Origin of the sequence: Streptococcus sp. UBA3373 (assembly GCF_002360305.1) — a bacterium.
In the GTDB taxonomy this organism is placed as follows: domain Bacteria; phylum Bacillota; class Bacilli; order Lactobacillales; family Streptococcaceae; genus Streptococcus; species Streptococcus alactolyticus.
On record NZ_DEQF01000004.1, the window covers coordinates 26,275 to 77,643 of the forward strand.

At 41.7% G+C, this 51,369-nt stretch carries 47 protein-coding genes and 1 pseudogene; 4 read left to right on the top strand and 44 right to left on the bottom strand.

Annotated elements, in window-relative coordinates:
* Positions 1 to 1,762, top strand: a 1,762-nt coding sequence (locus B3R79_RS00820; protein ID WP_293693169.1) for a penicillin-binding transpeptidase domain-containing protein, incomplete at its 5' end; no start/stop codon positions are given.
* Between the two features lie 110 nt (positions 1,763 to 1,872).
* Here the strand turns inward: B3R79_RS00820 and pepC are convergent.
* The 22 genes from pepC to B3R79_RS00930 form a co-directional block, all read right to left on the bottom strand.
* Entirely contained in the window at positions 1,873 to 3,219 is a 1,347-nt protein-coding gene (gene pepC, locus B3R79_RS00825; protein ID WP_204984762.1) for an aminopeptidase C, read from the bottom strand.
* Positions 3,220 to 3,377: 158 nt separating this feature from the next.
* Positions 3,378 to 4,202 carry an ammonia-dependent NAD(+) synthetase gene (gene nadE, locus B3R79_RS00830; RefSeq protein ID WP_167829269.1) on the bottom strand — a complete coding sequence of 275 codons (825 nt, stop codon included), beginning with the start codon at positions 4,200 to 4,202 and terminating at the stop codon, positions 3,378 to 3,380.
* Positions 4,199 to 5,659 carry a nicotinate phosphoribosyltransferase gene (locus B3R79_RS00835; protein ID WP_168261328.1) on the bottom strand — a complete coding sequence of 487 codons (1,461 nt, stop codon included), beginning with the start codon at positions 5,657 to 5,659 and terminating at the stop codon, positions 4,199 to 4,201. The genes nadE and B3R79_RS00835 overlap by 4 nt, the downstream gene beginning before the upstream one ends.
* Before the next feature lie 180 nt (positions 5,660 to 5,839).
* Entirely contained in the window at positions 5,840 to 6,754 is a 915-nt protein-coding gene (gene trxB, locus B3R79_RS00840) for a thioredoxin-disulfide reductase (protein ID WP_168261329.1), read from the bottom strand.
* Positions 6,755 to 6,819: 65 nt separating this feature from the next.
* Positions 6,820 to 7,044: a DUF4059 family protein gene (locus B3R79_RS00845; protein ID WP_154454656.1), complete on the bottom strand. Its 225-nt coding sequence runs from the start codon at positions 7,042 to 7,044 to the stop codon at positions 6,820 to 6,822.
* A 77-nt stretch (positions 7,045 to 7,121) separates the two neighbouring features.
* Positions 7,122 to 7,865, bottom strand: a complete 744-nt coding sequence (locus tag B3R79_RS00850; RefSeq protein WP_293693170.1) for an amino acid ABC transporter ATP-binding protein — start codon at positions 7,863 to 7,865, stop codon at positions 7,122 to 7,124.
* Positions 7,858 to 8,664 carry an amino acid ABC transporter permease gene (locus B3R79_RS00855; protein WP_154454658.1) on the bottom strand — a complete coding sequence of 269 codons (807 nt, stop codon included), beginning with the start codon at positions 8,662 to 8,664 and terminating at the stop codon, positions 7,858 to 7,860. The genes B3R79_RS00850 and B3R79_RS00855 overlap by 8 nt, the downstream gene beginning before the upstream one ends.
* A gap of 63 nt (positions 8,665 to 8,727) precedes the next feature.
* On the bottom strand, positions 8,728 to 9,561 hold the full coding sequence (locus tag B3R79_RS00860; RefSeq protein ID WP_168261331.1) for a transporter substrate-binding domain-containing protein: 834 nt from the start codon (positions 9,559 to 9,561) through the stop codon (positions 8,728 to 8,730).
* A gap of 232 nt (positions 9,562 to 9,793) precedes the next feature.
* Positions 9,794 to 11,137, bottom strand: coding sequence for a DEAD/DEAH box helicase (locus tag B3R79_RS00865; RefSeq protein WP_293693171.1), 1,344 nt, complete (start codon positions 11,135 to 11,137; stop codon positions 9,794 to 9,796).
* A gap of 199 nt (positions 11,138 to 11,336) precedes the next feature.
* Positions 11,337 to 12,350 (bottom strand): phospho-N-acetylmuramoyl-pentapeptide-transferase, encoded by a 1,014-nt coding sequence (mraY, locus tag B3R79_RS00870; protein ID WP_293693172.1) that lies wholly within the window; start codon positions 12,348 to 12,350, stop codon positions 11,337 to 11,339.
* Position 12,351: 1 nt separating this feature from the next.
* The gene (pbp2X, locus tag B3R79_RS00875) at positions 12,352 to 14,619 is read right to left on the bottom strand and encodes a penicillin-binding protein PBP2X (protein WP_293693173.1); all 2,268 of its coding nucleotides are present in this window, start codon (positions 14,617 to 14,619) and stop codon (positions 12,352 to 12,354) included.
* A 3-nt stretch (positions 14,620 to 14,622) separates the two neighbouring features.
* A complete protein-coding gene (gene ftsL / locus B3R79_RS00880; RefSeq protein ID WP_235280484.1) occupies positions 14,623 to 14,946 on the bottom strand; it encodes a cell division protein FtsL in 324 nt (107 codons plus the stop codon).
* Complete coding sequence (gene rsmH / locus B3R79_RS00885) at positions 14,933 to 15,898, bottom strand: 16S rRNA (cytosine(1402)-N(4))-methyltransferase RsmH (protein ID WP_293651014.1); 966 nt, start codon at positions 15,896 to 15,898, stop codon at positions 14,933 to 14,935. The genes ftsL and rsmH overlap by 14 nt, the downstream gene beginning before the upstream one ends.
* 115 nt (positions 15,899 to 16,013) lie before the next feature.
* Positions 16,014 to 17,264 (bottom strand): glutamate-5-semialdehyde dehydrogenase, encoded by a 1,251-nt coding sequence (locus B3R79_RS00890; RefSeq protein ID WP_293693174.1) that lies wholly within the window; start codon positions 17,262 to 17,264, stop codon positions 16,014 to 16,016.
* Between the two features lie 12 nt (positions 17,265 to 17,276).
* Positions 17,277 to 18,080: a glutamate 5-kinase gene (gene proB / locus B3R79_RS00895; protein WP_168261339.1), complete on the bottom strand. Its 804-nt coding sequence runs from the start codon at positions 18,078 to 18,080 to the stop codon at positions 17,277 to 17,279.
* A gap of 75 nt (positions 18,081 to 18,155) precedes the next feature.
* On the bottom strand, positions 18,156 to 18,575 hold the full coding sequence (locus B3R79_RS00900; RefSeq protein WP_168261340.1) for a hypothetical protein: 420 nt from the start codon (positions 18,573 to 18,575) through the stop codon (positions 18,156 to 18,158).
* Positions 18,576 to 18,604: 29 nt separating this feature from the next.
* Positions 18,605 to 20,590: a transketolase gene (tkt, locus tag B3R79_RS00905; protein ID WP_293693175.1), complete on the bottom strand. Its 1,986-nt coding sequence runs from the start codon at positions 20,588 to 20,590 to the stop codon at positions 18,605 to 18,607.
* A gap of 128 nt (positions 20,591 to 20,718) precedes the next feature.
* Positions 20,719 to 20,976, bottom strand: a complete 258-nt coding sequence (locus B3R79_RS00910; protein ID WP_168261342.1) for a DUF896 family protein — start codon at positions 20,974 to 20,976, stop codon at positions 20,719 to 20,721.
* Positions 20,977 to 21,088: 112 nt separating this feature from the next.
* Positions 21,089 to 23,128 (bottom strand): glycine--tRNA ligase subunit beta, encoded by a 2,040-nt coding sequence (glyS, locus tag B3R79_RS00915; RefSeq protein ID WP_293693176.1) that lies wholly within the window; start codon positions 23,126 to 23,128, stop codon positions 21,089 to 21,091.
* Positions 23,128 to 24,045: a glycine--tRNA ligase subunit alpha gene (glyQ, locus tag B3R79_RS00920; RefSeq protein ID WP_293693177.1), complete on the bottom strand. Its 918-nt coding sequence runs from the start codon at positions 24,043 to 24,045 to the stop codon at positions 23,128 to 23,130. Before glyQ ends, glyS begins: the two co-directional genes overlap by 1 nt.
* A gap of 330 nt (positions 24,046 to 24,375) precedes the next feature.
* Entirely contained in the window at positions 24,376 to 25,524 is a 1,149-nt protein-coding gene (gene nagA / locus B3R79_RS00925; RefSeq protein WP_293693178.1) for an N-acetylglucosamine-6-phosphate deacetylase, read from the bottom strand.
* A 117-nt stretch (positions 25,525 to 25,641) separates the two neighbouring features.
* The gene (locus B3R79_RS00930) at positions 25,642 to 27,273 is read right to left on the bottom strand and encodes a Na/Pi cotransporter family protein (RefSeq protein WP_293693179.1); all 1,632 of its coding nucleotides are present in this window, start codon (positions 27,271 to 27,273) and stop codon (positions 25,642 to 25,644) included.
* 303 nt (positions 27,274 to 27,576) lie between these two features.
* Between B3R79_RS00930 and B3R79_RS00935 the strand changes: the two genes are divergently transcribed.
* A complete protein-coding gene (locus B3R79_RS00935; RefSeq protein ID WP_154455246.1) occupies positions 27,577 to 28,233 on the top strand; it encodes a peptidase in 657 nt (218 codons plus the stop codon).
* A 43-nt stretch (positions 28,234 to 28,276) separates the two neighbouring features.
* On the opposite strand, the gene B3R79_RS00940 is transcribed toward B3R79_RS00935, so the two are convergent.
* The 22 genes and pseudogenes from B3R79_RS00940 to B3R79_RS01045 form a co-directional block, all read right to left on the bottom strand.
* On the bottom strand, positions 28,277 to 29,122 hold the full coding sequence (locus B3R79_RS00940) for a DegV family protein (protein ID WP_293693180.1): 846 nt from the start codon (positions 29,120 to 29,122) through the stop codon (positions 28,277 to 28,279).
* 149 nt (positions 29,123 to 29,271) lie between these two features.
* On the bottom strand, positions 29,272 to 30,087 hold the full coding sequence (locus tag B3R79_RS00945; protein ID WP_168261348.1) for a Cof-type HAD-IIB family hydrolase: 816 nt from the start codon (positions 30,085 to 30,087) through the stop codon (positions 29,272 to 29,274).
* Positions 30,080 to 30,703: a trimeric intracellular cation channel family protein gene (locus tag B3R79_RS00950; protein WP_293693181.1), complete on the bottom strand. Its 624-nt coding sequence runs from the start codon at positions 30,701 to 30,703 to the stop codon at positions 30,080 to 30,082. The genes B3R79_RS00945 and B3R79_RS00950 overlap by 8 nt, the downstream gene beginning before the upstream one ends.
* A gap of 85 nt (positions 30,704 to 30,788) precedes the next feature.
* Positions 30,789 to 31,001 (bottom strand): heavy-metal-associated domain-containing protein, encoded by a 213-nt coding sequence (locus B3R79_RS00955; protein ID WP_293693182.1) that lies wholly within the window; start codon positions 30,999 to 31,001, stop codon positions 30,789 to 30,791.
* A 26-nt stretch (positions 31,002 to 31,027) separates the two neighbouring features.
* Entirely contained in the window at positions 31,028 to 33,265 is a 2,238-nt protein-coding gene (locus tag B3R79_RS00960; protein WP_293693183.1) for a heavy metal translocating P-type ATPase, read from the bottom strand.
* 30 nt (positions 33,266 to 33,295) lie between these two features.
* Positions 33,296 to 33,730 (bottom strand): CopY/TcrY family copper transport repressor, encoded by a 435-nt coding sequence (locus B3R79_RS00965; protein ID WP_168261352.1) that lies wholly within the window; start codon positions 33,728 to 33,730, stop codon positions 33,296 to 33,298.
* Positions 33,731 to 33,871: 141 nt separating this feature from the next.
* The gene (locus tag B3R79_RS00970; RefSeq protein ID WP_168261353.1) at positions 33,872 to 34,420 is read right to left on the bottom strand and encodes a nucleotidyltransferase family protein; all 549 of its coding nucleotides are present in this window, start codon (positions 34,418 to 34,420) and stop codon (positions 33,872 to 33,874) included.
* 12 nt (positions 34,421 to 34,432) lie between these two features.
* Positions 34,433 to 34,972, bottom strand: a pseudogene (locus B3R79_RS00975) (TIGR00730 family Rossman fold protein).
* A 79-nt stretch (positions 34,973 to 35,051) separates the two neighbouring features.
* Positions 35,052 to 35,402, bottom strand: a complete 351-nt coding sequence (gene rbfA, locus B3R79_RS00980; RefSeq protein ID WP_154455238.1) for a 30S ribosome-binding factor RbfA — start codon at positions 35,400 to 35,402, stop codon at positions 35,052 to 35,054.
* Between the two features lie 146 nt (positions 35,403 to 35,548).
* Positions 35,549 to 38,248, bottom strand: coding sequence for a translation initiation factor IF-2 (infB, locus tag B3R79_RS00985; protein ID WP_293693184.1), 2,700 nt, complete (start codon positions 38,246 to 38,248; stop codon positions 35,549 to 35,551).
* Positions 38,249 to 38,269: 21 nt separating this feature from the next.
* Positions 38,270 to 38,572 carry a YlxQ-related RNA-binding protein gene (locus B3R79_RS00990; RefSeq protein ID WP_154455236.1) on the bottom strand — a complete coding sequence of 101 codons (303 nt, stop codon included), beginning with the start codon at positions 38,570 to 38,572 and terminating at the stop codon, positions 38,270 to 38,272.
* The gene (gene rnpM, locus B3R79_RS00995; RefSeq protein WP_154455235.1) at positions 38,565 to 38,861 is read right to left on the bottom strand and encodes an RNase P modulator RnpM; all 297 of its coding nucleotides are present in this window, start codon (positions 38,859 to 38,861) and stop codon (positions 38,565 to 38,567) included. The genes B3R79_RS00990 and rnpM overlap by 8 nt, the downstream gene beginning before the upstream one ends.
* Before the next feature lie 18 nt (positions 38,862 to 38,879).
* A complete protein-coding gene (nusA, locus tag B3R79_RS01000) occupies positions 38,880 to 40,139 on the bottom strand; it encodes a transcription termination factor NusA (RefSeq protein WP_154455247.1) in 1,260 nt (419 codons plus the stop codon).
* 96 nt (positions 40,140 to 40,235) lie between these two features.
* Complete coding sequence (rimP, locus tag B3R79_RS01005; protein ID WP_235280988.1) at positions 40,236 to 40,700, bottom strand: ribosome maturation factor RimP; 465 nt, start codon at positions 40,698 to 40,700, stop codon at positions 40,236 to 40,238.
* Between the two features lie 267 nt (positions 40,701 to 40,967).
* Positions 40,968 to 42,803 (bottom strand): hypothetical protein, encoded by a 1,836-nt coding sequence (locus B3R79_RS01010; protein WP_293693185.1) that lies wholly within the window; start codon positions 42,801 to 42,803, stop codon positions 40,968 to 40,970.
* Positions 42,800 to 45,031 carry a glycosyltransferase family 2 protein gene (locus B3R79_RS01015; RefSeq protein WP_293693186.1) on the bottom strand — a complete coding sequence of 744 codons (2,232 nt, stop codon included), beginning with the start codon at positions 45,029 to 45,031 and terminating at the stop codon, positions 42,800 to 42,802. The genes B3R79_RS01010 and B3R79_RS01015 overlap by 4 nt, the downstream gene beginning before the upstream one ends.
* Positions 45,021 to 46,079, bottom strand: coding sequence for a bifunctional glycosyltransferase family 2/GtrA family protein (locus B3R79_RS01020; RefSeq protein ID WP_293693187.1), 1,059 nt, complete (start codon positions 46,077 to 46,079; stop codon positions 45,021 to 45,023). Before B3R79_RS01020 ends, B3R79_RS01015 begins: the two co-directional genes overlap by 11 nt.
* Complete coding sequence (locus B3R79_RS01025) at positions 46,072 to 47,082, bottom strand: sensor domain-containing diguanylate cyclase (protein ID WP_293693188.1); 1,011 nt, start codon at positions 47,080 to 47,082, stop codon at positions 46,072 to 46,074. The genes B3R79_RS01020 and B3R79_RS01025 overlap by 8 nt, the downstream gene beginning before the upstream one ends.
* 219 nt (positions 47,083 to 47,301) lie before the next feature.
* Complete coding sequence (trmB, locus tag B3R79_RS01030) at positions 47,302 to 47,937, bottom strand: tRNA (guanosine(46)-N7)-methyltransferase TrmB (protein WP_154455505.1); 636 nt, start codon at positions 47,935 to 47,937, stop codon at positions 47,302 to 47,304.
* The gene (ccrZ, locus tag B3R79_RS01035; protein ID WP_167829333.1) at positions 47,934 to 48,731 is read right to left on the bottom strand and encodes a cell cycle regulator CcrZ; all 798 of its coding nucleotides are present in this window, start codon (positions 48,729 to 48,731) and stop codon (positions 47,934 to 47,936) included. Before ccrZ ends, trmB begins: the two co-directional genes overlap by 4 nt.
* Before the next feature lie 57 nt (positions 48,732 to 48,788).
* Positions 48,789 to 49,823, bottom strand: coding sequence for an ABC transporter permease (locus B3R79_RS01040; protein WP_293693189.1), 1,035 nt, complete (start codon positions 49,821 to 49,823; stop codon positions 48,789 to 48,791).
* Positions 49,824 to 49,825: 2 nt separating this feature from the next.
* Positions 49,826 to 50,551 carry an ABC transporter ATP-binding protein gene (locus tag B3R79_RS01045; protein ID WP_293693190.1) on the bottom strand — a complete coding sequence of 242 codons (726 nt, stop codon included), beginning with the start codon at positions 50,549 to 50,551 and terminating at the stop codon, positions 49,826 to 49,828.
* A gap of 63 nt (positions 50,552 to 50,614) precedes the next feature.
* Between B3R79_RS01045 and B3R79_RS01050 the strand changes: the two genes are divergently transcribed.
* The gene (locus tag B3R79_RS01050; protein ID WP_293693191.1) at positions 50,615 to 51,034 is read left to right on the top strand and encodes an HIT family protein; all 420 of its coding nucleotides are present in this window, start codon (positions 50,615 to 50,617) and stop codon (positions 51,032 to 51,034) included.
* Positions 51,031 to 51,345: a hypothetical protein gene (locus B3R79_RS01055; protein WP_293693192.1), complete on the top strand. Its 315-nt coding sequence runs from the start codon at positions 51,031 to 51,033 to the stop codon at positions 51,343 to 51,345. Before B3R79_RS01050 ends, B3R79_RS01055 begins: the two co-directional genes overlap by 4 nt.
* Positions 51,346 to 51,369: the final 24 nt, after the last annotated feature.

A 51,369-nucleotide genomic window follows, 5' to 3' on the forward strand; every position in this document is an offset into this window, starting at 1 on the left:
CTACGGGATGCTGACAGCGGCTAAATCTTACTATGGCAAGGACCTCAAAGACTTGTCTATTGCCCAATTAGCGCTTTTAGCAGGGCTTCCTCAAGCACCAAGCCAATACAACCCTTACACCAATCCAGATGCTGCCCAAAATCGTCGTGATACCGTTTTATCACAAATGTACGAAGATGGCGACATCTCAAAAGAAGAATACCAAACTGCTATTGCAACACCAGTCACTGATGGTTTACAACCATTGACCGAAACGTCTAGCTATGATGATTACTTGGATAATTACATCAAGGAAGTCATCGAAGAAGTCAAAGACGAAACTGGTCAAGACATTTATTCAGCAGGTTTGAAGGTTTACACAAACGTAGATACCGATGTTCAAAAATACCTCTGGAATGTCTATAATACTGACTATTATGTGTCTTACCCTGACTCTGATTTGCAAGTGGCTTCAACCATTATCGATGTCAATACTGGTAAAGTCATTGCGCAACTTGGTGCACGAAACCAAGACACAACCGTTTCATTGGGAACCAACCAAGCCGTTCTTACCGATAGGGACTGGGGGTCAACCATGAAACCTATTACAGATTATGCCCCAGCTATTGAAGACGGTATTTACACAAGTACTGCTGCCACAACCAGCGATACCAAGTACTACTGGCCTGGCACTTCAACTCAGCTCTACAACTGGGACCGTCAATACTATGGCAACATGACTATTCAAACAGCCATTCAACAATCGCGTAACGTTCCTGCCGTGAGAGCCTTGGAAGCTGTTGGTTTGAATAATGCTAAGAAATTCCTAGAAGGTTTGGGCATTTACTACCCTCAACTTTACTATTCAAACGCCATTTCAAGTTCGACAAGTGACTCGAATGAAAAATACGGCGCAAGCAGTCTGAAAATGGCTGCTGCCTACGCTGCTTTTGCAAATGGTGGAACCTATTACAAACCACAATACGTCAACAAGATTGAATTTAACGATGGAACTAGCCAAACCTTTGAAACATCTGGTACACGTGCCATGAAGGAAACAACAGCCTACATGATGACGTCAATGCTGAAAACCGTTTTGACTTACGGTACTGGTACAACAGCTTCTATCCCTGGTTTATACCAAGCTGGTAAAACAGGAACATCAAACTATTCTGATGAAGAATTAGAAAAAATTGAACAAACAACTGGTATTTACAACAGTGCAGTTGGAACCATGGCACCTGATGAATTATTTGTTGGTTACACAACGCAATATTCGATGGCAGTGTGGACAGGTTACAAAGACCGTATGACTCCAATCTACGGTAGTGGGCTAAACGTTGCGGCCGAAGTTTACAAGGCTATGCAAAGTTACCTCAATGAAAAATACGGTAGCGGTAGCAAGAACTTCACGCAACCAAGTGGCGTTTACACAAGCGGTGGTTATGTTTACCTAAAAGGGGCAAAAAATAATTCTTCTGCCTCATCTTCATTGTCATCTGTATATAGTAACCTCTACGGTTCTAATTCAAGTTCTTCAGAAGACCAAACATCAACAGAAGTTTCATCTTCAACAGATAGCTCTGATAACGATGATAATACTAGCGATAGTAATTCAATGAGTAACAATCCTTCTGTAAGCACCCCTGATGCAATAACAGATGCCAACAATAGCTATAACAATAACAACAGCTATACAACACCTAATAACAATACGACCAGCGATGCTAATAGCACGACAAGCCAAAACAACTCTGATAGCACAGCGACAACTGGTCAATAATACTTATGCAAAAAGCCTGTAACTAAAAATGTTACAGGCTTTTTGATGACTTCAACATTTTGTGATAAAAAACTGGCTTGGAGAAATATCCAACGCCAGTTTTAATATTTTTACAAATCTGTTTGGCTAGCCAAGGCTCCCATTGGGTCCCAAGGTGCTAATACAGTTGGTTCAGCTTCATAAGCAGCAAGTTCCTCATCAGTTAAGAATTCTTTACGAACGACGATTTGGTAGGTAAATTCATCCATCCAAGCGTCTGAAGCAACGAAGTAACCTTTGTCACCAACTTTTTCTCCCCATGAATTTTCAACTTTCCATTTGAGAGGTTCGCCATTTTCAGCCAAATCCACACCAGTTAAGACCATAGCGTGAGTCATCAAGCTTTCGCTGTAATCCAAACGTCCTGCTTTGTCTTGTGTGAAGGAAATGTTCATAGCCGTATCAAAATCGTAAACATTTGTTGCTAAGATACCTTTTTGACGGTCTGAAATTTGACCGACATCAGAACCAAACCAAACGGTTTCACCAGCTTGCATTTGAGCAATAGCCAATTCTTTGAAACGTGTCATATCAAGATTGAGGTAACGTACCGCACGACTACCCACAACGTTACCAAGCATATCAACAGTGTAAGATTTGCCATAAGGTTTGTCTGCTGTTGGGGCATTGATAACAGAAACGTAATCTGATAGGTTCAAACCAACGTATTTTTTGAAGAATTCTTGTGGTGTAATGTTTTTATCAGAATGGTAGTTGTTGTCTTTGTCACGGTAAGCAAAGTCAAATGTGCGTGGTGGCAAACCGAGATTAACAGCCAAGAAATTGAAGATTTCTTGAAGTAAAGCTTCTTTTTGAGCTCTGATGCCTTCAGCACCGACACCTGCTGCAACAGCTTCACGCAAAATTTGAGCATCTTGACGCAACAATTTGTTCAAGTATTGGTTCAATTCACGGCTGTTGCTTGATGATACTGATTCTGGGTAAGCTGATTTTGGCACGACACCGTATTTTTCAAAAAGAGCCACCACCATATCCCATTGACCACCGTCTTGTTGGGGAACGTCTAGTAAGAATTTCACTTTACGGCTGCCAAGTTCTTGGTCTGCAGTCGCAATGACTTGTTCTAAGAACCAGTTTGATTTTTCGTATTTGTCCCAGAAGAATGTGTGGGCTTGAGAAAGCTCGAAATTATCCAAGTTAAGGTCTGAAATCAATTTGTGACGAAAGGTATTAAGCGCCGCAAACATCCAGCAACGACCTGATGCTTTTTGGTTAGCTACCTTATCTTTTGTCAAATCAATAGAAAAGACATGGTCGTTTTCCACTTGGCTTTGGCGTGTTTCAAGTGATTTCAACAAGCCGTTGTGAGTGACAGCATTTTCAACAGCACGCAATTTGCTATTGTCTTGAAAATCAGCAAATAGTTTGTCTGTAAATGATGATGATAATTCTGACATATTTCCTCCTCCAAAATCAGTCAAGCAAGCACCTAGCCCTACTTAACCAAATTAATCACTATCTATTATAACGCTTAAGAGGCAGAATTCAAGCAATTATAGGGAATTCTGGCTTAAAAGCGGCAAAAAAGACCTTAGCGGTCTTTTTTGAATCTGTTTTATTTCCAAAAATCATCAAAAACGGTGATTGGTAAATGGCGTTTGTGTTCGGTTTTACGCCACCAGTTTTCAATGGTTTCTTTGGCTTTTGGTGACACTTCTTTACCTTCAAGGTAATCATCAATATCGTTGTAAGTCACACCAAGAGCCACTTCGTCAGCAATACCTGGGCGATTTTCTTCCAAATCAGCAGTTGGAATTTTTTCATAAATGGCTGGGTTAGCCCCTAATTCTGCCAATAATTGTTTGCCCTGGCGTTTGTTGAGGCGATAAAGCGGGATAACGTCAGCACCACCGTCACCGAATTTGGTAAAGAAGCCTGTGATGTTTTCTGCAGCGTGATCTGTTCCGATAACCGCTCCGCTATTGGCACCAGCCACGGCATATTGGGTAATCATGCGTTGGCGAGCCTTGATATTTCCCTTATTAAAATCAGAAACTTCAATACCTGCTTCTTCAAGGGCTGCAACTTGCCCATCAACACCTGCTTTGATGTTCACTGCAATGCTGACGTCTGGCTTGATAAAAGCAAGGGCACGTTGGGCATCCTCTTCGTCTGCTTGCACGCCATATGGCAAACGCACTGCGATAAAGCGATAACTGTCGTCACCTGTTTCAGCACGGAGTTCTTCTACTGCGATTTGTGCCAAACGTCCTGCCAAACTAGAATCTTGCCCACCTGAAATTCCTAGCACATAGCTTTTTAAGAAACTATGCTTTTTCAAATAGTCTTTAAGAAAATCAACCGATACACGAATTTCTTCTTTTGGGTCAATGCTTGGTTTTACTTTTAATTCTGCAATAATCTCATCTTGTAAACTCATTTCACTTCTCCTTTTTGTTGGGCTTCCTTACGAATACGGTCAATCAAGTTCATCTTGTTTTCCCAGACATCTAATGACAAATCCACTGGGTAATCTTGCGGATTTAAGATACGTTTGTACTCATCCCACAATTTGTCAAATTCTTGGCGGGCATAGGTTTGAATATCTGAAAGATTAGGCAAGTCATACACCAATTTACCCTTGTCAAATACATCAACCAAAAGTGGCACTGCTTCAAAGTCTTTTACTGTTTTATTGATGTAAGTATAGGTTGGATGGAACATGTAGATTTCATCCAAAGCATTCACATCTGTATCAGTAAAGGTGATGTAGTCCCCTTCGGTTTTTCCTTTTTCACGGCTGGTAATACGCCAAACTTGCTTCTTACCTGGGGTTGATACTTTTTCAGCGTTATTAGACAGTTTGATAGTGTCTTGCATCTCGCCGTTATCGTCTTCAATAGATACGATTTTGTAAACGGCCCCCATAGCTGGCTGGTCATAAGCCGTGATAAGCTTAGTACCAACTCCCCAAACATCAATTTTAGCTTTTTGCATTTTGAGGTTGAGGATGGTATTTTCATCCAAATCATTAGACGCGTAGATTTTGGCATCAGGATAACCAGCGTCATCTAGCTGTTCACGGACTTTCTTAGACAAATAAGCCATGTCCCCTGAGTCAATGCGAACACCGAGGAAATTAATCTTGTCACCCAGTTCATTGGCCACACGAATAGCAGCAGGAACACCAAGGCGAAGGGTATCGTAAGTATCTACAAGGAAAACACAATCCTTGTGCGTGCCAGCATAGGCCATGAAGGCTTCGTAATCATCTCCGTAAGCCTGCACCAAAGAATGCGCGTGCGTTCCTGAAACAGGAATGTCAAACAATTTACCAGCACGAACATTTGAAGTAGCATTGGCACCACCGATAACAGCTGCGCGGGTTCCCCAAATGGCAGCATCCATTTCTTGGGCACGACGCGTTCCAAATTCAAGCAAAGGTTCATCGTCAATCACCGAACGAATGCGAGAAGCCTTGGTCGCAATGAGGGTCTGAAAATTCACGATATTAAGCAAGGCTGTTTCTACTAATTGGCATTGTGCCAGTGGACCTTCCACCTGAACAATCGGCTCATTAGCAAAGACCAAATCCCCTTCTTGAGCCGAACGAATACTCAATTCCAGCTTGAGATTTCTCAAATAATCAATGAAATCCGCAGCGTAACCCAAGCTTTCCAAATAAGCAATGTCGGTGTCGCTAAAGTGCAAGTTATTCAAGTATTCCACCATGCGTTGTAGCCCCGCAAAAACAGCGTAGCCACTAGCAAAAGGTTCTTTTCTAAAATAAATCTCAAAGACTGCATTTTTATTATGGATGCCCTTATCAAAATACACTTGCATCATGTTAATCTGATACAAGTCGGTATGGAGTGTTAAACTATCGTCTTGATACATCTGACTTTCCTCGTTTTTATTTTTGTTTGGACTCAGAAGGCTAAAAACCATCGCAGCTGCCAAAACAGTTAGTAATCTCTCATATTATAGCACAAATACAAGGGACTTGCTAAAATCTTTGTGAGTTTTCCTTCAAAGAATATTAAAAAGGATAGCCAAAAGCCATCCCTTTGTCAAATATTAAGACATATTTTCAATGTACTGGTAAACACCTTGCCCAGCAATGGCACCATCACCAACAGCTGTGGCAATCTGACGCAAGTCTTTTTGGCGCACATCTCCAATGGCAAAAATACCAGGAATGCTTGTTCTCATGTGCTCATCTGTCAGCACCCAACCTGCTTCATCAGTAATGCCCAAGTCAGCCACCATGTGTGACACAGGGTCAATACCCACATAGATGAAAATACCGCCAAAATCATGTTCACTGATTTCGCCCGTTTTGACGTTTTCAATAGTCACGCCTGATACCTTCACGTCTGTTCCTTTGATTTCTTTCACAACCGAATCCCAAATAAAATGAACCTTGTCATTAGAAAAGGCACGATCTTGCAAAATCTTTTGGGCACGCAAAGCATCACGACGATGAATAATGGTCACTGATTTGGCAAATTGAGTCAAGTAAACCGCTTCTTCAACGGCAGAATCACCGCCACCAACAACCAACAAATCTTGGTTGCGGAAAAAAGCACCGTCACACACCGCACAGTAAGAAACGCCGCGACTAGTGTATTCTTCCTCACCAGTCACACCAAGCGTGCGATGTTTGGCTCCTGTGGCTAAAATAACCGTCTTGGCTTCGTAGGTATTGTCATCCGTCACCACGCGCTTGACAGCACCAGCATCTTCCACACGTTGCACAATCCCGTAGATATTTTCCACTTCAAATTTTTCAAGCGGTGTGTACATGTTCATGGCTAATTCAGGCCCTGAAATGCGGTCATAACCTGGGTAGTTCTCAATGTCTGAGGTATTGTTCATCTGACCACCAGGTGCTCCTTGTTCGATAATACCAACTTTTATGTTAGACCTTGCGGCATAAAGAGCAGCTGTCATCCCAGCTGGTCCTGATCCGATAATGAGTGTATCATACATGCTTATACTCTCCTCAACTGTTTTCGTTTTTTCATTGTATCAGTCAAGCAAGCCAATTTCAATCATTAGGCTCGCAACATTAAAATAATCGCCATAAACGCAAACGACAAAACGGGTACCGTCATTAAAATGATGGTCACCAAGTCATACAAAAAGGCTTGACGTTCTTTGGCTGTCTTATCCAAATGGCGAAAAACGCGCCACAAGGTCCATAAAATAGCCGCAACAATCGCAAAGACAAGCCCTGATAATAGTCCTTGTAGGTAAAAACCTAATATTTCTAAAAACATATCTTATCCTATCATTGTTTTCATTTGATAAAAAGAGCCAAAAGACTTCTGGCTCTCATTATAACAAAATTTAGGCTTTAAATGTACGTTTTTTGGTAGTTTGCGAAAAATTCTTTGGTGCGTTCTTCTTTAGGGTGTTTAAAGAGTTCCTCAGGTGTGCCTGATTCGATGATATGTCCCTTATCCAAGAAAAGCACATAATCAGCGACTTGATAGACAAAATTCATATCGTGACTGACCAAAATCATGGTTTGCCCATCCTTAGCCGCATTGGCAATGGATTTTTCCACTTCACCAACCAATTCTGGGTCCAAGGCTGATGTTGGTTCGTCCAGCAACAAGACATCAGGTTTCATGGCAAGTGCACGCGCCAAGCCAACCCGTTGTTTTTGCCCCCCTGATAATTGTTTGGGGTAATGGTTTTCACGGTCTGATAACCCAACCTTAGCCAGCTCTTCCTTGGCAATTTTGGTGGCTTGGTCATCAGGCATTTTCTTAACAATTTTAAGCCCTTCTTTGACGTTATCAAGTGCTGTGCGACGCTCAAAAAGGTTGAATTGTTGGAAAACCATCGCTAATTTGCGACGTAGGGTCAAGATTTCTTCTGTGCTAATCGTTTGAAAGTCAACCTTAAAATCATCGATTTGAATTGTGCCACTATCAGGCTTTTCTAGATAATTTAGGCTGCGTAAAAAGGTTGATTTTCCTGCTCCTGATGCTCCGACAATGGCAATCACCTCACCTTTTTGAATGGTGACATCAATACCATCTAAAACCTTTTGCCCTGCAAAAGTTTTGGTTAAATGACTGATTTTAATCATTAGCAATCACCTCTTGCGTTTCTAAACTGGTCTTAGGAGGCTCAATTGATAATTTCTTTTCAATAAGACGTCCTGTTTGTTCAATGATAATGCTGACTGCCCAGTAAACCAAAGCTACCGCAATATAGCGTTCAAAATAACGATAGTCCGAACCACCCAAGATTTGAGCTTGGGCAAACATTTCAATAATCCCAACGTTAAAAGCCAAAGATGTTTCTTTTGTCAAACCAATCAAGCTATTGATAAGGGTTGGTGTGGCAATCACGGCTGCATTAGGGATAATCACACGGCGGTAGACTTGAAGATTGGTCATCCCCAAACTCTTAGCCGCCTCAATTTCACCTGCATTAACCGCCTGAATGGCAGCACGAATGGTTTCGCTGGCATAGGCTGCATTATTTAAGGCAAAAGCCGTAATGGCAAAAACCGACGCTGGAATGGCATTGATATTCCAATCAAAACCGTACTTTTGATTTAAAAATTTCAAAAACAAGGGAATCCCATAATAACTCAACATCAATTGAACCAAGATAGGCGTCCCACGTAGGAAACTCACAACAACGGACTGAATGGGATACAAGATTTTGGTTTGATTGATTTTGACAATCGCAAAAAGCAAAGCGAGCAAAATACCAAAAACCGCACCGCCCAAGGTCAAGCCCAGCATGACTGGAACACGTTCAATGATAGATGGCATGGCATCAAAAACCGCACGCCAACTAAAGAGATGACCTTCTGGAATGTGTTCGAGTAAACGGTCATACCAAGATAAACCTGAAGCAAGTATCGTAAATGACATAACATTCTCCTTTCCATATCGTCATCAAAGCTTATCTTTTCTTAATGGATGAAAGCCTAGGTACTAATCAAGCCCTGACACATAGTCCCCACCAAAGTAAGTTTCGCTCAAGCTAGCCAAAGTCCCATCTTTTTTCAAAGTTTTAAGGCGTTTATTGACAAAGCTTTGGAGTTCTTTTCCTTCTTTGGTGTCCGCAAAGACAAGGTATTCTAAACCGTCTGTCTTGTCCCCAACTTGGTCGCTGAGTTTGGTCACCGTCACATCAAACCCTTGGTCCTTGGCAATGTACTCAGCTGAAATGGCATCGTATAAAATAAAGTCAATATTGCCATTTTCAACGCGTTGGACACGTGTGGTCACCCCAGTTGAGCTAGACACATAATTGATTTGAATAGGGGTTTTGTCAGGGTGATCAGTGTTCCATTTTTCAAGGATTTGCGCATAATTGGTTCCTGAAATGACTTCTGTGCTTTTACCTGATAAGTCGTCCAAACTGCTGTATTGTGTGCCTTTTTGACTGACAATAGCCGCATTTGAGCGAGAAATAGGGTTAGAGAACAGGTATTTTTGGGCACGTTGTTCATTGTAGTTAAAATCATTGGCCGCAATTTGGTAACGTCCCGCATCAATTCCTGTCAAAATGGAATCAAAAGGCGTTGTGACAAATTCGACTTGGTAGTCCTTTGAATCCTTGAAAATGGCCTTGACCACGTCAATATCGTAGCCTTTGTAGGTCTTTCCATCTTTGTAGGTAAAAGGAGCCGTATCAGAATCTGTTGCAACCTTAATCACCGTTTTACCGTCAGACTGGTTTTGTGATTGAGTTGAGCAAGCCGACAAAACGGCTAGGAAAATTAGGGCTAGGGTGCTTAACAGCGTAACAGATTTCTTTTTCATAAGGCGTCCTCTTTTCTTTTAATCTGTTACAGTCTATCAAACTTAGAGCAACTTTCCCAATACATATTTTTTATAGCACTGATAAGAAAAAACTATCAAAACCATAAGCACAAAAATTGACAAAAAAAGACCTGAAACAAGCGTCGCAGATCTCTTTGAGGATTATATAATCATCGCAACAGATGATAGAGGATCATTTAGCTGGGAACAAGGTTTGGTTCCACCACATATCTTAGAAAGTTTGTTTTTTGGCTTTACGTTCTGCACGTCCTTTGGCACGGTTAGCCGCACGACGCTCACGTTTACGTTTTTCTTCAACTTTCCATTGGATTTTTTTCTTATAACCCGGTTTGATTTTTTTCTTTTTCTTCTTAACCAAACCAATCATTTCAGTATCTAATTTTTGATACGATTTTTCACGATTGGCACGGCGGTCTCGGTCATAGGTGTCCTGGAATTCGCCATTTTTAAGGACTTTTGGCACAAAGGTAATTCCCATTTTTTCCAATTCACGAATATCTGAATCATCGCTTGGTTGGTAAAGGGTAATTGCAACGCCGCTTAGACCATTACGACCTGTACGCCCAACACGGTGCACAAAGAAGGACAAATCTTGCGGAATGGCATCATTGATAACATGACTAACCCCTTCAATATCAATACCACGCGCAGCCAAGTCAGTCGCCACCACATATTCATAAGCCATGTTTTTGATTTGGTTCATGGTACGCTTGCGTTCTCTTGGCGGAATGCCACCGTGGATTTTAGCCACTTTCAAACCATTTGATGCAAGATAGCTGTGCAACTCATCAACACGTTCCTTGGTATTGGCGAAAATCATCGCAATATAAGGACGAATGGCCTTGGTAATTGCCAAAATTTGCTCATTTTTAGCACGGCCCTTCGTTGAAATCAACCAGTTGTCAATGGTATCTGAAATCACCGTATGCGTTACGATTTTTTCCATCACAGGATTGGTCAAGTATTTCTTCAAAAATGGCTGTAATTTTTGCGGAATGGTCGCTGAAAAGACCAGAATTTGAACGTCTTTTGGCAAAGTCCCAGCAATCTTATCAACTGTATCCAAGAATCCCATGTCTAAGGTCATATCAGCCTCGTCGACAACAAAAGTGCGGGCCTTGTAGATTTTCAAATCGCCGGATTTAACCAAATCATAAATACGGCCTGGCGTTCCGATGACGATATGGGGTTGGCTGGTCTTGAGTCGCTCGATTTGTCTAGCCTTATCTGTCCCTCCAACATAGTTTGCCAAACGAACTGGTACCTCAGAATGCTTAGCAATTTGTTTAGCAGCTTGGTAAATTTGCGTGGCCAATTCACGGCTTGGAGCTGTAATAACTGCCTGAACGTCCTTACTTGTCGCATCTAATTGCTCAAAAATTGGCAATAAAAAGGTGTGGGTTTTCCCAGAACCTGTTTTTGATTCTCCCACCAAATCACGACCTGAGCGCACAACAGGAATTAACTTTTGTTGCACGGGTGTTGGGTTTTGAAAGGCTAATTCTTGAAGCGCCTCTCGAATAAAAGGTTTAAAATTAAAGTCGTTAAAAGACATTGCTACCTCGATTCTCCTTATTTCTTTTATCGTACATTCTTTTGGGCAAGCTGCTGAGCTATTCGCTCAAAAAGCACCGCCTCTATTTTCGTGAGTAAACACATGGACACCTTTTTATTATATCATTAAATGGCATATTAAGGCAAAATGACTCACTGGGATACAAAAAAGCCAAGAAAATATCTTGACTCAACTATTTTTAAAAGAGATAAAGGAAGGCTAGGGTGAGCAAGCTGCCGATAGCCCCAACGCTCCAAAGGAAGGCATCCACTCGCCATTCAGACCAGCGCTCCGCTTTTCCTGTCAATCCTCCCAATTCCAAATGGTGGTGGAAAGGCGTCATGCGGAAAATACGGCGACCTTCTCCATATTTTCGTTTGGTGTATTTGAAATAAGCCACTTGCAACATAACAGAGCTAGTTTCAAAGACATAGACAATACCGATAAGTAACAAAGTCCATTCTTGGCGAAGGGCAATGGAAATTGCTGCTAACATCGCTCCTAAAGCCAAACTTCCCACATCACCCATGAAAATTTTGGCTGGTTTGTGGTTAAAGACAAAGAAACCAAACAAAGCTCCAATCATGGTAATGATAATCAACAACACGTCAAATTGTTTTTGCACCACGGCAATCACACCGTAAGCTGCCAAACTAATGGCAACGGAAATAGAGGCCAAGCCATCAATACCATCAGTCAAATTAACCGCATTTGAAAAACCGACAATCCAAAAGAGAACAAAGAAAATGTAAAACCAACCAAGGTGAACATCAAACCCAAAGACATTCAGGTCATCGATACCACTTGAGCGAACGTGAACAAAATAGAAAATCAAACCACCGATGATTTGCAGGCTCATCTTTTGCCACGGAGTTAGTCCCTCATTGATTTGTCGAAAGATTTTGAGGAAATCATCAAGAAAACCGATAATTCCATAAATCAGAATGACCAGCAAAATCCCCGCCGTTCTCCACATGGCTGTACCAGATTCTTTTGCTACAAAAAAGCTAAAGAAGACAGTCACTAAAAGGGCAACGGTTAGAAAGACAGTTCCTCCCATAGTTGGAGTACCAGCTTTTGCCAAATGTTGCTTAACATCTTCGTGCATTTGCTGACCACCAATTTTTTTCAATTGGTAGAAACGAATGAAAGAAGGCATGGCAAGTATCGTTAAGACAAAGGATAGGATACCTGCGACAAAACTTAAAAACATCTTAATCTCCTAGAGTAATAGTAATTTTTTTAACACCTTTAATGTCGGTTTCTGAGGCGACACTTTGTTTGACGACCGTTCCAGAATCAGAGCCCTTAAACTTAATCTTGATACCTGACCAGTTCGAGAATTGTTCCACATTTTCTTTTGTCCAGCCGTACATATCAGGAACTTCTTTGAGGCTTCCTGTCCACAGTAAGATTTGTTCATTTTCAGACAAATTGCTGCCGACAGCTTTAGACATTTTCTTGATTTCGCTGCCAGTTCCCACAACAACTGGGTGAACAAGATTGTCACGGAGTTCTTGGGCGGTATCACCTGGGCTCTTGCCAATATAATCTTTGAGTTTATAAGTGGTTTCTGAGCTAGCACCTGTGACAGCTGTAGTCGTCAAGGTATCCTTCATCATCATGGCTCTTTCCAAAACAGGATTAACCACATCTTGCCAATAAAGGGCATTGAAGGCTTCTGACGGTTGTGGAAGGGTCACGTACATGATAAAATCAGGGTCTTCTGAAGGCACCATAGCAACAACAGAGTAGAGGTTGTCATTTGAGCCAGTCAAATACCCTCCACCTTCTTCAGCGGATGCTGCAATCTGAGCCGTTCCTGATTTAACCGCCACAGAATAATTCCCCACTTGGATAATTGGGCCACCAAGAGCTGCGCTATACAAGGTACCAAATTTCGGGTCTGTTCCGACGGTCACCATATAACCAAGTGTTTGATTGGCCGCATCTTCTGATACAGGATTTCCCACAACCTCAGTCGATGCCACACGGGCTGAATTATTATTTGGGTCATAAATTTGGCTGATGAATTTTGGCTCCAACATGACCCCATTGTTAGAAATCGCTGTGAAAGCACGTAACATTTGCACCTGTGTCACACCAATCCCTTGACCAAAGGCACTCATAGCAATTGTTACTTCATTGTCAGATGGTAAAATACCGCTATCCTCGTTGAGCATTCCAAAGCGAGTTGGGTAACCAAATCTAAAGCGATTAAGATAAGTCAACCATTTGTCATTGCCCATTTTTTGTTCAAGACTAGTCACCGCAACGTTACTTGACCAAGCGAACCCTTGTGCATAGGTCAAGTATTGTACTGATGTATTTCCTTCATTGACGTTCCAGTCGTTGATAGTCGTATCGGCAATGGTAATCCCGTTGATGGTTGAAATCACTTCATTTGGTGAAAAGACCCCTTCATCAATGGCAGATGCCAAAGTCATTACTTTTATGGTTGAACCTGGCTCATAGTAGTTTTGATATAGGAGGTTGTTCCACGTTTTGAGGTTATCCACATTGTAGCCTTCAAGCGTTTGGGCATTGTAAGTTGGGCGTTGCGTTGTCGCTAAAATTTCACCTGTCTTGGCATTGACAACGGTTGCACTAGCATATTTCCCTTTGGCGTGTTCTTGGAAAATATCCATTTGCGATTCCAAATAAGATTGCAATGGCTCCGATAAAGTAGTATAAACGTCTTTCCCGTCAACCGCTTTTTTCACTTCTTTTTCCGTACCAAGAAGGAGGTTACCGTTTTTGTCTTTTTGGTAAATCACACTACCATCTGTCCCTGACAAAATGTTATTTAACGAAGCTTCAATACCAGACGTACCCACCAAACTAGAGGTTTTTCCGTCTTTATTTTCTTTTAATTGGGTCAAACCAATAAATTGAGAGGCAAAAACACCGTTTGGATAGAGGCGACCTGGCGTTGAATCAAAACCAATTCCCTTGATACCAGCTTCTTCCATGGCTTGAGCAATGGCTGACTTCTTGCTGTAAGTCAGGCCTGAGCCTGAACTACCAAAAGATACCTGGAACAAGCCTTTTTGGTTTAATTGTTCTAAGATTTTATCTTTATCAATGCCTAACTGCTCATTTAAAATCTCAGCTACCTTGTTGTACTGCGATTTTTTTACATAGAGCTTTTCACCTGTTGAAGACACATAAGATTTTGAAATAATCGCATAAACGCTATAAGTCGTTGAATCCTCAGCTAAGGCAACACCGTTGCGGTCATAAATGGTCCCACGCTTGGCTTGAACCGTGACTTCTTGCTGATAGACCTCAGAAGCTTCCTTGGATAAATTATGCCCAAACCGTGTGTCTGCTCCGATAATGATGGCGAAATTAATGATAAATATAAAAAAGAGAAAGATGGCCAGAAGCATCAGATTCTGCCCAACGTGCTCTCGATTTTTATTAGGCGTTCGTCTATCTCTTAGCACATAGCCTAAAAAACGATTTTTTAAGTTTCTCATAGACTACTCCACCTGCTTAATGTTATTTTGTTGGCTACTTAAACCTTCTTGCCCAGCAATTTTTTGAATGCGGTCGCGACTGGTCAATTCATTCACTTCCTGCTTGGCGTTGTTGTACTCCGTTTGAACATCACTAATCTGGCTGTTGAGATTGGTGATTTCCTGCTGCACTTCTAAATTGCGACTTTGTAGGTAAACAATACTAATCGCCATGATAATCGCAGTCAGGATAACAGTCCCGTAAAAGACTTTTTCGATGCGATTGAAGGTTCTCATTCGCTTTCTTAGAGCATTGGAGATCGCTATATTTCGATTATTGTTCGTCATGATTTTTGTGAACCTTTCTAGCCACTCTTAGTTTGGCTGAATGGGAGCGGTTGTTAGCTTGTAATTCTTCCTCACTTGGCAGGATTGGTTTGCGATTTACCAAAGCCAAAGTGGGCTGCATATCCTCAGGAATAAAAGGCAATCCTTTGGGAACTTCCACCGTTGAGGCTTCTTTGAACAATTGTTTGGTCAAGCGGTCCTCTAGCGAATGGAAGGTAATCACAGATATCCGACCGTCAACAGCCAACAAATCAATCGCTTGTTGAATGGATTCATCCGCCGCGCCTAGCTCGTCGTTTACTTCGATACGAATGGCTTGGAAAATTTGTTTGGCAGGATGTCCTTTTTTCTTCAATGCCTTAGCTGGTTTGGCTGACTTGATAATCTCTGCCAATTCAGTCGTTGTTTCAATCGGCTTCACTTGCCTTGCTTGCTCAATCTTACGGGCAATTTGTTTTGAAAATTTGTCTTCGCCATACTTAAAAAAAATACGAACTAAATCATGATAATCATAGGTATTGACCACATCATAAGCTGAGAGGTCTTGATCACGATTCATACGCATATCGAGCGGAGCATCTTTTTTATAAGAAAATCCACGTTGGCGTTCATCAAGCTGAGGGCTAGATACCCCTAAATCATATAAAATCCCATCAATTTCACTAACACCATGAGCGGCCAGCTGAGATTTTAAATGCCTAAAGTTGTCCTTGATGAAAGTCACTTGTCCTTTGTCAATATATGGTTTTAAACGAATGTGTGCATTATCAATAGCCGTTTGGTCTTGGTCAAACGCATAGAGGTGCCCTTTGGGACCTAGTTTTGAAAGCAAGTATTCACTATGTCCAGCACCACCCAGCGTGGCATCTACATAGATACCATCTGGCTTGACATCAAGCATATCAACGGTTTCGTGTAGAAGTACTGTTATATGATGAAAATCTTTTGTCATACCTTCCATTATAGCATAAAAAATGAAATGTCGATATAACAAGTTCCACCCTCGGGTATCCAACTGATGGGACAAACAAATAAGAGAAAACCAAACTGGCTTTCTCTTATTTCTTTCATTGTCTGATTTGCCCTTGACCGTTGATATAAAATTTGGTGCTGGTTAGGGCTTCTAGTCCCATTGGACCACGCGCATGCATTTTTTGGGTTGAAATACCAATTTCTGCTCCCAAGCCAAAGACAAAGCCATCAGTGAAACGGGTTGATGCATTGACATAAACGGCAGCTGCATCAACTTCGTCTTGGAAACGTTCCGCGTGCTCAAGGTCTTTTGTGATAATGGCTTCTGAGTGATGCGTCGTGTAGCGATTAACCCAATCAATGGCCTCATCAAGCGAGCCCACAACCTTGACAGACATCACATAATCCAAGAATTCTGTGGCATAGTCCTCTTCTGAAGCGGCTTCTGCATTTTGGAAAATGGCTAGTGCTTTGTCGTCAGCTCGGAAGGTCACAGGATGCACTTTGGCAATTTCCCTTTCCAATTGCGGCAAGAATTGATCGGCCACGGCTTCATGAACCAACAGACTTTCAGCGGCATTGCACACGCTTGGACGCTGGGTTTTCGCATTGATGACAATCTTAGTCGCCATATCAAGATCTGCCCAATCATCCACGTAAATGTGGACATTCCCGACACCTGTTTCAATGACAGGCACTTTTGATTTTTCCTTAACCGTTTGAATGAGGCGAGCCCCTCCACGTGGAATAAGCACGTCAATATAATCGATAGCCTGCATCAATTCCTCCGCAACAGCGTGACTGGTATCCTCAACCAACTGAACAGCATTAGCATCCACACCTGCTTGCGCTAGCGCTTTACGGATAACCGTCACAAGTGCTGTATTCGAATGAATGGCATCACGTCCACCGCGTAAAATAATGGCATTGCTGGTTTTAAAAGCTAGGCTAAACGCATCCACCGAAACATTTGGACGACTTTCAAAAATCATCGCAATGACGCCCAAAGGCACGCGTTTTTGAACGATTTTCAAGCCATCAAGATTGGTGTAGCCACGGACCACCTGACCAATTGGGTCGGGTAGGTCAGCCACCTGACGAACCCCTTCAACAATCCCTTCAATGCGTTTGGCATCCAGACGCAGACGGTCAACCATGACTGGCGAAATGCCATTGTCCTTGGCTTTGGCAACATCACGAGCATTTTCAGCCAAAATAGCATCCGTTTCTGCTAACAAGGCATCTGCCACCTGACCCAAAATCTGATTTTTTTGCGCCGTACCAAGTTTTGCCAAACTTTGGCTAGCTACCTTTGCTTGTTTTCCCAATTCATCAATGTATCCCATCAAGCTCCTCCTTTACTTGACTTGTGAAAACCAGGTTCCTATCTGAGCCCCTTCTAGAACTTTCAAAATATCACGCGGATTTTCACCATTCATTAAAATCATTTGACTGTTTGCATCAAAAATCATTTGCGCACTCTTAATCTTGCTGAGCATTCCACCTGTTCCAAAACGGCTACCTGCACCACCTGCAGATTTGATAATCTCATCCGTGATTTCTGTCACTTGCTTACGAAGTTGTGCGTCATCATAGATATTTGGGTTTTTGTCGTACAAGCCGTCAATGTCTGACAACATAATCAACAAATCAGCCGTTGTCACCTTAGCAACTATAGCTGATAGACGGTCATTATCCCCAAATTTTGTTGTATGGTCCATCTCGTCCACACTGATGGCATCATTTTCATTCACAATCGGCACAATGCCCATGCTTAACAGCGTTTCAAAAGCATTGGTGAAATTCGCCAAACTTTCAGGATATTCCACCACATCACGCGTAATCAAGAGCTGACTCACTTTAGTCTGATAGTGTGCAAAAATCTGTGAATACAGACTCATCATCGCGACCTGACCAACACTTGATACAGCTTGTTGGCGAGCAATTTCCGTCGGTCGTTTGTCCATGTTTAACACATTTAGTCCAAAGCCCATGGCACCTGATGACACCAAAATCACATCTTTGCCCTTGTTCATCAAGCTTGAAATCACAAAGGCCAACTGGTCAAGCTTTTCCAGATTGATTTTGCCATTTGGCATGACAAGTGAACTTGTCCCAATTTTTATCACAATTCGATTAACAGTTTCAAAATTTCGTTTCATATGCCTTATTATACACTAAAAAAACAGTCCGAGGAACTGTTTTTTTCAGACGATAATACAAATCCGCTTAGAATATTACAAAAATGACGATTGGTTAGAGAGGGGGTCCCAAAAGAGGCGATAAATTATGAATTGATTAATGATACCTATAGCCAGTAAGAAAAGTGTCACGAGGCTATTTGCTAGAAACACATTGTTTAACAGTTGTCCGAGGTAAAGCGTAGCAACAAACACAAGCATTCCCACAATCAGCGTCACAAAAACACTCACCATGGTCAGCCATTGCCCATAACGTCGGTTAAATAATTGCGTCACGTCCTGCCATTTTAAGTCTAACAGACGCACATCTCTTCGATAAAACCACTGTCCTTGTAGGAAAATGACTGCAAGCATTCTCACCAAAAAGGCAAGCGTCAAAACAAGAGGCAATTTCAAGACAAAAAAGGAAATGAGCACGAAACCACCCTTCAATGATTTCTTGACCCATTCCCTCATGATTTATCGCATTTAACCTTATGTCTATCTTAAAAAGATTCGTAAAGGCTCACAGCGTTGTCCACAGTAAAGCCATATTCTTCAAAAATCTTAGCACCTGGTGCTGATGCTCCCCAAGTATCGATAGTCAATGTTTTTCCGTTAAGACCAACATATTTGCCCCAACCAAAGCTTGAGCCAGCTTCGATTGCCAAACGTTTTGTAACAGCGGCTGGAAGAATGCTTTCTTTGTAAGCAGCATCTTGTTCGTCAAAGAGATTTTGTGCTGGCATTGAAACCACGCGCACATGAACCCCTTTGTCTGCCAAAGCAGCTTGCGCATCAAGCGCCAATTTCACTTCTGAACCTGTTGCGATAAGAATACCATCAAGGTCACCTTTTGCTTCAGAAATGATGTAAGCTCCCTTGTTGACACCTTTTTCAGCCATTTCCTTAGTGCCTTCAAGGACAGGAAGGTTTTGACGTGTCAAGACAAGCATTGTTGGACGGTCTGTTTCTGCCAAAGCACGTTTCCAAGCAGCGTTAGTTTCATTACCATCAGCTGGACGGATAACGTTCAAGTTTGGCATTGATCGGACACTTGCCAATTGTTCAACGGGCTCGTGTGTTGGACCATCTTCACCAACCGCAATAGAATCGTGAGTCATCACGTAGATGGTTGGCAATTGTTGAAGAGCTGCCATGCGGACGGCTGGAAGCAAGTAGTTTGAAAAGACGAAGAATGTTCCGCCATAAACACGTGTTCCACCGTGCAAGGCAATCCCGTTCATAGCAGCAGCCATGGCAAATTCACGAACCCCAAACCAGATGTTGCGACCGATGTAATTATCAGGTTGGAAATCTGTTTCCTTAGCAACCATGGTATTGTTTGAAGCCGAGAGGTCAGCTGAACCACCCCAGAATGATGGCACTTGGGCAGAAATTTGTTGGATTGCTTGTTGGCTAGACACACGGCTAGCTTGGTTAGAATCCAAGTTAAAGGCTTTAAGATCAACGTTTACAGGTTGGTTGGCAAAGGCTTTTTTGTATTCAGCTGCTAATTCTGGATAAGCCATTTCGTATTCACGGAATTTGGTTTGCCAAGCATTTTCAGCAGCTTCTCCGCGGAATTTAATACCAACTTCAAAGCGTTTTGCGACTTCTTCAGGAACGGTGAATTCAGGGTAATCCCAGCCGTAAGCTTTTTTAGCGTAAGCAATACCTTCAGCGCCAAGCGGAGCGCCGTGAACAGCTGATGTCCCTTGTTTTTCAGCACCGTAACCGATGATGGTTTTCACTTCAATGATAGATGGTTTTTCAGTTTCAGCTTTTGCATCTGCCAAGGCTTTAGCAATAGCTTCCAAATCGTTACCATCTTTCACCAAGATATGTTGCCAACCAAAAGCTTCAAATTTTTCTTTGATGTCTTCTGTGAAGGCTTTTGACGTTGAACCATCTAGCGAAATGTCATTTGAATCGTAAAGAAGGATCAATTTGCCTAGTTTCAAATGCCCAGCAAGGCTAGCAGCTTCTTGGCTGACCCCTTCCATAAGACACCCATCACCATTTAATGCGTATGTATAATGATCAACGATATTAAATCCTGGTTTGTTAAATTTAGCGGCTAAATGCACTTCTGCCATAGCCATTCCGACAGCATTTGCAATCCCTTGTCCAAGAGGTCCAGTCGTTGCTTCAACACCATCTGTATGGTTGACTTCTGGGTGACCTGGTGTTTTTGAGCCCCACTGACGGAAGTTTTTCAAGTCATCCATGCTAACCTTGTAGCCTGATAGATGAAGAAGACTATATAAAAGGGCAGAACCATGTCCTGCAGAGAGCACAAAACGATCGCGGTTAGACCAAGAACGGCTAGTCTTTGGATTAACATTCATTACATGATTCCAAAGGACATAAGCCATCGGAGCAGCTCCCATTGGAAGGCCTGGGTGACCTGAATTAGCTGCTTGAATAGCATCAATCGAAAGCGTACGGACAGTGTTGACTGCCAACTGATCAATAGCATCAAATGTCATGAGTGAAACCTTTCTTTTTTAAGGACTTAAACTATAATTGTTCGGATTCTATTATATCATATCTCTTGAAAATTTTTAACTAGTAGTCTTAAAAAGCTCAGTTATTTCAAAATAACCAAGCTTCCTTTTTATGAATTTGGGTCGTCAAGGCTTCTGCCGTGCAAGCCACGTTCACGTTGCAATTGACGGAGTTTTTCAGGTGTCACGTCGTTTCCTTCCTCGTCAACTAATTTGATACCAGCGATATGGTGAAGGAGTGAGCGGCGGTAACCTTCGATGTATTCTTTACGCAATTCAGCTTGTTCAACTTTTTCTTCACCAGTCAAACCAACTGTTTTTTTCTTGCGTGCGAGTTCATTGATACGTTCAATTTTCTTTTCAAGCATGAGTTCATTCCCAAACGTATCCTGCTAGAAAGATACGTTTTCCTTTCTATTTTGATATCTTAGCTATTTCAAGATAGCAGTAAAATCTACTCAATGAGTAGATTTTACTAGCTTATTTCGTGTTTAATTTGTTAAAGGCAGCCACGCGGCTAGCTTTAGAGCTTAATTGCGATAAAATAGCTAGACGATTATTTTTAACAGCTTTATTATCCACCATAACCATGGTATTGTCAAAGAATTTGTCAATAACTGGGCTCAAAGCAAAGAGTTGTGCCAATTTGTCGCTAGCTGTACCTGACAAGGTCAAGTCTTGTGTGGCCTTGTCCAAGGCTTTTTCATCATCATTTTCAAACAAGCTAGCGGCAACGCTCACACCTGTTGGAGCTTTTTCAGCTAGGTTAAAGACGCGTGATAAGCTTTCTACTGCTGCTTTGTAGCCTTCTGTTTGACTAGCTGCCACCAAAGCATCTACTGTTTCAAGCATTTCAGGCACGATAAGATTAGTGCTTGCTAACACAGCTTCACGAATGTCTTTTGGTGTTTTAGCTGGCATCATTTTTTCCACACGCGCACGGATAAAGTCCATCACTTCTGCTTTGTGCTCGTATGTCAAGCTATCAAATGACAAGGCATAAAGGTCGTCGAGCAATTCATCCATTGGGATAGTTAATCCAAAAACATCCATAATACGCACCACACCTGCTGTTGCACGACGTAGGGCATATGGATCATTTGAACCTGATGGAATCAAGCCAACTGAGAAGAATGACAAGATAGTATCCAATTTATCAGCAAGGGCTAATAGAGCACCTACTTTAGTTTCTGGAAGATCACCATCAGCAGCATTTGGCAAATAATGTTCGCGAATTGCTGTGGCTACGCCTGGTTCTTCGCCTGCAAGAAGGGCATATTTTTCACCCATAATCCCTTGCAATTCATCAAACTCACCGACCATACCTGTCAATAGGTCGAATTTGTAGATTTCAGCTGCACGGGCAAGGGCTGCTTTTTCAGTTTCAGTAGCGCCAGCTTTTTCAGCAAGGTAAGCGGCAATCACTTTGCTGCGTTTCATGTGTTCTGAAAGCGAACCGATTTTTTCGTGGAAAGTCACGTTATCTAGTTTTGCGACAAGGTCCGCAATCTTAAGTTTTTGGTCTTCACGCCAGAAGAATTCACCATCTTCCAAACGCGCCACAAGCACTTTTTCATTTCCTTTGATGACATTGTCAAGGTATTGGTCATTACCATTACGCACGGAAATGAAGTTTGGCATCAACTTGCCGTCTTGGTCACGAACAACAAAGTAACGTTGGTGGTTTTTCATTGATGTAACAAGCACTTCTTCTGGAACGTCAAGGTATTTAGTGTCAAAACTTCCCATAAAGGCAGTTGGGTATTCGACCAAGTTCAAAACTTCGTTAAGCAAGTCGTCATCAATTTCCACTTGTACATTTTGGGCTTTTTCAATGGCTTTGATTTGGTTAACAATCATGTCTTGGCGTTCTTTGGCATCTGCAATGACAAAGACTTGACGCAAATCATCTTCATAAGAATCTGCATTTGCGATTTCAACTTCATGACCAAGGAAACGATGTCCACGGCTCACACGACCTGAATGAATATCCAAGAAATCAAGGTCAAGGTCTTCATCGTCTAATAGAACAGTCAATGTATGAACGGGACGAATGTATTCAAAGGTATTGTTTGCCCAGTGCATATTAACTGGGAAAGTCATAGCAGCTAGGATTTCTGGCAAATCTTTCAATACTTCTTTGGCAGATTTTCCAGCTTCGTGTTTGGTAACGTAAACGTATTCTTCACCTTTCACTTCGCGGAATTCAATATCGTCTGTGGTCAAACCTTTTCCACGCACAAATCCTTGAGCAGCTTTGGTGAACTGACCATCAGCATCCAAGGCGATTTTTTTAGAAGGCCCTTTGAAATCTTCTGTCAAATCAGTTTGTGCATCCGCTAAACCAGTCACACGAACCGCCAAACGACGTGGAGTTGAGAAGGTTTGGATGCTATCAAATGCCAAACGTTTGTCGTTCAAAAAGGCTGCCATACGTTTACCCAATTGTTTTTCACTTGGTGTCACGACATAAGCTGGCAATTCTTCTAAACCAAGTTCTACAAGTAAATTTTTAGTCATTATTCAGCATCCTCCTTCAATAATTGTTCACGTGTGGCTTCATCAAGAAGTGGGTAACCAAGGCGTTTGCGTTCTGCCACAAAGGTTTTAGCGACTTCACGCGCCAAATTACGAATGCGGGCAATGTAGCCAGCACGCTCTGTTACTGAAACCGCACCACGAGCATCCAGCAAATTAAAGGTATGTGAGCATTTCAAAACATAGTCATACGCTGGGTGTACCAAGTGCTTTGCCAAGCAACGTTTAGCTTCTTTTTCGTATTTTTCAAAGTTTTCAAGAAGCATGTCTTGATCTGAAATTTCAAATGAATATTTTGAATGTTCAAATTCAGGTTGTAAGAAAATTTCCCCGTATTTAACACCTGGAGCCCATTCAATATCATAGACAGAATCCACTTCTTGGATGTATGATGCCAAACGTTCCAAACCATAAGTCACTTCTGATGTCACAGGGCCTGTTTGCAAACCACCAACTTGTTGGAAATAAGTGAACTGAGTGATTTCCATACCGTCAAGCCAAACTTCCCAACCAAGACCAGCAGAACCCGTTGATGGGTTTTCCCAGTTGTCCTCAACAAAACGAATATCGTGTTCAAGTGGGTTGATGCCCAATTTTTCCAAAGATTGCAAGTACAATTCTTGAATATTGCTTGGGCTTGGTTTCATAACCACTTGGAATTGGTGGTGTTGGTAAAGACGGTTTGGGTTTTCCCCGTAACGTCCATCGGCAGGACGACGTGATGGTTCCACATAAGCTGCGTTCCATGGTTCTGGACCGATTGCACGAAGGAAGGTATAAGGGCTCATCGTACCCGCACCTTTTTCATTGTCATATGCTTGCATGAGCATGCAACCTTGGTCATTCCAAAATTGTTGCAAGGTTAGAATAATTTCTTGAAATGTTAACTTTTTCGCCATCATCTTCTCCTTAAACATTATTTCTGGTGACGCATCACAAGTGCATTTTAGCCAAAGAAAAAACCGCTAAAACACTCCCATGATACCTCATAAGGGGCGTTTAAACGCGGTTCCACCCTATTTTATTACTTCATTTTATCTGTGTCTAAACTTAGCCTTAGCTAAGCGAAAGCGCCAGTTACTCACAGCATTGTCATCCGACTCCCACCAACTCGGACTCGCTAGGGAAACGCCATAAGACCCTCTCTCTTTAGACAGTATTTTAGCACAAAAGCAAATCCCTGTCTAGGTAAAAATACTAGACAGGGAAAAAGTAGGTCACTAAATGATCTACTCTTCCCAAGCTTTTCTTCCGCCGAGGTAAGTGGCTTGTAGGTTCAAGTCTTTGTCTAGGACGATAAAGTCGGCGTGATGGCCTTTTTTGATTTGGCCACATTCGTTATCAAGTCCTACGGAAATGGCTGGGATTAAGGTTGCCATGCGAATAGCTTCGGCTTTAGACACCAAGCCCCAGTCCACAACGTGTTGCACGGCATCTTTTAGTTGGAGAATAGACCCTGCCAAGGCGCCATTTGATTTGAGGCGTGCGGTTCCTTTTTCGACAATAACAGGAAATTCACCCAACATATAATCCCCGTCTTTTAATCCGCCAGCGCTCATGCAGTCGGTAATCAAAGCCACGTGGTCAGGGCCTTTTTGGTGGAGCAACATATCACAAGCTGATGGGTGAACATGGTGCCCATCGCAAATCAATTCGGCATAGGTATTTGGCATTTCGTAAACGGCACCAACCATACCAGGCTCACGGTGATTGAGTCCTCGCATACCATTGTAGGCGTGCACCCAAACAGAAGCACCAGCTTCAACAGCTTTGATGGCTTGGTCAAAGGTCGCATCAGAATGTCCTAAAGCCACGGTCACACCTTTGTCAGTCGCATAGTTGATAAAGTCCTCAACGTCCTCACGTTCAGGCGCTAGAGCAATCTTACGCAAAAAGCCCTTAGAACTAGCCAACCATTGGTCTAACTCGCTAATAGAAGGATTACGCATATAAGAAGGGTTTTGGGCACCTTTGTATTTTTCAGTAAAGTAAGGGCCTTCGAAAAAGAGGCCTTTGATACGGGCACCGCTTTCTTGCCCTGCAAAAGCTGCTGTTGTTTGGCAAATAGCATTCAAAGTTTCAAATGATGCGGTCAAACCTGTTGGTAAAAAGCTGGTCACACCAGCTCCCAAAAGGGCACGGCTCATTGTTTCTAGTGATTCTTGGCTATTGTCCATCACATCGGCGCCCGCAAAACCATGAATATGCGTGTCCACTAGACCAGGCGCAATGCTATAACCTGTCCAATCCACAATAGTCGTATTTTCTGGCACGCTTTCTTGCCAATCTCCAAAACGATCGCCTTCGATCGCCAGGTAACCACTCGGTTTCACTTGATAAGGGTAATAAAATGCATCTGCTTTGATATAGGTTGTCATGTTGAATACCTCCGTCACTTTCTATTATAAACAAAAGTCCTTTTTTTGTAAATGGTATATACCAAAAAATCCTGTACAAAAAAACTTTTAAACCCAAGGTCTAAAAGCCGTTTAATCTTATATTTGTTGCTGAATCACTTTTTCCACTAGGTTGAGCGCGTGATCGGTGATGCGAGTACACGGCGAAATCAAATCAATAAAATTGATCCCAGCCAAAGGCGTGCATTCGCCAATGTTCATGCGCTGGATATGATTTTTACGAATCTGACGAGCTGACTGAGCCAATTCGCGGTGGCGTTCGACAACTTCCCCTGCCAAGACCGTGTCATTGTCAATAATCACCTTGAGGGCATCAAGGACCATGCGGTGCGTGTTGCTATAAAGTTGGTTAACTTCCTTTATCGCAGCTGGCGAAAAGAGAACGCCTTTAGACTGGTTGTAAGTCATCAAATGAACCAAGTTCACGCTGTGGTCGCCAATTCGCTCCAAATCGCGCGTGGCATCCAAAAGGCTAGAAAGCACTTCTCCCTCATGCTGAGTCAAGGATTCACTCGACAATTCAACCAAATACTTCGTCAATTCCTCGTCCACACGATTGACGGTGTCTTCTAGAAGTTCCGTTTTCTCAGCGTAGCTGTTGTCAGCTGTATCAAAAAAGAGAAAGGCAGCTTCAAAACTCTGTGTCGCATAAGCGCCCAAGTGAATCAACTCTTTCTTGGCATTTCCAAGGGCAATAGCTGGCGCTTGTTTCAACAAAAGGCGGTCAAGGTAAACCGTTTCGTATGGCACCACCTCATCATCTCCTGGGATGAGTTTAGTAACCAGATAAGCCAAGGTTCCAATGAAAGGAAAGAGCAAAACGGTATTGGTGATATTGAAGGTTCCATGGGCAAAAGCAATTGTCATAGCGTGCGTCAAATGCAACTCTCCTTGCAGCCACTCCATAAAATATATAAATGGCGAAAGCACAATCATAAACAAGATGGTTCCAATGACGTTAAACAAGACATGGGCACCAGCAACACGTTTGGCAGACACATTAGCTCCCAGAGCTGCTAGAACTGCGGTGATACAGGTTCCGATATTGCTTCCCAAAAGAATCGGAATAACCCCATGCAAATCGATTAAATTACCCGTGTACAGGCTCTGCAAAATCCCAATAATGGCTGCTGAAGATTGAATAATCATAGTCAAAACCGTTCCAATCACCACTCCCATAATCGGTCTATCCCCAAGTGTCGTCAGGTAATCCTGAAAGGCTGGAATGGATTTGAGAGGCTCCATAGCACCACTCATAATATTGAAGGCAAAGAAGATACCACCAACCCCGAAAATAATCCGACCAAGATTGTTCAAGGTCCGATTTGAAGTGAAAAAGAGCAGGGCCGAACCGACAAAAATCATTGGCAGGCCATAATCACCTAAATTAAATCCGATCAAAAAAGAAGTGATGGTTGTTCCAATATTTGCTCCCATGATAATACCAATGGCTTGTCTTAGGGTCAACAGTCCCGCCGACACCAAGCTAACAGTAATTACCGTCACCCCTGAACTAGACTGGATAAGCGCTGACATGGCGATTCCCACAAGAACGCCTAAAAAGGGATTACTGGTGTATTTGTCAATGTAATAACGCAAACGGTCACCAGCTGATTGTTGGAGAGCATCTCCCATATACTTGATGCTAAATAGGAAAAGCCCCAAACCACCAAAAAAACTAAAAGCAATCTCTTGCCAATTTATTGACACAGTGTTATCCTCAAATATTATATTTTTTTTCGTAAAAAAGACGATATGTCCATTGTAATGTATTCCAGACAAACAGACAATACTTTACTGTATTTTTACACGTTTGTAAAAAAAACTGATTTTTCTAACAACTCGTTTTTCTAAAAGAAACCTTAAAAAGTTAGAGGATTTTTTTAAAAAGGGAATCCCTGTCTATTTCTGTGGTATAATGATATAAAATGGTCTGTTTATGACAGACGTTTTAGCGTGTTAGCTTAGTAAGATAACAGCATATTTTATTATTAAATTCTCAAAGGAGTTGTCATGAAACGCTCAAAAAGTGAAGTCACTTATCTTATTCTTAGTATCATTTTAGTTGCTCTTGCGGCTGGTATTTACTTAATTTTCGGCAATAGCCAGACCAAAGCGTCAAGCACAGAACCAACAAGCTCTTCTGTTGCCTCTTCTTCAACAACCAGCGAAGAAGAATTGGAAGAAAAAGCAAAAGCTTCTCTAGCCGAAGCCCAAGACAAACGCACATCAGAAGCGATTACCAATGCTCAAGCTGCGATTAACAAATTGTCTGACGAAGCTAAGAAAACCGATTTGCAATCACAATTGGACGCTATTTCAGCTGAAATCAACAATGAAAGCAATGCCGAAAGTGCCGTTGCAGCTGCCGAAGCAGAACAAACCTCTGCTAATGTCACTGCCGCACAAGATGCTGTTGACACCGTAACTAATCAAGATGTTAAAGACCAATTGCAAACGCGTATCGATGCTGTTGCCAATGCTATCTCTGCTCGTTCAGCAAGTGTTGCAACACAAACAACACCAAGCTCAGCGACGACAACACACGCTTCAACGGCTGACGATACAACAACTTACAACAACAATTACAGCAGCAGTCAAACCTACGGTTACAATACCTACTCAGATTCTACTGCGACAAGCAGCAGCCAAACTTACTACGGCTACTAAAATGCACATGACAAAAGGTCTAGGAGTTAAACTCCTAGACCTTTTAATGGGTTTCATATCCTAGTAACAAACCGCCTCTTTCACTGTAAAAACTACATAAACCAGAAGCATTGACAAATTGGATATCTGCTTTTGGAAACAAATCACGAAGCTTGTCACGCAATTGTTGGCAGGCTTTTTCATTGCCTGCGTGGGTAATCATGACCTTGCCTCCTTGGTAACCAGCTGCCAGCATCTCGTTAACAGTGGCCTGAATGGCTTTTTTCTGACCTCTTGCCTTGTGCAACAAATCAAGCGTTCCTTCGGGGCTGGCTTGCCCAACCATGCGGATATTGAGCAAACCGACAACCTTACCGACCAATTTATTCAAACGGCCGTTATTGACCAGATTATCCACACGTTCTAGGATGAAAAGTAGTCTTGTTTTGGCTTGGTAACGTTCGATTGCCTCGAGCACTTGATCAAAAGAAAGTCCTGATAAAATCAAACGTTTTAACTCCAAGACCAGCAAATCGATTTCACCACCAGCTGACAAGGAATCAATCACATGGATATTGACGTTGGGATGCTCTTCTAATAACATTTGCTTGGCAATCTGAGCACTATTGTGACTACCTGATAAAGCCCCTGTAATGGTGATAACAATGATATTATCAGCACCTTGGTAAGCTCGTAAGAAAGCATCTGGGCTAGGACAGCTCGACTTTGACGGCACGGATCTTTCATATAAGGTGTCCATCATAGCCTCAACATCCAAGCCTTCATCGTCTACAAAAAGTTCTGAACCAATTTGTAAGGTCAAGGGGACATTTTGAAAGGCTAAATCTTTTTCGGGTACACCAATGTCCTTAAAATCACAACCCGAATCTGTCACAATTTTCCAACTCATCTCTATTTCCTCGTTTCCTTGCATCATATACTTTGATTACCAAAGTATTTCTTTCTCAATTATATCATTAAAAGCTTACGAAAACTATAAAAAGCTCGTGTTCTTAAAAAAGTCTTGCTCCACAAAAACTTTGGAACAAGACTTTGCTGTTAATCTTTTAAAACGTAATCGTAAATAGCTTTGGCAACACCTGCTTGGTCGTTTACCGTGGTTTGGTAACGGCAGATTTCTTTGACCTCATCAGTCGCATTGCCCATGGCAACACTATGAGTAGCAAATTGCAACATTTCCAAATCATTTGCCGCATCGCCAATCGCCATGACATCATCAGGGCTAAAGCCTAGTTTTTCTGACAAAGCTTTTAAGGCCGTCGCCTTGGTGTAGCCTTTTGGCATGGCTTCAAAGATATAAGGCTGGCTACGTACCACGCTAAAATCTGCTGCCAAATCCACTTCCTTGGCTGCTTGGAAAGGAGTTAAAACAGGTGCTTTTGCCATGTACATGGCTTGGAAAATGATTTCTGAGCTGTCTTTGATTGCCTCAAGGCTGATGGCTTTGGCTGTGTCAAAGACCAAGCCAGCGTCGTACTGCACCAATTCTGGGACGACATCACCGACAGCATAATAATGCTTTTCACCTGTCAAGGTCAAGCAAACCTCTGGAAAATCACGCACAGCCGCTTGCAATTGGTCCAGCTCCTCATTGGTGATTTGGGCATAACTCATCAATTCCCAATTCTTTGTGTTGTAAATGCTGCAGCCATTGTTCATGATGATGTATTCTTCATCAGTCAGCCCCAATTGTTCAAAATAAGGCACAATGCCAGATTTTGGGCGTCCTGTGCAGAGCACGATTTTTACGCCTGCTTGTGCTGCCGCTTGAATGGCTGAGATGTTTTCTTTGGGAATTTTTTTCTCTGAATTTAGCAAAGTGCCGTCTAAATCAATTGCGATGAGTTTAATCATGTGATGTCACCTTTCCTTTTATTTTTGGTAAATGCCATTGACGTTTGTAACCTATCATGCGAAGAATAACCAAGACCAGCACCAGGGCATAGTAGCCCGTGTCACTTGTCACAATGCCAAAATAAAGAACAAATGCCGCTAAAATAGACCAGCCCGCATAGACCTCACTACGCAAGATACCAGGTTTTCGCCCTGCTAAGACATCTCGGACCACACCGCCACCAGCTCCTGTTAGAACTGCTGCGACAATCACCGCGCTTAAAGGCTGCTGCAATTTCATGGCATACATGGCACCTTGGACGCTAAAAGAGGCTAAACCAATCGCATCTGTCAAGACTTCTGCTTTTAGCCAACCCTTTGTCACAACATTCGGAAACAACATAATCAGCAACATAGCCGCCAAAGCAAAATAAAACGCATCCCCTTGCGACCACAGCGTTCCAATTGGCAAGCCAATCAGCAAATTGCGGATAGCACCACCGCCAAAAGCCGTGACAAAGCCCAAGATGAACATGCCTAAAATATCAAAATCTTCTTCCATTGCCACAATAGCCCCTGATAAGGCAAAGGCAATGGTACCAATAATGGTCAATAAATCCCAAACGTCTATCGTCATACCAATCCAAACCTATTTTTCTTACGCAACTAGTGTATCATTTTTAAGGCCATAAAAAAACAGGTCTAAGCCTGTTTTTCAGTATTTAATTAGCCTTTATCTCTTTACCAAGGGCGTACTTGGTGCCTTTTAAAGCACGTTGAAGTGAGAATTTAAATGGTCTGCCTGTGATAGTGACTTGTTTTTTATCCAAATCCACGACCACTTTTTCCACACCATGAACGGCTGATAATTTTTCAGTGACGGTTTTGGCGCAACCATCACATTTCATTCCAGTAACTTCATATGTTCTTTCCATCAGAATACCTCCTGTTTTTTAGCAATCTAAGTTAATTTAATGTATTTCAAACGAAGGGCGTTAAGCACAACAGATACTGAACTAAAGCCCATAGCCAAACCAGCAATCATTGGGTTGAGTAGGGGACCACTAAAGAGGTAGAGGACACCCATGGCAACTGGGATAGCCAAGATATTGTAAATGAAAGCCCAGAATAGATTTTCCTTGATGACCCTAATGGTCAAACGGCTAATAGACAAAGCTTTCAAGACATCTGAGATACTTGTTTTCATCAAGATAATATCGGCAGATTCAATGGCAATATCTGCACCTGAACCAATGGCAATACCAATATCAGCTACTGCTAAGGCAGGGGCATCGTTGATACCATCACCAACCATGGCAACTTTCTTACCTTGAGCTTGCAAATCCTTAATCACACGAGATTTTTGGTCTGGCAAAACATCACTAATAACCGTTGTAATGCCAACTTGTTTGGCAATGGCCTTGGCCGTTTGTTCATTATCACCAGTTAACATCACCACATCCAAACCAGCAGCTTGCAACTTGGCAACTGTTTCTTTACTATCTGATTTAACCAAATCAGCAACGGTAATAACACCCAATAAATGCTTCTTATCTGCCACATAAATAGGGGTTTGACCTTTTTGCGTGGCTTGTTTGACTGCATCTTCTGCTTGGGTAAGGTTGATTTGATGGTTTGCCATCAATTTATGATTACCGACGTACAAGGTTTGACCGTCACAGTCAGCCTGCAAGCCCAGACCTGTCAAAGACTCGAAATTATCCACAGCGACTAAAGACAAGCCTGATTCGTCAGCTTTTTCCACAATGGCTTGGCTCAAAGGGTGTTCAGAGAATTTTTCAATCGAAGCCACTTGGCTAAGCAAACGGTCCTTATCACCTTGATAGGCAAAGATATCCACAACTTGCGGTTTCCCTTGGGTAATGGTACCTGTCTTATCAAAGACGATGGCATTTAAATGGTGGGCATTTTCAAGAGTATCGCCTCGTTTGTAAAGAATACCATTTTCAGCACCACGACCAGTACCGACCATAATAGCGGTCGGCGTTGCCAATCCCAAGGCACAAGGACAAGCAATAACCAAGATGGCAATGGCAACTTGAAGGGCGAAAACAAAGCTCTTGCCCATGAGCAAATACCAAAAGAGGAAGGTCACAATTGCGATAACCATAACCGTTGGGACAAAGACACCAGCCACACGATCAGCAATCTTGGCAATAGGTGCTTTGGTTTGTTGGGCATCTTCAACCAATTTGATGATTTGAGATAACAAGGTATCACCACCGACTTTTTCGGCACGAATGGTCAAGGCACCTTGTCCATTGATTGAAGCACCGTAAACCTTATCATCCACAACTTTTTCAACAGGGATACTTTCACCCGTCAACATGGATTCATCGATGGCACTATGTCCTGATACCACAACCCCATCCACAGGGACCTTTTCACCTGGTTTTACCAAAAGCGTATCTCCGACCACCACATCTTCTATGGGGATAGAGATTTCCTTGCCGTCACGGATAACAGTGGCTTCCTTAGCAGATAAGGTCATCAATTTCTTAATGGCATCTGAGGTCCGACCTTTAGACAAGGTTTCAAAATATTTACCTAAGGTAATCAAGGTCAAGATAACTGCAACAGATTCAAAGTAAAGCATATGAACAGCATGAAGGTGACCAGCGAAAATTTGGCACATGCTGTAAATACTATAAACAAAGGCGGCACTTGTTGCTAGAGCAACCAGGGCATCCATATTAGGGTGACCCTTGCTCAATGATTTAAAACCACTAATGTAAAAGCGGCGACCAAAGTACATGACGGGTAAAGTCAAAAGCAATTCTATCACGGCATGCACCATGGGATGAGCTGACATTGACATGAATTGTGGCACCCAAAGCCCCATCATGCTCCCCATTGAAATGTAAAGCAAAGGCACGGTAAAGACAGCAGACCAGACGAACTTACGCCACATATTTTGGGTTTCTTCGTCTTGACGCTCTGCTTGGCTCTTTGATGTTTTAGGGTCAAAAACAGAGGCACTGTACCCTGCGTCTGACACTGCCTTTTCAATCATGCTTTCAGTGACAACATCAGGGTCATACTCAACCGTCATTTTTTCAGTTGTGAGGTTGACAACAACGGACTGCACATGGTCTAACTTTTTGACAGCCTCTTCAATCGTTACTGCACAGGACGCACACGTCATCCCATCAATCACAAAAACTTCTTTTTTTGACATGGCTAAACCTCTTCTCGTATGTGTGTTTTGCTACTCTAAAGTCAAGTGTTCCTTGCAACGGCATTGCCCATCAACACAATCACAAGGCACTTCTTCCAAGACATTTTCTTTCCTAGCTAAAAGCGTTTCGTCTAATAAGGTCACATCTGCCTCCGTCATCGGCATGGATTCTAGGAGATGCTTAACGATTTCCACATGCTTTCGCTGGCAAAACTTATTAAAGAAATCCGTTGTTTCTTGCTTCATGACTTCATTTTCTGAAATCAAAGCCGAATAACGAAAAGACTTTCCAACCTTTTGCGTGCTCAAATAACCCTTATCCACAAGACGTTTCAACAAAGTCTTAACCGTCGAAGCCGTCCAATCGGTCTTATCTTCAAGAATGTCTAAAATCTCACTGCTCGTCGTTTCTTCCTTGGTCCAAACAACACGCATGATTTCCCATTCTGCATTTGAAATTGACATTGTTACCTCCTTTAAAATAGCTTTGATTTACATTTGTAGATTTATTATACGATTATCGTTTACATTTATCAACGATAAAAGATTAAAAAATGAAACACATTGCAAAAATCAAAGCAATCTGTTTCACCTAGCGTATTATTCTTATTCATCAAATAGCTGTAAGTTTGGCCATTTTTTCTGCCAATCTTTCTTAGCAAGGCGTTCACGATAGACCTGCATCCGTTTCTTATCTTCTAAAAAATGCGGTGTCGGTTGCACGACAAAATTAACAATATCGTCATCACCATAAGGCAAAAAAAGTTCCAACTCATCATTGTTCAATCTTGCTGCAATGGCTGTGCAACGTTCTGGATATTTGCTAACAGCATCTCTCGCATTTTGGTAAGGGAGCGTATTTGGACTATGGCTGTGCATATAAACCTGATTCTTGATTTCCCATTGATAGGCTGGGTAGCGCTGTTGAAGGTCTTGCTGAAGCGCCAGCGTTTCATCATAAGACACATTGACATCATAAAAAACGACATCTAAATCACTTGCTTGTGCCAAGCCAGCTTTTCCTGACAAGACATTCCAAACATAGTTGCGTAATGTCCCAGCTGCTAGCCAAGAATCTTGCAAATCCAGCTCTGCTATTACCCTAAGAATCCCCATTAACTCTTCATTTTGCACAAATAACGCTTGTAAATCCATAAATCCCATCCCTCATTTCTGATAACTACTGATAACTTCTTCTAAGGCTTGCAGACTATCGACAAAGAGAACCTTGTCACGGTCAGCTGTCGTTAAAAATCCCGCACTGACCATCTGGTCAAATTGGATTTTGAGGCTATCATAATAACCATTAGCATTAAAAAGCAAGCAAGGCTTGTCGTGTTGTCCCACGCGCGCCCAAGAAATCGCCTGACTAATCTCTTCAAGCGTTCCAGGACCACCTGGAAAGGCAACCAAAACATCACCCATTTCCATTAACAGACGCTTACGCTCATCCATATCAGCTACAATACGCAGCTGCGTCAAACCTTGGTGGACTTCCTCACGTTTTTGAAGAAAATCTGGCATAATGCCGTAAACCTTTCCACCATGAGCCAAGACCCGATCTGCCAAAAGTCACATCAACCCAGTCTGACTCCCGCCATAAACCAAATCATATCCCTTTTGCGCCATCCAATCGCCAAAAGCCTCCACACTGTCACGGTAGATCGGATTGCCCATACTTGACGCTAAATACACTGTGATTTTCATTTTATTGCCTTCCTCATTTCAAAAAACACCTCCATTATAGCATAAAAAGAACCCACTTGTTAGTGAGCTCTTCAATCGTTTAGTTTTTACTCTCCAAATCACGAAGCATTTGGTCAATTTTATTACCGTATTCGATAGATTCGTCCTTGATGAAGGTCAAATCAGGAATTTTATACATAGTCAAGTTACGACCCAACTCACGTTTGATGGTTCCTGTTGCCTTTTCAAGACCAATTTGTGCCTTTTGATTATCTGAGGCAAGATCAGAGTGAATGGTGTAATAAACTTTTGCCATTGACAAATCCCCAAGCATTTGAACATCTGTGATAGTCACATCTTGAACACGAGGGTCACGCACTTTTTTATGCAAAATCTCATTCACTTCCCGTTTGATTTCCATACCAACACGGTCAATACGATGATTAGCCATAATCTTTGTCCTTTCTATTGTTTTGAAAAAGCTAGGCTAAGCAAACCTAGCTTTTATTCATTTCTCACATGTAACTATGTAACGTTTAGGCAAGGCACCATAGTGCTTGCCGTATTCCCCATTAGAGACATTTGCCTCAATGGGAATTAACGTTTCACTTCTTCCATAATGTAAGCTTCGATAACGTCATCCACTTTGATGTCGTTGAAGTTTTCAATCATCAAACCACCTTCTTGGGCGTTTCCGACTTCTTTAACGTCATCTTTGAAGTGTTTCAAGCTGGCAAGTTTGCCATCAAAGATAACGACACCGTCACGGATAACACGGGCACTAGCGTCACGTGTGATTTTACCACTTGTAACCATAAATCCTCCGATAGTACCCACTTTAGAGACTTTGAAGATTTCACGGATAATAGCTTCCCCGATAACTTTTTCTTTGAATTCAGGGTCAAGCATACCTTTCATGGCATCTTCTACTTCTTCAATAACTTTGTAGATAATTGAGTGAAGGCGAATATCCACTTCATCTTCTTCTGCTTGTTGACGCGCTTGTGGAGTAGGGCGGACGTTAAATCCAATGATAAAGGCATTTGATGCTTCTGCCAAGGTCACGTCAGATTCGTTGATTGCACCGACAGCAGAGTGAACAACGCTCACTTTAACGCCTTCAACATCGATTTTAAGAAGTGAGGCAGCAAGGGCTTCAACAGAACCTTGTACATCGGCTTTGATAATCACGTTAACGGTCTTAACTTCACCAGCTTTAAGCGTATCAAAGAGATTTTCAAGGCTGACACGTTGAGTGGCTTGACGTTGTTTCATCAAGGCACGTTTGGCACGTTCTTCACCAGCTGCACGCGCTGCTTTTTCATCCTCGTAAACAGCAAAATGGTCACCTGCCATTGGGGCTTCGTTTAGACCTGTGATTGAAACAGGTGTTGATGGTTCTGCTGTTTTCACGCGACGACCAAGGTCATTGGTCATGGCACGCACACGTCCAAAGGTATTTCCGATAACAATAGGATCTTGCACATGAAGGGTGCCTTGTTGAACAAGAAGAGTTGCCACAGCACCTTTTCCTTTATCAAGACGCGCTTCAATAACTGTACCAATCGCACGAACGGTTGGGTCTGCTTTCAATTCTTCCATTTCAGCTACAAGAAGAACGGTTTCAAGCAATTCATCGATGTTCTTACCAAATTTGGCAGAAATTTCAACGAATTCACAATCCCCACCCCAAGCTGTTGAGATGATACCATGTTCAGCCAATTCGCTGATAACACGTTCTGGGTTGGCACCTGGTTTATCAATCTTGTTGATCGCAACGATGATTGGCACACCAGCCGCTTTTGAGTGGTTGATGGCTTCGACTGTTTGAGGCATAACCCCATCATCAGCCGCTACAATCAAAATAGTAATATCTGTGATTGACGCACCACGCGCACGCATTGATGTAAATGCCGCGTGTCCTGGTGTATCAAGGAAAGTAATTTTCTTACCATTTTCAATGATTTGATAAGCACCAATATGTTGAGTGATACCACCAGCTTCGCCTGTAGCGACACGTGAATTACGAAGGGTATCAAGAAGGGTTGTTTTACCATGGTCAACGTGTCCCATAATGGTAACAACAGGCGCGCGCTCAACCATTTTATCTGGATTGAGGTAGTTTTCATCTTCAAAGAAACGATCAATATCGGCATTGTCCACTTCCACTTTTTTGTGGGCTTCAATACCGTAATCCACCATCAACAATTCAATGGTATCACCGTCAAGAGATTGGTTTTGAGTGGCCATAACGCCCATCATAAAGAGTTTTTTAACAATCTCAGCTGGTTCACGTTTGATACGTTTTGCGATTTCTGCAACAGTCATCCCTTCAGTATATTCAAATTCCTTAGGCAATTCGTGGAATTTGCGTTCTGTGACTGGTTTTGGTGCTTGGTTGCGATTGTGTTTGCCTTTTTTGTTTTTATTACTGTTCCAATTACTATTTTTTTGATTTCTCACTTGATTTTGACTATTCCGGTTTTTTCTAGTTTTGCGTGGACCGTCCTCATTATCATGATTATAATCTCGTGATTTTTCAGGACGAGCCTGTTTTTTACGATGTTTATCAATTGCTTGAGAAGCAGGTTCTGCTGCTGCAACTGGTGATAAAGGTATTTCTTTCTTAGTCACCTTTTTTGTTTCCTCAGCTTTCTGTTTTGCTTCTAAGCGAGCCTCATGTTCTTTTTCTCGCGTCTGTTTTGCACGACGTTTGGCTTCTTCTTGCTCATGGAAACGTGTTTCACTTTGGCGTGAATACTCTGCATTTTGTTCAGCTTTCAGGGCTGCCGCACGCGCTTTAAAGTCAATACGTGGCTTCTGAGCTTGTGACGGTTGAGCAGAACGATTTATTCTAGTCTGCTGACGGTTAGCTTGATGCCCTCTTTGAGCATCTTTGCCATGCCTTGCTGACTTAGCAGGCTGTTGTGAACGGTGGTTGCCGTCTTGCTCTTGATGACGTTTTTTACCACCTTTATTCGCATTCGCACGTTTTTCAGCTTCTGCTTTCGCACGAGCCTCACGTTCGGCTTTAAAATTGCGGCTTTTTGGTTTCGCTGTCGTTAGTTTTGCAGCAGAAGCTTCAGGAGCCTTAGCGGCTAGCTGTTCTGCTGATTTTGCTGACGGAGGCGTCTGTTTTGATTCTGACAATTTTGCAACAATACGCTTTACATCAGCTTCTTCTACGCTAGAAGAATGGCTTTTGACCGCAATACCAAGTTGTTGTGCATATTCGACAACTTCCTTACTTGGACGGCCCATTTCTTTAGCAATTTCATACAATCTTTTCTTTGACAATAGTGATGTCCTCCTATTCTTTTAGTTCATAAGAGTCCTCATTTTCTTTGAAAATCCAGCGTCTGCGATAGCAATGACCTTACGAGGCTTACCAAGGGCAGCACTTAATTCCAGTGTACTAAACACTGTAGAGACTTCTACGTTATAATAATGACTTTTATCAGTTGTTTTCTTGGTTAAATTGACACCAGCATCATTGGCTAGGAAAATAAATTGTGCTTTACCCGTTTGAATTGCCTTAATGACTAACTCTTCACCTGAAATCACTTTTCCTGCACGCTGTGCTAAACCAATTAAATGAGATAATTTTTCGCGATTATTCAAGGCCCAACTCTCTTCTTTTCACTTTGTGATCAACATAAGCAATCAATTCATCGTAAAAGGCTTCTGGAACATCCATTGAAAAGCTACGATTAAAGACCTTTTTAGCTTTGGCTTGAATGGCTTCGTTAATATCTAATTTGATGTAGGCACCACGACCGTTTTTCTTACCAGTTGGATCGATAAAAATCTCGCCTTCTTTATTTTTCACAATGCGAAGCAAATCACGTTTATCAATGACTTCTCCTGAAACAACTGATTTTCTTAAAGGTATTTTACGTGTTTTAGCCATCAAACACCTCTATCTTTCTTATTCTGTATCGTCGTCTGACAGAAGATCTGATTTAGTCGTATCCTCGACTTCAACGGTTTCATCAACGATAGCTGATGTTACAGCCTCTTCAATAGCTTCATCCACCATAGCTGATGCAACGCTATCTTCGACAACTTCTTCAACAAGTTCAGTTTGCGCTTCACGTTCTGCTTCAAGGGCTTCATACTCAGAAGCTGACTTGATATCAATGCGATAGCCTGTCAAATGCGCAGCCAAACGAACATTTTGACCACGGCGACCGATAGCTAGCGACAATTTGTTGTCTGGCACAACAACTGTTGCGCGTTTGCTATCTGCTTCGTCAAACAAGACCATATCAACTTCAGCGGGTGCAATAGCATTGTAGATGAACTCTGCTGGGTCTTCTACCCATTGAATCACATCGATGTTTTCTTCAACAGGTACTTCCACACCTGCTTTAGCATCGTAGCGCTTTGGATGGAATTTGCTAATCACACGTTTGATGTTGCTTCCACCACGTCCAACAATCGTTCCGATAGCATCCACGTTTGGATTGTGGCTACGAACAGCCACTTTGGTACGGTCACCAGCTTCACGTGAAACGTTCATGATTTCAACTGTTCCGTCAAACACTTCGGGAATTTCTTGTTCCATGATGCGTTTGATAAATTGTGGGTGGCTACGGCTAACAAAGACATTCACACCTTTTGGATTGTTTTCCACTTTGTAAACGTAAACTTCGATACGGTCGTGTGATTTGAAGGTTTCACCAGGAATTTGGTCTTGGTGTGACAATTGAGCTTCTAATGAACCAAGATTCACATAAATGAAACGTTGGTCGAAACGCTCAACTGTCCCTGTCATGATTTCACCTTCGTGTTGTTTGTACTCATTATAAGTCACTTCACGAATTTGGCGACGCATTTTTTCCATGATGGTTTGTTTTGCTGATTGCGCCGCAACACGACCAAATTCAGCCACTGATTCTTCAAAGCGAATCTTGTCCCCAAGCTCATAAGCTGAACTAATTTTCAACGCATCGGATAAGCTGATTTCTAAACGGCTATCAAAAACCTCTTCAACAACTTCACGCACTGTATAAACTTTAAAATCAGCAGTTTTTTCATCAAATTCAATCACACATGATTCTGATTGGCCGTAGCGGCGTTTATAAGCTGATTTCAAAGATTCTTTGACAGCATCAATGATGTCTTCTTTGTTAATATGTTTTTCTTCTTCCAAAATACGGAAGGCTTCCAGCATTTCTTTGCTCATTTTTTTCATAGCCCTATCACAAGTAGAGCCTTATCCTTTCGTTTTAAATCTATTCTCACATTAAAAAGCAAAAAACGTTAGTGACATTTCCTTTGACTACAACTTCACTGCCAAGCGAGCTTTAGCAACTGTTGCATATGGAATGTCTACTGTTTTTTTCTTGGTTTTATCCAAATATTCCATGGTCAATACCTCACCATCAAAAGCGACAAGGTCACCTTGAAATACTTTCACTTTGTCAATTGCCTTGTAAAGGCTGACATTGATGTAAGAGCCGACAGCTTTTTCCAAAGCTTCCTTTGTTTTTAAAGGACGCTCTAAACCAGGGCTAGCCACTTCCAACATGTATTGGTCTGGAAATGGGTCTGGCTGAATATTATCTAATAAAGGGCTAATAATCTCAGTCAAATCAGCGGTGTCATTAACCGTAATCCCACCAGGCTTATCCACTAAGACACTAAGAACATAGTCACTTCCCATTTTTCCGTACTCAACATCCACCAATTCAAATGGGTCTTGAATGGCAGGTGCGATAACTTCTGTGACACGTTCAATAATCACATTAGCATTTGCGATGACAATCCCCTCCTTCGTTTGACAAAATACCAGTAAAAACCACTTAAAAAGCAGATTTTACCGCCTACTAACATCTCTCACTGCCATTATACAACGGATTAAAAGGACTTGCAAAGCCAAAGGTTTAGCCGTTTGTGGCAGGAGGCACACATAAGAGGCGAAGTTACAAACTTCGCCTCCTCTTATGTATTTGTTACTATTATATCATACTCTTTTAAAAATGACAAGGCAGCAGCACAAGAGACCAAAATCCTATTCTTTTAGATTGGCTAACAGGTCGGCTGTCTTGTAAAATCCTGGTTTATAAGTCTTACCAAATAACTTCTTAGTCATGGCATTAAAACTATAATCGTCATCTAAGATAAGCACCTCGTCATAAGATTTTAAAATGTTTAAAAAGGTTGAATCGCTAAGGTCAAAATCCTCTCTACCATCGACATTGACATTCCAAAGGTAATAACGTGCCGCTCGGATAAGATAGTAGTTGTCAATTTTTTCTTTGTCTGAGCTGACAAGCAGGATTTTCGTCTTAGATGGTGTCATGCGATTGCCTGTCAAATGGCGTAATTCTTCCAAGGACTGTACTCTTTCGTACTCATTACTGTATCTGATTTCATTGATTTCTGATAAGAGCATAAAGACAGAAAAACCAATCAAGGCTAAGCTTGTGTACTGGTACAATCGCTTGGTGCCTAGGTTTTTAAAGGAACGCAGGTTGCGTTTCTCAAATGTTTGTTCATACAAAGAGCGGTCCGTTTCTCTGGCTAAAAGCATAACCATCAAACCAAAGGCCATAATAACCATACTAGATGCATAACGCTCAAAACCAGCTAGTTCCAAGGCTTCGTCCGTTGGCATAGCCGTCAAATACATCAACAAAATCCCAACGTAATAGGCCACAATCATTACATCTAGCAATACCCAAGTGGCCAATAAACGTCTGAATCGATGAGCAAAAAGACCAAAACCAATCACAGCAACTAGCATGACAAGGTTTAGCCCGATAATGCCACGCGTTGCCAGACTACCAAATTGAAAGACTTCTTTTGTGAAATGGGTTATGATTTCTTGTGCCACATCATCCATATGCCCTGCCAGTATTTGGTCAATTTCTGAAAAAGACACCGCGTGCTTAGCTTTAGACACATTGGTAAAGTTGAGGCTCATGTGTATTTGCCAAAGGAGATAAGGAAGAAAACTAAGTCCTGCGGTCAACAAGGCTGGAAATAGGTTCCACCATCTGATGATTTTGCGCCGTATCAAGCGAACCACAAAAAACAAATAGACAAACAAGGCTATGGCCACAAAGAAAAGTCCACTCACCTTAACAATGCTCAAAAGACCTAAAACCACCAAGGTGTGCAAGGACATCCGCCAAAATTGATTGCGGTAAGCAAAGCAGCCTGCGATTGCTGCTAAAGCCAGCACAGGCAAGAGAAAATCCACCAAAAGATTGTTCAAACGAATGGCAATATTAAAAACATTGAACACAGCAAAAGTGGCAAAAATCATTGCTGAGGGCAAGGCGCGGCGTTCATCACGCAAGGCAGCAAACATGGCATACAAGCCTGACAAGATAAGAACCAATTGCCCTACCAGCATGACACCTTCTGAAAATCCGACAACCTTGGTAAAGAAGTAAATAAATAAAGAACTTCCCACAGGATACGTGTAAAAATCAATGATAGTATCTTGTTGCGTTGGTAGGCTATCATTGATAAATAAAAATTTGACGATACTGCCCCAATGGGTGAAATTATCAAAGTGAAGCAATGGTGATTGCAATAAAACTGCACCAAAAAGCAAGAGATAGAGCAACATAGCAAGAGCTGTAAAATCAAGCCCTCTGATGCTATCTTTCTTGGTCATATATCGCCAGATCTGATACATGCTCAAAATAGCACCTAGTCCACAAATACCATAAACCGCTGGCAGCAAAGCATTGAACAAAGCCGCAAGATAAAGCACTAAGGTAATCGCTGAAAAAGTGAATACCCAAGTCAAACGACGGTTCATCTTGAAACGATTGCGAAAAAGATCGGCATAACCAACCATAAAAAAAACAAAGAAAGCAAATCTGACTATCATGCTACCTGACCTTTCCACTCACTCGCCAACTGTTTAAACTGAGGTGTTTTTGCCAAACTAGCTAAATTCGTCACTTGATAAAGGGACTTATTGGCCTCTTTGTCATAAGATACAAAATCCAGTTTCACATCCATGCCTTTATAATCAAAGGTCAATTCCTGCTCCTCATCTGTATCTTGCTTTAACTTACCTACAAAAGTCATGTAATAATAATTACTATATTGTAATTTGTAAGCCTCCTTACCAATATGCACTATTTCATTGACATTTACTTTAGGGAGAGCCATGCGATCGTAAGGTGTCGCCTCGCGTCTTTCCACCGGCAAACGTCGCAAAATATTTTCCAACAAATCATCCCAAACAGACATCCAAGGATCTCGAACCTGTGGGAGATTGTGGTTGATACGGTCATAGATGTATTGGTAAAACTCGCGTTTTTCTGATTCTGGCACAGACACGAAATGCAAGCCATAAAGCCATTCATTTTCGTCGCTAATAACTCTAACCACTCTCCCCTTAGCTTTGGCTTTATAATCCTGAGATTTCAAGTACAGCGTGATGTCTTTGTCCTTTGGCAAATACAAGGCCAAATCTGTCTTGAAAGAAATCCCCGTTTCTGAAATATCAGCCACATGGACTTGGTAAGCCCAACCGTCCACTTTAATATTGATGGTTTCATCCACTGGAAAACGCACAAAAGCGCGATAAGAAGGACGACCCACGGCACAGAAAATAGCAAAAGTTAAATTGATGATATGATGAATGAGCCAAAAACTAATGACACTACCATAAAACAACTCCGAGCCAAATTTACCATCGTTAAAACGAATGAGCCCATAAACCGATAAGCTCCACAAAATGATATAAGGTAAGGCATACAAGCGCAAGGTCCAAGAATTATCCGAAACTTTTTTAGTCACCTTAAACTTCTTCTCGCTAATTCCAAAAGCCTCTAAGAGAAAAGGGATGGTTAAATAAGGTGCAAAAATCGTTTCCACAATTTCTCCCCAAATCTGTGTGCGGTATTCTTTTGACGTATCACGCATCGCCAAACGCGTCAAGCCATAAGCCGGAAAACCAAACAAGAGCAAGAGCCAGATATTAGACACCACCACGCGAATATCAAAGGCCGCAAACAAAATCGGTGCCAAAATATATATCATCCGTCTGAAGAAAGACCACCAGTAGAGGTAACTATTGAGGTAAACAACCTTTTGAGCAAAGCTAAATTTTGGATTGAAAAAGATATTGACATTGTAGCTGCTTTTGATAACCCCGCGTCCCCAACGAATGCGTTGTTTAATCACACTCTTCAAATCCGTAGGCGTCAAGCCACTTGCCATTGGCGCATCAGTCGAATAATTGACATAGCCCTCGATATTCATGCGTGCTCCAAGCTCAAAGTCCTCAGTAATGGTATCTGTTGGAAATCCGCCCGCATCATCAATAGCCTTGCGATAAAGCACAGTATTTGACCCCGTGTAAAAGGCTGAGCCACAGGCGCTATTAAAGTTGTTAATCCCTTTTGAAAAGAAATCTTGTTCATTAGGCAAGGTATCCTCTGAAAAAAGATTGTATTGGAAGATATCCTCATTGTAAAAGCTTTGCGGGGTTTGAATCAAACCAATCGGTGCTTTGTCCAACTCTTCGTCATTCGCGTCTGCCTCGACTTGTTCCACAAAATAAGGCACCGTTTCCAGCAAAAACTCACTATATGGAATCATGTCTGCATCAAAAGTCGCTACCAAAGGTGATGAGGTTTGATTTAAGGCATTGTTGTAATTCCCAGATTTGGCATCTTTGTTGTCCGACAAGCCAAAATAACCCACGTCCAATTCCTTTGCCAAGGCAGCCACTTCAGGACGATCCGTGTCATCGCAAACGTAAATATGCACCTTAGATTTGTCAGGGTAATGCATATAAGTACAAGCATTCACCGTTTTGTAAAGCAAATCAGGGTCCTCATTGTGGGTAGCAATGAGAACATCCACATCAGGATAACGCTCTGGAGCAATCTCTGGTTTTTCCAGCTTAAAATCCTTGTGTTTATTGGAAATGATGATAAAAGCCGTGATAGACGATACCAACTCACTTCCCCAAAGTAATACCCCAAAAATCAAAGCAAACCACGAATCATGCCAAGGAATGGTCATGATTAAACGCCAAGACAGATAAAAAAGACTCGTTACAAAAGCTCCTAAATATAATAATTTTTGACTAATTTTCATTGTTCCTAAAAATAAATCTCTTTTGCACAAAATAACTAACAAAGAATAAGACGCTATCCACAATGATTTTCACCACTGAAATTGGAATAGCTTGCCACAATTGCCCAAAGAAAGTCACCAAATAACTTGACAACATAATCTGAACCACCACTAGGATAAAGTATTTGACAGCACTGCTAGGACGACCTTGTTGGAAAACAAGGTTGCGATTTAAGGTGAAATTAACAATAGACGACACTATCCGAGCCAGTACAGATGCTATCACAACTGTCCCAAAATTCAAGCCTTTAAAGACCATCATTAAGAAGGTAAAGATACCAATATCCACCAAAAATGACAACAGTGAAGCAAAAATGTACTTGAAAAAGACCTTATAGATACGGATAGAATCACGAACCACATCAAAATGGGATGATTCGTTCTCATTGATATAAATAGTTGCTATGGGCACCTCACGAATTGGAATATGGTCCTCCTTAGCTTGTAGGAGCATATTCATCTCAAATTCATATCGCTCACCTTCAACCTCCAACAAACAAGGAAGCCAAGCCATAGGAATCACTCGAAGCCCTGTCTGCGTGTCTGACACCTTCATACCTGTGAAAACATCTAAAATATCACGGGTCAAGACATTTCCAAAACGACTTCGCAAGGGCACGGATTCTTCAAAGGTCCGAACACCCAAAATCAAACTGTCTGGGTATTGCAAAAAGGCTTGGATACATTTTAGCGTATCATCATAGGTGTGTTGCCCATCAGAATCAATGGTCACTATTCCTTTAGCTTCAGGAAACGTTTTCAAAATATCAAAAATAGCGGTCTTTAAAGCCCACCCCTTCCCTTTATTAACCTCGTGGGTCAACAAACGGCAATGATAAGTAGTCTGAGCTTCTTTAAAAATATCTTTGTAATCGTCACCACTTCCGTCATCAACTAAAATAATATGAAAAGGCCTGGCCTCACGTGTTCGAATATCCTGCAAAAGGTCTAATAAACGGATATCTGGTTCATAAGCGGGGATGACAACAACAACCGACTGCTCATTCATTTTCAACTAAATTCCTTTTATTCTTTTTATTTCGATACATTCTTCGGTCAGCAATCATATAAAAGTCCTCAAAGGACTTGTGTGAGGCGTAAGAATCGGTATGAAAACCATAAGACGCCGTAATACCTATATCTTCAAACACGGCTAATCTTGCCACATTGATTAAAAATTCGGTCTGCTTGCGGGAAACACCTGGCAATAACACCACAAATTCATCTCCCCCCAAACGGGCCACAACGGCATTATCAGGCATGATATCTTCCAAAATTCTGGCATAACGCACCAAAAGATTATCACCGTAAATGTGCCCTTTGGTATCGTTGTAATGCTTAAAGTCATTCAGATCTGACAAGATCAAGGTGACCGTTTCCATCTTGTTAAACATACATTCGTTAAAGGCCGATTCAACGTAACTGCGGTTGTAAAGTTTGGTGAGAGAATCTTTTGAAATCATTTCATTAACCTTTTCTTCACGCGTCTTTTGCCACGTCACGTCTAAGATAAGGCACAAAACACCAATAGTTTTCCCACTATGGTCATAAATAGGCGAATAAATCATTTCTAAATAGAGTGGCGTTTTTTGCCCACGACTAATTCTACTGACAGTTGTAAAAGCTTCGCCACGTTTGGCACGTTTGGCATGATTGAGATTTGATTTAAACTTAAAAGCGTTTTCTTTACTGATATGATTAAATGGGCTCTCTCCCACCCTTGGTCTAAAATGAAATAATCGGAATACAACGTCATTATATTCGTTATCAACTAGCATAAAGCAATCATTCATATCAAACGCATACAGATGCAGGTAACTCACACTATCCAAAATCAAACTAGGTAAGACAAAACGCCTACTACCGATATGGACAACGATACTGTAAGCAAATAGCATTAACAGTAAGATCCCTAAAACATACGGACTTTTTAAGTCAAAAAACTCCTTACGTGCTAGGATATAAATAAATAATATCACAGCCGTAGCAATGATAAAAAAAGAAATCCGCATCCTCTTTTGTTTAACAAAAATCTCTAATCGCCTTCTAAAATCCATGCTATTTTACCTATTAACTATACGATAAAGCTCATGCTAGTATCGTACACTTCCTTTAATATCTCATTAATCTTTCTTAATTAGGTTAGTGTAAAAAAATACTTGGATAAGCCCATGTTATCCAAGCAAAGCAAAAATAACATCAAACAAATAAAATTAAATAAAGTTAAACTACTAAAATTGTGCTTCTACACGGTAAATGACTTGACCTTTCTGAGAAAATTTTTCCTCGTACTCTGTCATGACATTTCCCTCAAAATCACTAGCATGTAAATCCAACCAAACTTTCTTCAAAATCATACCATATTGTGAAAAGCTAGCTAAACTGTACTCAAATAATCCTCGATTATCCGTTTTAAAATGAACTTCACCATATTCAGGTAAAATGCGTCGATACGTATCTAAAAATGTTTTGTAAGTCAAACGGCGTTTTTCATGGCGTTTTTTAGGCCATGGATCCGAAAAGTTCAAATACATTAAATCCACTTCGCCGTCCGCAAAATAATTGGTCAAATCCGACCCATCAACCAATAGCAACTTAACATTTGGCGCTTGGCTGTCTAGCACCTTATCCAAGGCATGACTCAAAACCGACACCTGAATATCAATACCGATGTAATTGATGGACGGGTTTTGCAAGGCCATTCCTGTGATAAAGGCACCTTTTCCAGACCCCACTTCGATGTGAATGGGGTTATCATTGCCAAAAACCTCATGCCAATGCCCCTTGGCTGCTTCTGGATTGGTAATCACATGATGAGGGTGATTGGCTAAATGATCTTCAGCACCCTTACGTTTTCTAACTCTCATAATTTATTTTTACTAACCCACTCTCTAAATTTTCGTAAGCCGTAGATTTCTTGGTTGACGTGTTCCATATCGCGTTTGTCAAAACAATTTAAAATCTGTGCGAGATATGAAAACTGCCCATACCAAACAATCTTTTCGTAGATGTCATCCATCTGCTTGTAACCATAATATTGTAGCCATTCTTCCCAGCGTGACTGAGGAATATAATGGCTTAGTAAAAAGGCAACATCATACATTCTGTCTGTCAAGCGAACAGAGTCCCAATCCACAAGGTAAATCATGCCACTGGTCGTAATGACCCAGTTGCTATGCTTAATATCACCATGCACGATGGTCGCAGCTTGCGAGTCAAATTCTGGTAAGCTACGTTTTAATTCTTTTACAATGCCTTGTAAGTAGGTATTTTCTCGGATTTGTCGGGGTGCGTTGCGTTCCCAATCCACCAACAAGTCATACGGATTTTCAATTTTATAGTTTAATTGCAATAACTGATTGACCAAGGGACGTGATTTGTGCAAACGCCATAGGATATGGATAATTTGCTTACTGCCCATGTCTTCTTTGGCCAAAATTCTACCATTGAGCCATTCTTGGGCACTCATGGTATCTCCGTTGCCAGTCCGACGTACCCACAACAATTGGGGAGCGATCTGTTCTTTAGCAAGCGCTGGTAAAATCGGTGTGGTGTTAAACTTGATGAAAATCTTTTCACCGTTTGCATATTGACCGATAAAAGCCTTACCACTCTTGCCACGCAGCGGAATCATGGTTAATTCCTGATCTGACATTGTCACTCTTTCTACCCTCCATTCTGTTTTGTTTTACATTCTATTTTACTTTTTTTAACACGCCTAGTCAATCATCTTTCCGATTTTGTAAGAAATGTAACCTTCTGTCACAATCACAGTCACCACCAAAAAGACCAGTGCAGCCTGCCAATTGAGGGTTAATACCAACTGTGGCACCGCAATCACATAAGACAGACTTCGTAAAAAGGTTTTTAAATTGCTGCTTTTATCTGCTTTTGTCAAAGGGTACAATTGTGTCAAGTATTGGTAATCAAAATGTTGGGCCAAGCCCAGCAATTGAAAGAGCAACAAATAATTAAATAGCAAGGCTAAAGCCACGGCCACCATACGATTTGGCATGAAAACCAAGGCCAAAAAACTCAAAACCGTCAGACGCAAGGTCAAGGCTAAATAATCCGAACTACGCAAAAAAGCACGGGTGTATAAATTGAGCCAAGTTTGAGCGTGTTTTTTAGGAACCACTCGCAACACACCGTCCAAATACGAACGGCGTTTGACACTAGCAGTGATGCCCTTAACCGTTGTGAACAAGGCAAAGAAACGCAAAATGCGCTGGCGACGTCTTTCCTCATAAGCAATGGTTTGTTCCCATGAAAAGCGCCCTTGAGCGTAAAAAGCACTGCTCTTTCTTTTCATCACCCACCATTTGCAAAAGGCAAGCACAACCAGCATGCCTGCAAACATGAGCCAAGAAAAACCGATTTTGAAAAAGACAGGTTCCAAAAAGAGCAAGACCGCTGTTTGCACGCTCACCCAAAGCCAAAAAGCCCTGCGGCGTGCCTGAGTCAACCAAGCCACAATCTCAGTTTCTTTAGGCAAATAAAACAATTTATCTGGCGCTTCTAGGTAGGTCGCAATACTGCCAAAACTCAATAATGCTCCAATGACAAGAATTAAAATCAAGCCAATCCAGACGTGTTGCTCAGGAAAATGACGCAACAACTGACTGTATTGCACCATCAAAAAGCCAAACAGGATAAACAAAACCAAGACAAAATGGTCGTTAAAAACATAGCGTAGGTATTTGAAGCAGGTATTGACAAAATCATGACGCCGTTTTTGAAATACTTCTTTCATGATTACCCCTCTTTAGTTAAAGCCATGTAAATATCTGTCAAACTAGCGTTTTCCTTGCCAAATTGCTGGCGCAAATCTGCCAATGTTCCTGTTGCACGCACCTGACCTTGATGTAAAATGACAAAACGGTCACACATTTTTTCAGCCGCATCTAGCACGTGAGTTGACATCAAGATAGCCTTGCCCTTTGCTTTTTCTTGGTCCAATAATTCCGTCAAATGTGAAATCGCTAGGGGGTCCAAGCCCAAGAAAGGCTCATCCACGATAAATAAGCTTGGATCAATCATGAACGCACAAACAATCATCACCTTTTGCTTCATCCCTTTTGAAAAATGAATAGGAAACCAGTCCAATTTGTCTGACAAGCGAAAAAGCTCAAGCAAGTCCATCGCACGCGCCATGGCCTTATCATAATCCAAATCATAAGCCATAGCCACCGTTTCCAAATGCTCACGCAGGGTCAATTCTTCATACAAGCTTGGCGTTTCAGGAATAAAACCAATTTTTTGGCGATATGCCGAAGCGTCTTTTTCCAAGGTCAAACCATCCAGCGAAATTTCCCCTTGATAAGGCGTCAATAAACCAATAATTTCATTGATAGTGGTGGATTTTCCCGCACCATTTAGCCCGATGAGCCCAACCAACTCACCCTTTACAATCTCAAAAGACACATTTTTTAAAACAGGGATATTAACATATCCCCCAGTTATATTTTCCAATCTTAACATAAGATACCTACATTTTTTTGATATAATAATTATAACAAAATCAAAGGATTATAGGTGATTCAAATGGAAAATTGTATCTTTTGTAACATTGCCGCTGGTGATATCCCATCATCAAAAGTCTATGAGGACGAGGATGTCCTTGCCTTTTTAGACATCTCACAAACCACTAAAGGGCATACCTTGTTGATTCCAAAAGAACACGTTCGCAATGTCCTTGCTATGTCTGAAAAAACATCAAAGACACTCTTTGCTCGTTTGCCTAAGGTGGCTCGCGCCGTGCAAAAAGCCACAGGTGCTGTCGGCATGAACATTCTCAACAACAACGAAGAAGTCGCTGGACAAACGGTCTTTCATGCTCACGTTCACCTCATCCCTCGCTACGATGCGAGTGACGAAGTAACCTTTACCTTTACAGAGCACGAACCTGATTTTGAAGCCCTTGGCAAATTGGCACAAGCTATTGCACAGGAGGTTGACCAATGAAAAAAAGACACCTTGTCACACTAGGTCTTATTGGAGCTGTAGTGGGATACTTTGCTCATAAACTCTACCAAAACCGTGATACCTTTAAAGCCGAAATAGCTCACGCTGACGAAGTCAGCCGACGCATCGCTGATGATTTGATTATCATTCAAAAAACCATCAACGACATCAACCAACAAGTCCCACAATTAAAAGAATTGGGCCAAGATTTTGACTACAAATACCGTTTATTTGAGCAAGACTCTAAAAAACGTTTGGACGTGATTCAAAAAACCATGGCCAAATACCAAAACCAGCCTGCATCTAACTAAACAAAAACATACTAAGATTAGTAG

Bases quoted from the DNA above. Each gene is read 5' to 3' on its own strand.
- B3R79_RS01015 (WP_293693186.1), bottom strand. From the start codon at position 45,031: ATGAAAATTAGTCAAAAATTATTATATTTAGGAGCTTTTGTAACGAGT.
- tkt (WP_293693175.1), bottom strand. From the start codon at position 20,590: ATGACATTTGATGCTATTGATCAGTTGGCAGTCAACACTGTCCGTACG.
- B3R79_RS00955 (WP_293693182.1), bottom strand. From the start codon at position 31,001: ATGGAAAGAACATATGAAGTTACTGGAATGAAATGTGATGGTTGCGCC.
- B3R79_RS01050 (WP_293693191.1), top strand. From the start codon at position 50,615: ATGGAAAATTGTATCTTTTGTAACATTGCCGCTGGTGATATCCCATCA.
- B3R79_RS00945 (WP_168261348.1), bottom strand. From the start codon at position 30,087: ATGATTAAACTCATCGCAATTGATTTAGACGGCACTTTGCTAAATTCA.
- B3R79_RS00940 (WP_293693180.1), bottom strand. From the start codon at position 29,122: ATGAGTTGGAAAATTGTGACAGATTCGGGTTGTGATTTTAAGGACATT.
- ftsL (WP_235280484.1), bottom strand. From the start codon at position 14,946: ATGACGAACAATAATCGAAATATAGCGATCTCCAATGCTCTAAGAAAG.
- nusA (WP_154455247.1), bottom strand. From the start codon at position 40,139: ATGAGCAAAGAAATGCTGGAAGCCTTCCGTATTTTGGAAGAAGAAAAA.
- B3R79_RS00910 (WP_168261342.1), bottom strand. From the start codon at position 20,976: ATGCTTGAAAAGAAAATTGAACGTATCAATGAACTCGCACGCAAGAAA.
- proB (WP_168261339.1), bottom strand. From the start codon at position 18,080: ATGAAACGAAATTTTGAAACTGTTAATCGAATTGTGATAAAAATTGGG.
- mraY (WP_293693172.1), bottom strand. From the start codon at position 12,350: ATGTTTTTAAGTTTTGTCGCAGGTATCCTATCCTTTGTCTTAACGATA.
- B3R79_RS00860 (WP_168261331.1), bottom strand. From the start codon at position 9,561: ATGAAAAAGAAATCTGTTACGCTGTTAAGCACCCTAGCCCTAATTTTC.
- glyS (WP_293693176.1), bottom strand. From the start codon at position 23,128: ATGACTAAAAATTTACTTGTAGAACTTGGTTTAGAAGAATTGCCAGCT.
- rbfA (WP_154455238.1), bottom strand. From the start codon at position 35,402: ATGGCTAATCATCGTATTGACCGTGTTGGTATGGAAATCAAACGGGAA.
- B3R79_RS01040 (WP_293693189.1), bottom strand. From the start codon at position 49,823: ATGAAAGAAGTATTTCAAAAACGGCGTCATGATTTTGTCAATACCTGC.
- rsmH (WP_293651014.1), bottom strand. From the start codon at position 15,898: ATGACAAAAGATTTTCATCATATAACAGTACTTCTACACGAAACCGTT.
- B3R79_RS01045 (WP_293693190.1), bottom strand. From the start codon at position 50,551: ATGTTAAGATTGGAAAATATAACTGGGGGATATGTTAATATCCCTGTT.
- B3R79_RS00855 (WP_154454658.1), bottom strand. From the start codon at position 8,664: ATGTCATTTACGATACTTGCTTCAGGTTTATCTTGGTATGACCGTTTA.
- B3R79_RS00935 (WP_154455246.1), top strand. From the start codon at position 27,577: ATGAAACGCTCAAAAAGTGAAGTCACTTATCTTATTCTTAGTATCATT.
- B3R79_RS00835 (WP_168261328.1), bottom strand. From the start codon at position 5,659: ATGTATCAAGACGATAGTTTAACACTCCATACCGACTTGTATCAGATT.
- nadE (WP_167829269.1), bottom strand. From the start codon at position 4,202: ATGAGTTTACAAGATGAGATTATTGCAGAATTAAAAGTAAAACCAAGC.
- glyQ (WP_293693177.1), bottom strand. From the start codon at position 24,045: ATGGCGAAAAAGTTAACATTTCAAGAAATTATTCTAACCTTGCAACAA.
- B3R79_RS00850 (WP_293693170.1), bottom strand. From the start codon at position 7,865: ATGATTAAAATCAGTCATTTAACCAAAACTTTTGCAGGGCAAAAGGTT.
- trxB (WP_168261329.1), bottom strand. From the start codon at position 6,754: ATGTATGATACACTCATTATCGGATCAGGACCAGCTGGGATGACAGCT.
- nagA (WP_293693178.1), bottom strand. From the start codon at position 25,524: ATGACAACCTATATCAAAGCAGATGCATTTTATTACCCTTATCAAGTG.
- B3R79_RS01020 (WP_293693187.1), bottom strand. From the start codon at position 46,079: ATGAATGAGCAGTCGGTTGTTGTTGTCATCCCCGCTTATGAACCAGAT.
- pepC (WP_204984762.1), bottom strand. From the start codon at position 3,219: ATGTCAGAATTATCATCATCATTTACAGACAAACTATTTGCTGATTTT.
- B3R79_RS00970 (WP_168261353.1), bottom strand. From the start codon at position 34,420: ATGGATTTACAAGCGTTATTTGTGCAAAATGAAGAGTTAATGGGGATT.
- B3R79_RS00965 (WP_168261352.1), bottom strand. From the start codon at position 33,730: ATGTCAATTTCAAATGCAGAATGGGAAATCATGCGTGTTGTTTGGACC.
- B3R79_RS00865 (WP_293693171.1), bottom strand. From the start codon at position 11,137: ATGTCTTTTAACGACTTTAATTTTAAACCTTTTATTCGAGAGGCGCTT.
- B3R79_RS00890 (WP_293693174.1), bottom strand. From the start codon at position 17,264: ATGGGATACATTGATGAATTGGGAAAACAAGCAAAGGTAGCTAGCCAA.
- B3R79_RS00950 (WP_293693181.1), bottom strand. From the start codon at position 30,703: ATGACGATAGACGTTTGGGATTTATTGACCATTATTGGTACCATTGCC.
- pbp2X (WP_293693173.1), bottom strand. From the start codon at position 14,619: ATGAGAAACTTAAAAAATCGTTTTTTAGGCTATGTGCTAAGAGATAGA.
- B3R79_RS00960 (WP_293693183.1), bottom strand. From the start codon at position 33,265: ATGTCAAAAAAAGAAGTTTTTGTGATTGATGGGATGACGTGTGCGTCC.
- trmB (WP_154455505.1), bottom strand. From the start codon at position 47,937: ATGAGAGTTAGAAAACGTAAGGGTGCTGAAGATCATTTAGCCAATCAC.
- B3R79_RS01025 (WP_293693188.1), bottom strand. From the start codon at position 47,082: ATGCGGATTTCTTTTTTTATCATTGCTACGGCTGTGATATTATTTATT.
- B3R79_RS00900 (WP_168261340.1), bottom strand. From the start codon at position 18,575: ATGAGGGAATGGGTCAAGAAATCATTGAAGGGTGGTTTCGTGCTCATT.
- B3R79_RS01055 (WP_293693192.1), top strand. From the start codon at position 51,031: ATGAAAAAAAGACACCTTGTCACACTAGGTCTTATTGGAGCTGTAGTG.
- B3R79_RS01010 (WP_293693185.1), bottom strand. From the start codon at position 42,803: ATGATAGTCAGATTTGCTTTCTTTGTTTTTTTTATGGTTGGTTATGCC.
- B3R79_RS00845 (WP_154454656.1), bottom strand. From the start codon at position 7,044: ATGTTTTTAGAAATATTAGGTTTTTACCTACAAGGACTATTATCAGGG.
- rnpM (WP_154455235.1), bottom strand. From the start codon at position 38,861: ATGGCTAAAACACGTAAAATACCTTTAAGAAAATCAGTTGTTTCAGGA.